This window comes from Variovorax sp. YR750, from assembly GCF_900109805.1.
Classification (GTDB): Bacteria; Pseudomonadota; Gammaproteobacteria; order Burkholderiales; family Burkholderiaceae_C; genus Variovorax; species Variovorax gossypii.
Map to the genome: position 1 here is coordinate 220,616 of NZ_FOBJ01000012.1, position 55,614 is coordinate 276,229.

Consider the following 55,614-nt stretch of genomic DNA (forward strand, 5'->3'; position numbering starts at 1 on the left):
AGACCTTCTTCACCGTCTGGAGCAACGTGTTCGAGCGCGGCCGCCTGCAGAAGGGCGAGACGCTGCTGATCCAGGGCGGCTCGAGCGGCATCGGCGTCACGGCGATCCAGATCGCCAAGGCGCTCGGCGCCACCGTGATCGTCACGGCCGGCAGCGACGACAAGTGCGAAGCCTGCCTCAAGCTCGGCGCCGACCACGCCATCAACTACCGCACGAGTGACTTCGTCGAAGAGGCGAAGAAGCTCACCGGTGGCAAGGGCGTGGACGTGGTGCTCGACATGGTTGCGGGCGATTACGTGGCGCGCGAGGTCGAATGCCTGGCTGAAGACGGCCGTCTGGTCATCATCGCGGTGCAGGGCGGCGTGAAGAGCGAGATCAATGCGGGCCTCGTGCTGCGCAGGCGGCTCACGATCACCGGCTCGACGCTGCGTCCGCGGCCGGTGGCGTTCAAGGGCGCCATCGCCAAGGCGTTGCGCGAGAAGGTCTGGCCGCTGCTGGAAAGCGGCGCGATCAAGCCCGTGATCCACAGCACCTTTGCTGCAGCAGGTGAGCCCAGCGGTGCGGCCCAGGCTCATGCGCTGATGGAATCGAACCAGCACATCGGCAAGATCGTGCTGACATGGTGAGTGACGAGAAGACGAACGCGATGACAACCAAGAAGAAGCTGATCGCCGGCAACTGGAAGATGAACGGCAGCCTGGCTGCCAACGAGGCGCTGGTGAAGGCCCTGCAGCAGGGCCTGGCCGCAAGCCCGGCGGCTTGCGACGTGGCCCTGTGCGCGCCCGCGCCTTACTTCGCGCAACTGCAATCGCTGCTGGCGGGTTCGCCGGCGCTGGGGCTCGGTGCGCAGGACATTTCGGCGCATCCGCAAGGTGCGTTCACCGGCGAGCAGTCGGCCGCGATGCTGAAGGACTTCGGTGTGCGTTATGCCATCGTCGGTCATTCGGAGCGCCGGCAGTATCACGGCGAGACCGACGATGTGGTCGCTGCCAAGACGGCTGCGGCGCTGGCCGGCGGCATCACGCCGATCGTGTGCGTGGGCGAAACGCTGGCACAGCGCGAAGCAGGGCAGACCGAAGAAGTCGTCAAGCGCCAGCTGGCTGCGGTCATTCATGTGAACGGCCATTGCATCAGCGAGATCGTCGTGGCGTACGAGCCTGTGTGGGCCATCGGCACGGGCAAGACGGCCACGCCCGAACAGGCGCAGGCTGTGCACGCGGTGCTGCGCGCACAGCTGCATCACGCGGCGAGCGAGCATGCCGCCGGCATCCGCATCCTCTACGGCGGCAGCATGAATGCGGCGAATGCCGCCGAGCTGCTGGCACAGGCCGACATCGATGGCGGCCTCATCGGTGGCGCATCGCTCAAGGCGCCCGACTTTCTGCAGATCATTTCCGCCGCTGCGCGCTGAACGCGCAACGGCTGCCTCAAATTAGGAGTAAGAACGAATGAACCTGGTCCTCAACCTTCTGGTCGGCGTGCAGATGCTGGCTGCCCTCGCAATGATCGGCCTGATCCTGATCCAGCACGGCAAGGGCGCCGACATGGGCGCGGCCTTCGGCAGCGGCAGTGCGGGCAGCCTGTTCGGTGCCAGCGGCAGTGCCAACTTCCTCTCGCGCACCACGGCGGTGCTCGCTGCCGTGTTCTTCGCATGCACGCTGCTGCTTGCCTATTTCAGCCACGCGCGTCCCGCTGGCGGCGGCAGTCTTCTGGAGCGTGCAACGGTGGGTGCGCCTGCTGCGCCGACCTCCGGTGCGGCCAACGAAATTCCTGGTGCTGCTGCTCCCAATGCTCCTGCTTCGGCTCCTGCAGCCCCTGTTTCGGGTGCGGGCCAGATTCCGAGCAAGTAATCAACTCGTTTTCATGAGTTGCCCGTGAGAAATGGCTCCATTTCAGGGTAAACTCTAAATCTGTTCGGAAAGCCAAATTCCTCTTGCGGGTACCTCATGCCATCCGAACAGAAAAAACCGCGGTCGTGGTGAAATTGGTAGACACGCTATCTTGAGGGGGTAGTGGCGAAAGCTGTGCGAGTTCGAGTCTCGCCGACCGCACCAAATCTCATCGGCAGAAAACCTCATCCAGAGGTTCTTCCTGCCGGTGGCAAGCGGTGAAAAACTCTCGATGAATCTCGATTCCTACCTCCCCGTCCTTTTGTTCATTCTGGTCGGAGTCGGCGTAGGCGTCGCCCCTCAGGTCATCGGATACATTCTCGGCCCCAACAGGCCCGACGCCGCAAAGAACGCTCCCTACGAGTGTGGCTTTGAAGCCTTCGAGGATGCGCGCATGAAGTTCGACGTGCGCTATTACCTCGTCGCGATTCTCTTCATCCTGTTCGATCTCGAGATTGCCTTTCTCTTTCCGTGGGCCATTGCGCTCAAGGAGATCGGTGCTGTCGGCTTCTGGGCCATGATGATCTTTCTCGCCATCCTCGTCGTGGGCTTCGCCTACGAGTGGAAAAAGGGTGCGCTCGACTGGGAATGACAAGGAAGAAACACGATGGCCATTGAAGGCGTTCTCAAGGAAGGCTTCGTCACCACGACCTACGATTCGGTCGTCAACTGGGCGAAGACTGGTTCTCTCTGGCCGATGACCTTCGGCCTTGCATGCTGTGCGGTGGAGATGATGCACGCGGGCGCCGCCCGCTATGATATCGACCGCTTCGGCATGCTGTTCCGCCCCAGCCCGCGCCAGTCCGATCTGATGATCGTGGCCGGCACGCTGTGCAACAAGATGGCTCCGGCTCTGCGCAAGGTCTACGACCAGATGCCCGAGCCGCGCTGGGTTCTCTCCATGGGTTCGTGCGCGAATGGCGGTGGCTACTACCACTACAGCTATTCGGTCGTGCGCGGCTGCGACCGCATCGTGCCGGTCGACGTCTATGTTCCGGGTTGCCCGCCCACCGCCGAGGCCTTGCTCTACGGCGTGATCCAGTTGCAGCAGAAGATTCGCCGCACCAACACCATTGCCCGCGCCTGAGGGATTGCCGACGATGACTGACTTTGCAATTTCGCCGGAGGTGCTGCGCGCCACCGTCGCCGAGACTCTCGGCGCCAAGGCCAAGAGCGTGACCGTTGCCCTCGGCGAAGTGACCGTCGTGGTCGGCGCCGCCGACTATCTCGAGGCCTCCTTGCTGCTGCGCGATGCGCCCGGCTGCCGTTTCGAGCAGCTGATCGATCTCTGCGGCATGGACTACTCCAGCTACCGTGAAGGCGAGTGGCAGGGCGCACGCTACGGCGTCGTCTCCCACCTGATGTCTGTGAGCCTCAACCAGCGCCTGCGCCTCAAGGTGTTCGCGGACAGCGATGACTTCCCTGTTGTCGACTCGCTGCAGTCCGTCTGGAATGCCGCCACCTGGTTCGAGCGCGAGGCCTTCGACCTCTACGGCATCGTGTTCGAAGGTCACGACGACCTGCGCCGCATCCTGACCGACTACGGCTTCATTGGCCATCCGTTCCGCAAGGACTTCCCGGTGTCGGGTCACGTCGAGATGCGTTACGACGAAGAGCAGAAGCGCGTGGTCTACCAGCCGGTTTCCATCGAGCCGCGCGAAATCACCCCGCGCGTGATCCGCGAAGACAACTACGGCGGCGGTTTGCACTGACTGATATGGCCGAAATCAAGAACTACACACTCAACTTCGGTCCCCAGCACCCGGCAGCGCACGGCGTGCTGCGCCTCGTGCTCGAGCTGGACGGCGAAGTGATCCAGCGTGCCGACCCCCACATCGGCCTGTTGCACCGCGCCACCGAGAAGCTTGCCGAATCGCGCACCTTCATCCAGTCGCTGCCGTACATGGACCGTCTCGACTACGTGTCGATGATGAGCAACGAGCACGCCTACTGCCTTGCCATCGAGCGCATGCTGGGCCTCGAGGTGCCGGAGCGCGCGCAGTACATCCGCGTGATGTTCGCCGAGATCACCCGCCTGCTGAATCACCTGCTGTGGCTCGGTGCTCACGGCCTGGACTGCGGTGCGATGAACATGCTCATCTACTGCTTCCGTGAGCGCGAAGACCTGTTCGACATGTACGAGGCCGTCTCTGGCGCGCGCATGCACGCGGCGTACTTCCGTCCGGGCGGCGTGTACCGCGACCTGCCGGATGCGATGCCGCAGTACAAGGTCAGCAAGGTCAAGAACGCGAAGGCCATCGAGAAGCTCAACGAGAACCGCCAGGGCTCGCTGCTCGACTTCGTCGACGACTTCTGCAAGCGCTTCCCGAAGATGGTCGACGAGTACGAGACGCTGCTCACCGACAACCGCATCTGGAAGCAGCGCACCGTGGGCATCGGCGTGGTCTCGCCGGAGCGCGCGCTGAACCTCGGCTTCACCGGCCCCATGCTGCGCGGCTCGGGCATCGAATGGGACCTGCGCAAGAAGCAGCCCTACGACGTCTACGACCGCATGCAGTTCGACGTGCCCGTCGGCAAGACCGGCGACTGCTACGACCGCTACCTGGTTCGCGTCGAAGAGATGCGCCAGGCCAACCGGATCATCCAGCAGTGCTCGGCCTGGCTGCGTGCCAACCCCGGTCCTGTCATCACCGACAACCACAAGGTCGCCGCGCCCGCGCGCGAATCGATGAAGGCGAACATGGAGGAGCTGATCCACCATTTCAAGCTCTTCACCGAAGGCTTCCATGTGCCCGAAGGCGAGGCGTATGCCGCCGTCGAGCATCCGAAGGGCGAGTTCGGCATCTATCTCGTGAGCGACGGCGCCAACAAGCCGTACCGCTTGAAGATCCGCGCCCCTGGTTTCCCGCACCTCGCCGCCCTCGACGAAATGTCGCGCGGTCACATGATCGCCGACGCTGTCGCGGTGATCGGCACGATGGACATCGTGTTCGGCGAGATCGACAGGTGAGAAAGAGCGAATGACTTCCTCGACCCACCACCATGACACGGCGCCCTCGGCGCCTTCTGCCCCTCTGGAGCCTGCGATCCTCGAGCGCTTTGCGCGCGAGGTGGCGAAGTACCCCGAAGCGGGCAAGCAGTCGGCCGTGATGGCCTGCCTGTCCATCGTCCAGCAGGACGAGGGCTACGTCAGCCTGCAGCGCGAGCGCGAGATCGCCGACTACCTCGGCATGGCGCCCATCGCCGTGCACGAGGTGACGACCTTCTACAACATGTACAACCAGCATCCGGTGGGCAAGTTCAAGCTCAACGTGTGCACCAACCTGCCTTGCCAGCTGCGCGACGGCGTCACCGCCCTCGTGCATCTCGAGAAGAAGCTCGGCATCAAGATGGGCGAGACCACGACCGACGGCCTGTTCACGCTGCAGCAGAGCGAATGCCTCGGCGCCTGCGCTGATTCGCCCGTGATGCTGGTCAACGACCGCACGATGTGCAGCTTCATGACCAACGAGAAGCTCGACCAGCTGGTCGACGGCCTGCGCAACGCCGCGCCGGCCACCAAGGGGGAGGCTTCCTGATGTCACCCGAACAAGTGCTCCAGCAGTTCCAGGCGACGGGTGTCCAGACCTGTTTCCATGACCGCCACATCGAGCCGCAGATCTACGCGGGCCTCGATGGCACCAACTGGCGCCTGGCCGACTACGAGGCGCGCGGCGGCTACCAGGCCCTGCGCAAGATCCTCACCGAGGGCCTCACGCCCGACCAGGTGATTGCCGAAGTCAAGGCCTCGGGCCTGCGCGGCCGCGGCGGCGCCGGTTTCCCGACGGGCCTGAAGTGGAGCTTCATGCCCCGCCAGTTTCCGGGCCAGAAGTACCTCGTCTGCAATTCGGACGAAGGCGAGCCGGGTACGTGCAAGGACCGCGACATCCTGCAGTTCAACCCGCACATCGTGATCGAAGGCATGGCCATCGCCGCATACGCGATGGGCATCAGCGTGGGCTACAACTACATCCACGGCGAGATCTTCCAGACCTACGATCGCTTCGAGGAAGCGCTTGAAGAAGCGCGCGCCGCCGGCTACCTCGGCGACAAGATCATGGGCAGCACGTACAACTTCCAGTTGCACGCGGCTCACGGCTTCGGCGCCTACATCTGCGGCGAGGAAACCGCGCTGCTCGAATCGCTCGAAGGCAAGAAGGGCCAGCCGCGCTTCAAGCCGCCGTTCCCGGCGAGCTTCGGCCTGTACGGCAAGCCGACCACCATCAACAACACCGAGACCTTCGCGGCGGTGCCCTGGATCATCCGCAACGGCGGCCAGGCATACCTCGAGTGCGGCAAGCCGAACAACGGCGGCACCAAGATCTACTCGGTGAGCGGTGACGTCGAGCTGCCCGGCAACTACGAAGTCCCGATGGGCACCCCGTTCTCCAAGCTCCTCGAGCTGGCCGGCGGCGTGCGCAAGGGCCGCACGCTGAAGGCGGTGATTCCCGGTGGTTCGTCTGCCCCGGTGCTGCCTGCGTCGATCATGATGGACTGCACGATGGACTACGACTCCATCTCCAAGGCCGGCTCGATGCTGGGCTCGGGCGCGGTCATCGTCATGGACGACAGCCGCTCGATGGTCGAGTCGCTGCGCCGCCTGTCGTACTTCTACATGCACGAGTCCTGCGGCCAGTGCACGCCCTGCCGCGAAGGCACGGGCTGGCTCTACCGCGTGGTGGACCGCATCCACAATGGGCAGGGCAGGGCGTCCGACATGGACCTGCTGAACTCGGTGGCCGACAACATCCAGGGGCGCACGATCTGCGCCCTCGGCGACGCGGCGGCGATGCCGGTGCGCGCCATGATCAAGCATTTCCGTCACGAGTTCGAGGCCCTGATCCCGGGCTACGTACCGAAAGCGCCCGTCAAGGCCTGAGCGCGAGAAACACACATATGGTTGAAATCGAACTCGACGGCAAGAAGGTCGAAGTCGCCGAAGGCAGCATGGTCATGCATGCGGCCGACAAGGCCGGCACGTACATCCCGCACTTCTGCTATCACAAGAAACTGAGCATCGCGGCCAACTGCCGCATGTGCCTCGTGGACGTGGAAAAGGCGCCCAAGCCGATGCCGGCCTGCGCCACGCCCGTCACGCAGGGCATGATCGTCCGCACCAAGAGCGAGAAGGCCATCAAGGCGCAGCAGTCGGTCATGGAGTTCCTCCTGATCAACCACCCGCTGGATTGCCCGATCTGCGACCAGGGCGGTGAGTGCCAGCTGCAGGATCTGGCCGTCGGCTACGGCGGTTCCTCTTCGCGCTACGAAGAGGAAAAGCGCGTCGTCTTCCACAAGGACGTCGGCCCGCTGATCAGCATGGAAGAGATGAGCCGCTGCATCCACTGCACGCGCTGCGTCCGCTTCGGCCAGGAAGTGGCCGGCGTGATGGAGCTCGGCATGTCGAATCGCGGCGAGCACTCCGAAATCGAAACCTTCGTGGGCGACTCGGTCGACTCAGAGCTCTCGGGCAACATGATCGACATCTGCCCGGTCGGCGCGCTCACGAGCAAGCCCTTCCGCTACAGCGCCCGCACCTGGGAACTGTCGCGCCGCAAGTCGGTGAGCCCGCACGATTCGACCGGCGCCAACCTGATCGTCCAGGTCAAGAACAACCGCGTGATGCGCGTGGTGCCGCTCGAGAACGAAGACGTCAACGAATGCTGGATCGCCGACCGCGACCGCTTCTCGTACGAAGCCCTCAACGGCCCGGAACGCCTGACGCAGCCCATGCTGAAGCAGGGCGGCCAGTGGCAGCAGGTCGACTGGCAGACGGCGCTCGAGTACGTCGCCAACGGCCTGAAGCAGATCAAGGCCGACCACGGCGCGCAGAGCATCGGTACGCTGGTCAGCCCGCACAGCACGCTCGAAGAACTGCAGCTCGCCACCATGCTCACGCGTGAGCTCGGCAGCGACAACATCGACTACCGCCTGCGCAACGCCGAATTCGCGGCCTTCGAAGGCGTGCGCTGGCTCGGCACCTCGATTGCCTCGCTCACGCAAGTGCAGCGCGCGCTGGTCGTGGGCTCGAACCTGCGCAAGGAACACCCGCTGTTCGCGCAGCGCATCCGCCAGGCCGTGCGCAAGGGCGCCGCGCTGTCGGTGATCACGTCGGCAAGCTTGATGGCGGACCGCGACGCCTGGGCCATCAACGTGGCGCAGTCGTCCATCGTCGAAGCCGGCCAGTGGGTCGAAGCACTCGCAGCAGTGGCCGCCGCCATCGGCGAGACCAACGGCGCAGCTGCGCCGCTGGCACCGAAGAACGCACCTGATGCCACCGCGAAGGCGATCGCCGCCTCACTGCTGAGCGGCGAGCGCAAGGCCATCCTGCTCGGCAACGCCGCCGCGCACCACGCCCAGGCGAGCAGCCTGCTGGCGCTGGCCAACTGGATCGGCGCGCAGACCGGCGCCACCGTCGGGTACCTGACCGAAGCCGCCAACACCGTGGGCGCGCAGATCGTCGGCGCCTTCCCGAAGAACGGCGGCCTCGATGCCGGCCGCATGCTCGCCGACGGCTCCGGCCTGAAGGCCGTGCTGCTGCTGAACACCGAGCCGGTGTTCGATTCGGCCGCCGGAGCTGCCGCCGCCGATGTCATCGGCAATGCGCAGATGGTCGTCACGCTGAGCCCCTTCAAGGCCAACCTCGAATTCAGCGACGTGCTGCTGCCGATCGCACCGTTCACCGAAACCCCTGGCACCTTCGTCAATGCCGAAGGCCGCCTGCAAGGTTTCCACGCCGTCGTGAAGCCGCAGGGCGAAACGCGTCCGGCCTGGAAGGTGCTGCGCGTGCTGGCCAACCTGCTGGGCCTGCCCGGCTTCGCGTTCGAATCGACCGCCGAAGTGCTGGCCACCGTGGGTGACAAGGGCGCGGTGCCGGCGAATGCGCTGAGCAATGCCACGTCCGCGAATGCCGCCGCTTCGAACGGCGCGGTTGCCGCACCCGTGGTCGCGAGCATCTACCAACTGGATTCGATCGTGCGTCGCGCACCGTCGCTGCAACTGACCGCCGACGCACGCAACGCATCGGCCGGTTCGAACGTGTCGGCTCGTGCCGAGGAGGCACTGGCATGATCGTCGACACCATTCATGGCTTCGGCCAAGGGCTGGTTGCCGCAGGTTGGTGGACCGGCGTGGTCTGGCCGGTGGTCTGGACGCTGATCAAGATCATCGTCGTCGTCATTCCGCTGATGCTGGCCGTGGCGTACCTCACGCTGTGGGAGCGCAAGGCCATCGGCTTCACGCAGATCCGCATCGGCCCGAACCGCATCGGACCGCTGGGCCTGCTCCAGCCGATCGCCGACGCGCTCAAGCTGATGACCAAGGAAATCATTCTTCCGACGGTCGCCAACAAGGGCCTGTTCCTGCTCGGCCCGATCATGACCATCATGCCGGCGCTGGCCGCGTGGGCCGTGATTCCCTTCGGTCCCGACGTGGCGCTGGCGAACATCAACGCCGGCCTGCTGTTCGTGATGGCCATCACCTCGCTCGAGGTGTACGGCGTGATCATCGCCGGCTGGGCATCGAACTCGAAGTACGCTTTCCTGGGCGCGCTGCGCGCCTCGGCACAGATGGTGAGCTACGAAATCGCGATGGGCTTCTGCTTCGTCGTGGTGCTGATGGTCACCGGCAGCCTGAACATGACGGAAATCGTCAACGTGCAGGGCAAGGGCATATTCGCCAACATGGGCGTCGGCTTCCTGTCGTGGAACTGGCTGCCGCTGCTGCCGATCTTCGTCGTCTACTTCATTTCGGGCCTTGCCGAAACCAACCGCCACCCCTTCGACGTGGTGGAAGGTGAGTCCGAAATCGTGGCCGGCCACATGATCGAGTACTCGGGCATGAGCTTCGCGATGTTCTTCCTGGCCGAGTACGCCAACATGTGGCTCGTCTCGATCCTGACCGTGGTGCTGTTCCTCGGCGGATGGCTGCCGCCGTTCGAGTTCCTGAGCTTCATCCCGGGCTGGATCTGGCTGGGCCTCAAGACCTTCTGCGTGGTCACCATGTTCCTGTGGGTGCGTTCGACGTTCCCGCGCTTCCGCTATGACCAGATCATGCGTCTGGGCTGGAAGATCTTCATTCCCGTCACGCTCGTGTGGCTGGTCGTGGTCGGTGGCTGGATGCAGACGCCGTTCAACATCTGGAAATAACAGGGAGCGCCAACATCATGTCTGCTGCGCACACCGCAACACCATCCGCGCCTTTCTCGCTCAAGGACTTCCTGAGCAGCTTCATGCTGTTCGAGCTGTTCAAGGGCCTGGCCATCACCGGCAAGTACGCCTTCGCCCGCAAGATCACGGTGCAGTTCCCCGAAGAGAAGACGCCGCTGTCGCCGCGCTTCCGCGGCCTGCACGCGCTGCGCCGCTATGAGAACGGCGAAGAACGCTGCATCGCCTGCAAGCTCTGCGAGGCCGTCTGCCCAGCGCTGGCCATCACCATCGAATCGGACGTGCGCGACGACGGCTCGCGCCGCACGACGCGCTACGACATCGACCTGACCAAGTGCATCTTCTGCGGCTTCTGCGAAGAAAGCTGCCCGGTCGACTCGATCGTCGAGACGCATATCTTCGAGTACCACGGCGAAAAGCGCGGCGACCTGTACTTCACCAAGGACATGCTGCTGGCCGTGGGTGACCGCTACGAGAAGGAAATCGCAGCGAACAAGGCGGCCGACGCCAAGTACCGCTGACCTGGTTCAGCCCGAAACCCGTACCAATTCGAATTCCAATGGACGTCAAGACCGGTCTGTTCTATCTGTTTGCCGTGGTGCTGCTGTTCGCAGCATTCCGCGTCATCACCGCCCGCAACCCCGTGTACGCCGCGCTGTACCTGGTTCTGGCCTTCTTCCAGGCATCGGCCATCTGGCTGCTGCTGCGCGCCGAGTTCCTCGCGATCTCGCTCGTGCTCGTGTATGTGGGCGCCGTGATGGTGCTGTTCCTGTTCGTGGTGATGATGCTGGACATCAACGTCGACAGCTTGCGGGAGGGCTTCTGGAAGCACTTCCCGCTGGCGGCGGGCGTAGGTGCGCTGATCGCGCTCGAAATGGCGGCCGTGCTCATGGGCGGCTTCCGCCTGGGCGAGGCGCCGCGCGCCGTTGCCGGTGCGGCGGCCAACACTTCCAATACGCTCGAACTGGGCAAGCTGCTCTACTCCGAATATCTCTACCCGCTGGAAATCGCCGCGGTCATCCTGCTCGTGGCCATCGTGGCCGCCATTGCCCTGACGCTGCGCACTCGCAAGGACAGCAAGTACGTCAACCCGGCCGACCAGGTTCGCGTGAAGGCCCGCGACCGCGTGCGCATCGTGCAGATGCCGGCGACGCGTGCGGCCGAACCCGTTGCGGCTGAAGCAGCAGCTGCGGACGCTGCAAAGGAAAACAAGGCATGACGCTCACGCTCGGACACTTTCTTTCGCTCGGCGCGATGCTTTTCGCGCTGTCCGTGATCGGCATCTTCCTGAACCGCAAGAACCTGATCGTCCTGCTGATGGCCATCGAGCTGATGCTCCTGGCCGTCAACATGAACTTCGTGGCCTTCTCGCACTTCCTGGGCGACATGCACGGCCAGATCTTCGTGTTCTTCATCCTGACGGTGGCCGCGGCCGAGTCGGCCATCGGGCTGGCACTGCTGGTCCTGCTGTTCCGCAACAGGTCGAACATCAACGTCGACGAACTCAACTCGCTCAAGGGTTGACAGCAACATGAGCGCAACCCTTTCCGCATCCACACTGCTGGCCGTGCCGCTGGCACCCCTGGTCGGCGCAGCCCTTGCCGGCGTGTTCGGCACCAAGTTCGGCGGCAATCACATCGGCCGCAAGGTCACGCACTCGCTGACCATCCTCGGCGTGCTGGTCGCCTTCATCATCTCGGCGATGACGCTCAAGAGCGTGATCGCCGACGGCGCCCGCTTCAACGAGACCATCTACGAATGGATGGTGGTCGGCGGCCTGAAGATGGAAGTCGGCTTCATGGTCGACGGCCTCACCGCCATGATGATGTGCGTCGTGACCTTCGTGTCGCTGATGGTCCACATCTACACCATCGGCTACATGGAAGAGGACGACGGCTACAACCGTTTCTTCGCGTACATCTCGCTGTTCACCTTCTCGATGCTGATGCTCGTCATGAGCAACAACATGCTCCAGCTGTTCTTCGGCTGGGAAGCGGTGGGCCTGGTGTCGTACCTGCTGATCGGCTTCTGGTTCAACAAGCCCACCGCGATCTTCGCGAACATGAAGGCCTTCCTGGTCAACCGCGTGGGCGACTTCGGTTTCATCCTCGGCATCGGCCTGATCGCTGCCTACGCCGGCACGCTGAACTACACCGAAGCCTTCGCCAAGGCGGGCACGCTGGCCGGCATCACCTTCCCGGGCACCGAATGGATGCTCATCACGGTGATCTGCATCTGCCTGTTCATCGGAGCGATGGGTAAGAGCGCCCAGTTCCCGCTGCACGTGTGGCTGCCCGACTCGATGGAAGGCCCGACCCCCATCTCGGCGCTGATCCACGCGGCAACGATGGTGACGGCCGGCATCTTCATGGTGGCGCGCATGTCGCCGCTGTTCGAGCTGAGCGACACCGCCCTGAGCTTCATCCTCGTGATCGGCGCCATCACCGCGCTGTTCATGGGCTTCCTGGGCATCATCCAGAACGACATCAAGCGCGTGGTCGCGTATTCGACGCTCTCGCAGCTCGGCTACATGACGGTCGCGCTCGGTGCCTCGGCCTACTCGGTCGCGGTGTTCCACCTGATGACGCACGCGTTCTTCAAGGCGCTGCTGTTCCTCGGCGCGGGCTCGGTCATCATCGGCATGCACCACAACCAGGACATCCGCTGGATGGGCGGCGTGCGCAAGTACATGCCTATCACCTGGATCACCTCGCTGCTGGGTTCGCTCGCGCTGATCGGCACGCCGTTCTTCTCGGGCTTCTACTCGAAGGACAGCATCATCGAGGCAGTGCACGAAAGCCACCTGTGGGGCGCGAACTTCGCCTACTACGCGGTGCTGGCCGGCGTGTTCATCACGGCCTTCTATTCGTTCCGCATGTATTTCCTGGTCTTCCACGGCAAGGAGCGCTACGACCAGAACCCCGATGCGCACCATGACGACCATGGTCACGGTCATGACGATCATGGTCACGGCCATGAGCACAAGCCGCACGAATCGCCCTGGGTGGTCTGGCTGCCGCTGGTGCTGCTGGCAATCCCGTCGGTCGTGATCGGCTTCATGACGATCGACCCGATGCTCTTCGGCGAGTTCTTCAAGAACGCCATCTTCGTGGACGGTGCCAAGCACCACGCCATGAAAGAGCTGGAAGAGGCGTTCCACGGCCCGGTGGCCATGGCCATCCATGGCCTGCAGACGCCGCCGTTCTGGCTGGCGCTGGCCGGCGTGGTCCTGTCCTGGTACATGTACATGATCAACCCGGCGCTGCCGGCGGCGATCAAGCGTGCCTTCGGCCCGATCTACCGCCTGCTCGAGAACAAGTACTACATGGACTGGTTCAACGAGAACGTCATCGCCCGCGCCACGCGTGCCCTGGGCACCGGCCTGTGGAAGGGCGGCGACCAGGCCCTGATCGACGGCGCCGTGGTGAACGGTTCCTGGAAGGTGGTGGGTCGTATCTCCGGCGTGGTGCGCTGGATGCAGTCGGGCTACATCTACCACTACGCCTTCGCGATGCTGCTCGGCATCTTCATCCTGATGACGTACTTCGTCTGGTTCAAACGCTGAGCCTAGCGCTGGAGAAAAAGAAAAATGGGTTTGTTGAGCCTTGCCATCTGGGTGCCGATCGCATTCGGCGCCGTGCTGCTGGCGTTTGGCCGTGACGAGCACGCCAAGGGCGTGCGCTGGGTCGCGCTCGTCGGTGCCATCGTGAGCTTCCTGGTCACGGTGCCGCTGTTCACGCGCTTCCAGAACGGCACCGCCGCGATGCAGTTCGTCGAGAAGACGGGCTGGATCTCGCGCTTCAACGTCAACTACCACCTCGGGATCGACGGTCTGTCGCTCTGGCTGGTGCTGCTGACGTCGTTCATCACGGTCATCGTGGTGATCTCGGCCTGGGAAGTGATCACCGAGCGCGTGAACCAGTACATGGGCGCGTTCCTGATCCTGTCGGGCTTCATGATCGGCGTGTTCGCCGCGCTCGACGGCGTGCTGTTCTACGTGTTCTTCGAAGCCACGCTGATCCCGATGTACCTGATCATCGGCATCTGGGGCGGCCCGAACAAGATCTACGCGGCCTTCAAGTTCTTCCTCTACACCTTGCTCGGCTCGCTGCTGATGCTGGTGGCGCTGATCTACCTGTACAACAAGTCGGGCGGCAGCTTCGACATCCTGTCGTGGCACAAGCTGCCGCTGGGTTCGACCGCGCAGACCTTCCTGTTCTTCGCCTTCTTCGCGGCGTTCGCGGTGAAGGTGCCGATGTGGCCGGTGCACACCTGGCTGCCCGACGTGCACGTCGAGGCGCCCACGGGCGGTTCCGCAGTGCTGGCCGCGATCATGCTGAAGCTGGGCGCCTACGGCTTCCTGCGCTTCTCGATGCCGATCGCACCCGACGCCTCGCACGAATGGGCCTGGCTCATGATCGCGCTGTCGCTGATCGCCGTGATCTACGTCGGCCTGGTGGCGCTGGTGCAGCAGGACATGAAGAAGCTGGTGGCCTACTCGTCGGTCGCCCACATGGGCTTCGTGACGCTCGGCTTCTTCATCTTCAACGAGCTCGGCGTGTCCGGCGGCATCGTGCAGATGATTGCGCACGGCTTCGTGTCGGGCGCCATGTTCCTGGGCATCGGCGTGCTGTACGACCGCGTGCACTCGCGCCAGATCGCCGACTACGGCGGCGTGGTGAACACCATGCCCAAGTTCGCCGCGTTCGCGCTGCTGTTCGCCATGGCCAACTGCGGCCTGCCGGGCACCGCCGGTTTCGTGGGCGAGTGGATGGTGATCCTGGGTGCCGTGAAGGCCAATTTCTGGATCGGCCTCGGTGCAGCGACCGCGCTGATCTTCGGCGCCGCCTATACCCTGTGGATGTACAAGCGCGTGTATCTGGGCCCGGTCGGCAACGACCACGTGAAGGAACTCAGCGACATCAATTCGCGCGAATTCCTGATGCTGGCACTGCTGGCCATCGCCGTGCTGTGGATGGGCCTGTTCCCGAAGCCGTTCACCGACGCGATGGACGCTTCCGTGACCGAGCTCCTGCGCCACGTGGCAGTTTCGAAGCTGCCTTCCTGATGCCACGCTGAAGAAGAGAACGAGATGATTGACAAACTCAGCTGGGTCACGATCTACCCCGAAATCGTGTTGCTGGTCATGGCCTGCATCATTGCGCTGGTCGACCTGTCGGACACGAGCGCCCGCCGTACCCGCACCTATGTGCTCACGCTGCTCACGCTGGCCGTGGTCGCCGTGCTGTCGGGCCTGCAGGCCGCGGAAGCCAAGACCATCTACGGCTTCGGCGGCATGGTCGTCAGCGACCCGATGGGCAACTGGCTCAAGTGCTTCGCCACCGTCGCCCTGATGGTCACGCTGGTCTACGGTCGTCCCTACGCGGCCGACCGCGAGATGCTGCGCGGCGGCGAACTGTTCACCATCAGCATGTTCGCGCTGCTGGGCATGTTCGTGATGATCTCGGGCAGCAACTTCCTGCTGATCTACCTGGGCCTCGAACTGCTCACGCTGTCGAGCTACGCGCTGGTGGCGCTGCGCCGCGACAACGCGGTGGCCAGCGAAGCGGCCATGAAGTACTTCGTGCTCGGCGCCATGGCCAGCGGCTTCCTGCTGTACGGCCTGTCGATGATGTACGGCGCGACCGGCTCGCTCGACGTGAACGAAGTGTTCAAGACCATCGCGAGCGGCAAGGTGAATCACCAGGTGCTGGTGTTCGGCCTCGTGTTCATCGTCGCCGGCCTGGCCTTCAAGGTGGGTGCCGCTCCGTTCCACATGTGGGTGCCCGACGTCTACCAGGGCGCACCGACGGCGGTCACGCTGCTGATCGGCGCGGCGCCCGAACTGGCCGCCTTCGCGATCATCATCCGCCTGCTGGTCGACGCACTGCAGCCGCTGGCCATCGACTGGCAGCAGATGCTCGCCGTGCTGGCCATCGCCTCGCTGCTGGTCGGCAACCTGGCCGCCATCGCGCAGAGCAACCTGAAGCGCATGCTGGCCTACTCGACGATCTCGCAGATGGGCTTCATGCTCCTCGGCCTGGTCGCCGGCTCGGACCAGCAGGGCACCTACAACGCCCAGTACGCCTACAGCGCCGCGATGTTCTACATCGTGACCTACGTGCTGACCACGCTGGCGAGCTTCGGCATCATCCTGCTGCTGGCGCGCGAAGGCTTCGAGAGCGAGGAGATCACCGACCTGGCCGGCCTGAACCAGCGCAGCCCGCTGTACGCCGGCGTGATGTCGATCGCGATGTTCTCGCTGGCCGGTCTGCCGCCGCTCGTCGGCTTCTACGCGAAGCTGGCCGTGCTGCAGGCGCTGATCGCCTCGGGCCATGCCATCTACATCGGCCTGGCCGTGTTCGCGGTGATGATGTCGCTGATCGGCGCGTTCTACTACCTGCGCGTGGTCAAGGTCATGTACTTCGACGCACCCGTCACGGCCACCACCGTGTCGGCACCGCGCGACGTGCGTACGGTGCTCACGATCAACGGCGCGCTGATCCTGATCCTGGGCATCGTGCCCGGCGGCCTGATGACGCTCTGCTACGACGCGATCGTGGCAACCCTGGCCCACTGACGCGGCCGGCCTCGGGTGTCGCAAACCGCGTCGGTCTGGGTCGTATTGCTGGTGGCCCTGGTGGCCGCCAACCTGCCGTTCTTCAACGACCGCCTGTTCGGCGTCGTGCCGCTGGCGACTGCTCCCAAGTCGCTCGCGGTGCGCCTCGCCGAGCTGGTGGTCTTGTACTTTCTGGCCGGCGGCATCGGGTTGCTGTTCGAGCGCAGGGCAGGGCAGATCGCCGCTCAGGGCTGGGAGTTCTACGCGGTGACCGGCGCGCTGTTCATCGTGCTGGCCTTTCCGGGGTTCACCTGGCGCTACCTGATGAAGCACAGGCACTGAAGACGATCTCATGACCACCAAGCCCACCGACACCACCGATTCGCACCTGAAGGAAGAGCTCCTGAGCCGCGAGGAGCTGTTCGAGGGCAAGTTCCTGCGGGCCCGGCGCGACACCATCCGCCTGCCCGACGGCCACAGCGCTACGCGGGAGTACGTGGTGCATCCCGGCGCCGTGGTCGTGATTCCGCTGCTGGACGACGGCCGCATCGTGCTGGAGCGGCAGTTCCGCTACCCGGTCGACCACGTGATGATCGAGTTTCCCGCGGGCAAGCTCGATGCGGGTGAAGACCCGTTCGACTGCGGCCGGCGCGAGCTGATCGAGGAGACCGGCTACACGGCACGCGAATGGGCTTACGCAGGTGCCATGCACCTCGCGGTGGCCTACTCGACCGAGATCATCCATATCTACTTCGCGCGGGGCCTTTCGCTCGGCGAGCGGCAGCTTGACCACGGCGAGTTCCTCGACGTTTTCACGGCCACGCCCGACGAACTGGCCGGCTGGTGCCGCGAAGGCAAGGTCACCGACGCCAAGACCCTGACCTGCACGCTCTGGCTGCAGAACGTCCTTTCAGGCGCATGGGCTCTGGATTGGCAGCCCGCGCCTGCTCAAGGCAGCGCGGGATAATCCGCGCATGAAGGTTCTCGATCTCCGCTGCACCCACGGCCACGGCTTCGAAGGCTGGTTCGCCTCGAGCGAGGATTTCGAGACCCAGCTGGCTTCAGGCCTGGTCGAGTGCCCGGTCTGCGGCGACACCGGCATCGTCAAGCTGCTGAGCGCGCCGCGCCTCAACCTGGGCAACGCCAAGGCGCCGCAGGAGGCCGCCGCGCCTGCGCCCGCGGCAGCAGTTGCTTCTTCCAACGTTCCCGCCGACATCTCGCCCGAAGCCCGCTGGATGCGCGCCGTGCGCGAGGTGCTGGCGAAGACCGAGGACGTCGGCGACCGTTTCGCGGACGAGGCCCGGAAGATGCACTACGGCGAGACCAAGGAGCGCGGCATTCGAGGCCAGGCGACGCCCGAGCAGACGGAAGCGCTGCTCGACGAAGGCATTCCGGTGATGGCGCTGCCGATTCCGGCCGGGCTGAAGGAAACCCTGCAGTAATCCGGCCAGGGGCGGGGCCGTTCAGGCCGTGAATTGGAGCGCGGCCAGCCGCGCATACACGCCGCCCTGCGCGACCAGCGTCGCGTGCGTTCCCTGTTCGACGATCCCGCCGTGGTCCAGCACCACGATGCGGTCGGCCTTCTGTACCGTCGCCAGGCGGTGCGCGATCACCAGCGTGGTCCGGTTCTCCATCGCCGACTCGAGTGCGGCCTGCACCATGCGCTCGCTCTCCGCGTCGAGCGCGCTCGTGGCTTCGTCGAGCAGCAGCAGCGGCGGGTTCTTCAGGATCGCGCGCGCGATCGCGATGCGCTGGCGCTGGCCGCCCGACAGGCGCACGCCTCGCTCGCCGAGGAAGGTGTCGTAGCCCTCGGGCAGTGCCTGCAGGAAGTCGTGGGCGAAGGCGGCGCGAGCCGCGGCTTGCACTTCTTCCGTCGTGGCTTCGGGGCGGCCGTAGCGGATGTTGTCCAGCGCGCTGGCCGAGAAGATCACGGCATCCTGCGGAACCAAGCCGATGCGGGTGCGCAGCTCGGGCAGGGCGAGCGACGCCAGCGGCGCGCCGTCGAGCAGCAAGCGGCCCGATTGCGGGTCGTAGTAGCGCAGCAGCAGCTGGAACACGGTGCTCTTGCCCGCGCCGCTCGAACCGACCAGCGCCACGGTTTCGCCCGGCGCGATGTCGAGGCTGAAGTCGCGCAAGGCCGGAGTGCCGGGGCGGGAAGGGTAGTGGAAGGTCACCGCGTCGAACCTGATGCCACTGCCCGCGACCGGCACGGGGGCAATCGCCGGGTTCGCGGGTGAAACGATGGCAGCGGGCGCATGCAGCAGCTCCATCAGCCGCTCGGTCGCGCCGGCCGCGCGCAGCAGGTCGCCGTACACCTCGCCGAGCACGGCGGTCGCGCTGGCGAGGATGGCGACATAGACGACGGTCTGGCCCAGGTGGCCGGCGGTGATGTCGCCGCGCAGGACGGCCTGCGTGCCCTGGTAGAGGCCCCAGAGCAGCGCCGCCGAGGTCGCGATGATGATGAACGCCACCAGCACCGATCGCGCCCGTGTGCGGCGAACGGCGGTGCGGAAGGCGTTCTCTGTCGAGCCGCTGAAGCGCGCGGCCTCGCGGCCTTCGGCGGTGTAGCTCTGCACCACCGGAATGGCATTCAGCACCTCGGCGGCAATGGCGCTCGAGTCGGCCACGCGATCCTGGCTGGCGCGCGAGAGCTTGCGCACGCGGCGGCCGAACACCATGCTGGGCAGCACCACCAGCACGAGGATGCCCAGCACCTGCACCATCACGTAGGGGTTGGTCCAGATCAGCACGGCCAGGGCACCCACGCCCATCACCGCATTGCGCAGGCCCATGCTCAGCGAGGAGCCGACGACCGTCTGCACCAGCGTGGTGTCGGCCGTCAGGCGCGACAGCACCTCGCCGGTCTGCGTGGTCTCGAAGAAAACGGGGCTCTGCTTGAGCACGTGGCCGTAGACGGCGTTGCGGATGTCGGCCGTCACGCGCTCGCCCAGCCAGCTCACCGTATAGAAGCGCGCCGCCGAGAAGACGCCCAGCGCCACGGCCACGGCGAAGAGGGCGCCGAAGTGCTCGCGCAGCGCCATGGTCTGCGCGCCCTTGTCGGAGCTGATGAGGCCGTTGTCAATCAGGCTGCGCAGGGCGATAGGAAAAGCCAGCGTGGTGACCGCCGCCAGCACCAGAAACAGGCCCGCCAGCACGATCTGCACACGGTACGGGCGAAGAAAAGGGCTCAGGCCCGAGAGCGATCGGGGCGAGCCCTTGGCCATGGAAGACGGTGGGGTGGAAGCCATGCGCCGATTCTACCGATCCCTTGCCTCTACAAAGGTAGCCTTGACAATAATTGCCGAGGCAACTAATATTTGGCCTATGAGCGATGCAAACACCCCTCAAGACCCGTCGGTTCCCGCCGGCGAGGAGCGTCGTGCGTCCGTCGCTTTCTATAGCCCCGAGACCTACCGGGCGGAGGACAGCATCGGCTACCTGATGCGCCGCATCGTCACGGCGGTCGGCCAGTCGGTCGAAACCCGCATGTGCGAGCCGGGCAGTCCTACCTATCCGCAGTGGGTGCCTCTCTACAAGCTGCACGTCGGCGCCGCCACCACGGTGGCCGAGTTGGCCCGCGCCTGCGAGCTCGACACCGGCGCCATGACGCGCCTGCTCGACCGCCTCGAGGCCAAGGGCCTGTGCCGCCGCGTGCGCTCGCTCGAAGACCGTCGCGTGGTCAACATCGAGCTCACCGACGAAGGCCGCGCGGCCGCCAAGGAAGTGCCGCACGTGCTCAGCAGGGTGCAGAACGAGCACCTCGCAGGTTTCACCATGGAGGAGTGGGAGCAGCTCAAGGGTTATCTGCGCCGCATCCTCGACAACGCCCAGGCCCTCGCGGCCCGTGGAGATAAAAATGACTGATTCCCTCGCCGTGCGCGCCGTGCGTCGCACTCCCGTCGTGGCCGCCGCACTGCTGGTGGTCGCACTCGCCGGCTGCGCCGACATGGCCGGCATCGGCTCGCAGGCCAGGCTGCGCGACGCGTCGTCGCTGGGCATCGCGCCCGACAGCGCCGCGGTCCCGGTGTCCCGCCTGGATGGCCAGTGGTGGCTCGCCTTCGGCGATTCGCAGCTCAACTCGCTCATCGACCAGGCTGTGGCCGGCAACCCCAACCTGCAGGTCGCGCAGGCCCGCCTCGCGCGCGCGCAGGCTTCGGCCGACATCGCGGGCGCGGCGCTCAAGCCGCAGGTCAAGGGCGACCTCGACCTGAACCGCCAGAAGTTCAACAGCAACTACATCTACCCGGCGCCGCTGGGCGGCTCCACGCAGAACATCGGCCTGCTGCAGCTGAGCGCCAGCTGGGAGCTCGACTTCTTCGGCAAGAACCGCACCGCGCTCGACACCGCCATCGGCGCCGCCAATGCCGCCGCCGCCGACGCCGACGCGGCCCGCGTGCTGCTTGCGAGCAACGTGGCACGCAGCTACTTCCAGTGGGCGCGCCTGAACGACCAGCTCACCGTTGCCCAGCGCACGCTCGCCCAGCGCGACGAAACGCTGAAGCTGGTGCGCGACCGCGTCTCCGCCGGCCTCGACACCCGCCTCGAACTGCGCCAGAGCGAGGGCGGCCTGCCCGAGGCACGCCAGCAGATCGAATCGCTCAACGAGCAGATCGCGCTGCAGCAGCACGCGCTCGACGCGCTCGTCGCCCAGCCGAACGTGACCGCCTCGCTCAAGCCGCCGGTGCTGGCGGGCGTGAAGCCGATGGCGCTGCAGGCGAACATCCCGGCCGACCTGCTCGGCCGCCGCGCCGACATCGCCGCCGCGCGCTGGCGCGTCGAGGCCGCCACGAGCGACGTGGCCAACGCGAAGACACTCTTCTATCCCAACGTGAATCTCACGGCCTTCGCAGGCTTCCAGAGCCTGGGCTTCGGCAAGCTGCTGAAGTCGGGCAGCGAGCAGTGGGGCGTGGGCCCGGCCATCAGCCTGCCGATCTTCGAAGGCGGCAAGCTGCGCGCCAACCTGCGCGGCAAGTCGGCCGACCTCGATGTGGCCATCGAAAGCTACAACGCCACCGTGATCGACGCGGTGCGCGACGCGGCCGACCAGGTCACGAGCGCGCAGTCGATCACCCGCCAGCAGGCCGAGCAGCGCGCCGCGCAGACGGCCGCCGAAGGTGCCTACGACATCGCCGTGCAGCGCTACCGCGCGGGCCTCGGCAACTACCTCAACGTGCTGACCGCCGAAACCTCCGTGCTGGCGCAGCGCCGCCTGGCCGTCGATCTCGCCGCCCGCGCGCTCGACACCCAGGTGGGCCTGGCGCGCGCGCTGGGCGGCGGCTGGCAGCCCCCGGCCACCGCCACGGCATCGGCTCCCTCGGCCCCTCTGAACTGACCGGCACAGCCCAGGTACAGCCCGGCCCGACCCCTTCGTCTTCGGAAAGAACTTCATCATGAGCGACAACAACACTCCGACGCCCGCTGCAGCCGCAGCTTCCGCCGCCCCCGAGGCGCCCGCCGGCAACGGCAAGCGCCGCCGCGCACTCACCGCGCTCGCCGCGGTGGTGATCGTCGCCGGCGGCGGTTGGGGCCTCTACGAATGGCTGGTGGCCAGCCACTACGAGGACACCGACAACGCCTACGTGCAGGGCAACGTCATCCAGATCACGCCGCAGATCGGCGGCACGGTGATGGCCATCAACGCCGACGACACCGACTTCGTGAAGGCCGGCCAGCCGCTGGTGCAGCTCGACCCGGCCGACGCCAAGGTGGCGCTGGAGCAGGCCGAGGCCGCACTCGCGCAGACTGTGCGCCAGACGCGCACGCTGTACGCCAACAACGGCTCGCTGGCCGCGCAGGTCGCGCTGCGCCAGGCCGACATCGTCAAGGCGCAGAGCGACATCGCCAAGGCGCAGGACGACCTGCAACGCCGCCGCGCGCTGTCGGGCAACGGCGCCGTGTCGAAGGAAGAACTCAACCACGCCGAGACGCAGCTCGACACGGCCAAGAGCCAGCTCGCCGCCGCGCAGGCCGGCGTGACGGCAGCGCGCGAGGCGCTGGTCAGCAACCAGTCGCTGACCGAAGGCACCAGCGTGTCCCAGCACCCGAGCGTGCTGGCCGCCGCCGCCAAGGTGCGCGAGGCCTACCTCGCCACCCAGCGCGTGGCCATGCCCGCGCCGGTCGACGGCTACGTCGCCAAGCGCACGGTGCAGCTCGGCCAGCGCGTCTCGGCCGGCACGCCGATGATGTCGATCGTGCCGCTCAACCAGCTGTGGGTCGACGCCAACTTCAAGGAAGTGCAGCTGCGCAACATCCGCATCGACCAGCCCGTGAAGCTCACGGCTGACGTCTACGGCAAGAAGGTCGAATACTCCGGCAAGGTCGCCGGCCTGGGCGTGGGCACCGGCAGTGCGTTCGCGCTGCTGCCCGCGCAGAACGCCACCGGCAACTGGATCAAGGTGGTGCAGCGCGTGCCCGTGCGCATCGCGCTCGACCCCGAGCAGCTCAAGGCGAACCCGCTGCGCATCGGCCTGTCGATGGATGCCGAGGTCGACATCTCGCAGAAGACCGGCAAGATGCTCGCCGACGCGCCGCGCGCCACCGCGCTGACGCAGACGCAGGTCTACAGCCAGCTCGACCGCGGCGCCGATGCCGAGGTGGAGCGCATCATCGCCGCCAACCTCGGACGCAACACGCCGGCCACCGCCGCTGCCGCGACCAAGGGTCCCGCGTCGTCATCGGGCGGCGCTTCGGTGGCAGTGCAGGGACAGCCGGGCTGATCGCCCGCGCGTCCTTCCTCCGCTTCTTGTCCTACAGGTAAACAGCTCCGCCCATGGCCACCGCTGCTCCTGCATACGTTGCGCATCCGCCGCTCGAGGGCGCAGCCCGCGTCTGGGGCACGGTTGCACTCTCCGCGGCAACCTTCATGAACGTGCTCGACTCGTCGATCGCGAACGTGTCGCTGCCCGCCATCTCGGGTGACCTGGGCGTGAGCACCACGCAGGGCACCTGGGTCATCACGAGCTTCGCGGTGGCCAACGCCATCGCGGTGCCGCTCACGGGCTTCATGACGCAGCGCTTCGGACAGGTACGTCTGTTCATGGCCAGCGTGATCCTGTTCATGATCAGCTCGCTGCTGTGCGGCCTCGCGCCGAACATGACGACGCTCATCGCCTTCCGCGCGCTGCAGGGATTCGTCGCGGGGCCGATGATCCCGCTGTCGCAGGCGCTGCTGCTGTCGAGCTATCCGCGCGCCAAGGCGGGCCTCGCGATGGCCATGTGGTCCATGACCACGCTGGTCGCGCCGGTGATGGGGCCGCTGCTCGGCGGCTGGATCACCGACAACATCTCGTGGCCGTGGATCTTCTACATCAACATCCCGGTTGGCATCGTCGCGGCCGCCATCACCTGGGCGCTGTACCACAAGCGCGAGAGCGCCACGCACAAGGTGCCCATCGACGCCGTCGGCCTCGCGCTGCTGGTGCTGTGGGTGGGCTCGCTGCAGCTCATGCTCGACAAGGGCAAGGAGCTCGACTGGTTCCACTCCGCGCAGATCGTGACGCTGGCGGTGGTGTCGGTCGTCGGCTTCGCGTTCTTCCTCGTCTGGGAGCTGACCGACAAGCACCCGGTGGTCGACCTGTCGCTCTTCAAGCGCCGCAACTTCTGGTCGGGCGCGGTGGCGACGGCGGTGGCCTACGGCCTCTTCTTCGGCAACGTGGTGCTGCTGCCGCTGTGGCTTCAGCAGTGGATGGGCTACACCGCCACGCAGGCGGGGATGATCATGGCGCCCGTGGGGCTGCTGGCCATCTTCTTCTCGCCGGTGGTTGGGCTCACGGTGGCCAAGATCGACCCGCGCCGCTACGCGACCTTCTCGTTCCTGGTGTTCGCGCTTGTGCTGTGGATGCGTTCGAACTTCAACACGCAGGCCGACTTCGTGACGATCATCATCCCGACGATCATCCAGGGCATCGCGATGGCGTTCTTCTTCATCCCGCTGGTGACGATCACGCTGTCGGGCCTCACGCCCGACCGCATCCCGGCCGCCTCGGGGCTGTCGAACTTCCTGCGGATCACCGCGGGCGCGATGGGCACCTCGATCACGACCACGCTGTGGGACAACCGCGCGACGCTGCACCACGCCCAGCTGGCCGAAACGGTCAACCAGGGCAACAACGCGGCCACGAGCGCGATGGCCGGGCTCAACGCCAACGGCTTCGGCACCGACCAGGTGATGGGGCAGATCAATCGCATCGTCGACCAGCAGTCCTACATGCTGGCGACCAATGACATCTTCTATGCGTCGGCGATCCTGTTCCTGTTGTTGATCCCGCTGGTGTGGCTGGCGAGGCCTCAGAAGGGTGGAGCAGGTGGCGATGCCGCCGCCGGCGCGCACTAGGCTCTCCCCCAGGCTGCGCGCACTTCGTGTCGCTACGCCAACCCCTTCCGGGGGCAACACCTGCGGCCCGGCAGAGCCGGTTCCGCGGTGTTCCACGAAAGAGCAGGCTTTCTTCAGGCGCGCAGCGCCTTGAGCACGTCGTAGCAGGCGCCCATCGTGTGGTAGTCGGTCTTGCCGGCGGGGCTCTTCTCGTCGCTGATCTTCCGGTTCTCCGGCGTGAGGATGCGGTACCAGGCGCCGTGGCGGTGATCGACGAAGTGCGTCCAGCTGTAGGTCCAGATGCTGTCGTACCAGTCCCAGTAGCCGGTCTCGCCGGTGCGCACCGCGAGCAGGGCGGCCGCGGCGAAGCTCTCGGCCTGCACCCAGAAATACTTGTCGCCGTCATACGCCGCGCCGTCGGGGCCGAAGCCGTAGATCAGGCCGCCGTTGTCCACGTCCCAGCCGCGGAACATGGCGGTCTCGAAGAAGTGGCGCGCGCGCGGCAGCGCCCAGTCGGCCGTGCGGTCCTCGGCGGCGAGATGGCTCTCGAGCTGAAGCAGCAGCTTGGCCCATTCGGTGAGGTGTCCGGTCTGGAAACCCCAGGGCCTGAAGATGTCGGACTTGTCGTCGCGATTGAAGTCCCAGTCGACCGACCAGTCCTTCCGGTAGTGCTCCCAGACCAGCCCGTTGGCCAGCGCGGCCAGCCGGCCGGTCACGGATTCGGCCACCGCCAGCGCGCGGTCGAGGTAGCGCTTCTCCTGCGTGGCCTCGAAGGCGGCCATCAGCGCTTCGCAGGCGTGCATGTTGGCGTTCTGCCCGCGATAGGCGCCCACGTGCCAGTCGACGGTGGCTTCGTCGGCATAGAGCTGGTGCCCCGGCTCCCAGAAATGCCTTTCCATCAGTTGCCAGGTGTGGTCGAGCCCCGGGTACGCCTCCTCGATGCCGGCCATGAGCGCATGCGCCTGCGCGAGCAGGACGAAGTCCAGCCCGTAGCAGCGGTTGGTGTCGTCCTGCACAGTGGCGCGCCGCTGGTGCCAGTCGATCTGCCATGCATAGCCGCCACTCTGCTGTCTATGGGCGCGTTCGATGAACGCGAGGCCGTGCCGCGCGGCCGTGAGATGCGCGGGAGTGCCGAAGCGCCGGTAGGCCATCGCGTGGTTGAAGACGAAGCGCGTGCTGCTCACGAGGTGGCGCGTGCGCCGGTCGTACACCGTGCCGTCGTCCTTGAAGAAATGGAAGAAGCCGCCGGTGGCGTCGAGGCTGCGCGGCTCGTAGAAGGCCAGCGTGTGCAGGATGTGGTCGGTCAGGAAGTCGGGAGAGCGGAAGTTCGGCATGTGAGGGGTGTCATTGGTCCCAGGGACGCAGCCCCATCTGGCATTTGCCGAGGGCCGTGAGGTCGTCGATGGTGGCTCGGCCCTTGAAGTCCGTTTCGTGGTCTTCGGGCGCGAAGTCGGGGCTGCTGCGACCGGCCAGGAAGGCGGGCGCCTGCCGTGCCATGAAGTCGCGATTCTTGTCGCACCAGGGCGCGGCGGCAATGTAGATGACGCTGCTGTGCTCGCTGCCCTTGTGCCGGTCTTCCACCGCATGGATCACGTCGGGGTGCCACCACACGGTGTCGCCCGGCTCCATCAGCGGAATGGAGACCAGTCCCTCGCGCAGCGCCGCATGCCATTCGGGCGTGGCGCCGAGAGCGCGGCCGGGTTGCGCGCCGCAGAGGTCGCCTTCGGGCACGTCGGGCATCAGCGCGCGCAGCAGCATCCAGGGCGCGGTGCGCGCCACCGGCACGAGGCGCAGCGTGCCGTCGCCCGGCCCCTGGCGCGACAGCGCGGTCCAGCCCTGGAAGGTGCGGAAGGCTGAGCACACGGCAGGCGAGGGGATCTCGCGGGTTCCGGTGCGGCCTTCGGCATCGAAGGGGTCGAAGCGCGCGAGATCGCCTTCGAAGACTTCGCGGTAGACGGGGCGGAAGCTCGGCTCGCACCAGCGCTCGACCGAGCCGCCGTCGGAGTGCGGCGACAGGCCCAGCGTCACGTCGCCGGGCTCGCGGCGACGGATGCGGTCGGCGTAGTTCGCCTGTCGGTCGGGGTCGAAGAAGCGCACGCCGTTTTTCTCGTACGTCCAGAGCCGGTTGAGGAACGAACGCGTGCTGTCCATGGCTTCGGCCTGGCGCGCCAGCATCTGCGGACGCGACCAGTACAGCCCGAAGATCTGCGGACGGCCCGAAGCCAGCGCGCTGAAGTACTTGTCGAGCCCGGCCTTCGAGCGCGCGCGCTCGAGGTATCCGTTGTCGTCGATGTAGCGGCGGATTTCCTCGTTCCACTCGAGCACCTGGGCCGGGTCGAACACGCGCCGCACCACGACGCAGCCGCGCCGGCGGATGCGCTCGATCTGCCGCCGCGACACGCGGCCGTGCACGATGTCGTCGTGGGCGATCTCGGGCACCGCGCCGCCTGCGGCCTCTTCCGCGTGCACCAGTGCAACTTCGTCGCGCAGCCACTCGTTCTCGCGCAGGAAGCGCCACTGCAAATCCGGAACACTGGTGCGCAGCGAGCGCTGGGCCTGCGCGACGGCGCGGGGTATGTCCTTCATCCAGTCTTGCGGCAGGTCGTTCTTCGGGTCGTGCATGGGACTTGGCGTATGAGTCCGGGGCAGTTTAGGTTGGCCTCCGCGACGCGGCGCGCTGTGCTTTCCCCAACGAAAGTCGGCGCTGCGAGCGCAACAAGCGGCGGGCCTTCGCCGCACCTCGAATGCCTCCTTTGTCGTCGAGACGACAGTCGTGCCGCACAAGCCTGGCAAGACCGTGAAATGGTTGCACTGCAGCATAGGCATTTGCCCCAGTATGCAAGCGGGAGACGCGCACGAACAATCGGTCCGCGCTCGATGGTGGCGCATTGAGATGGAGCGCATGACCGACTTTCTTTCCACGAACCCGGGCGACTTCGCGAGATGAGCGACGTCATTCTCGAAACACGCCAGCTCACCAAGGAATTCAAGGGGTTCACTGCGGTCAGCAAGGTCGACCTGTCCGTGGCGCGCGGTTCCATCCACGCGCTCATCGGGCCGAACGGTGCCGGCAAGACGACCTGCTTCAACCTGCTCACCAAGTTCCTCGAGCCCACCACCGGCACGATCCTGTTCAACGGACACGACATCACGGGCGAGCGCCCCGCGCAGATCGCGCGGCGCGGCATCATCCGGTCGTTCCAGATCTCGGCCGTGTTCCCGCACCTCACGCTGCTCGAGAACGTGCGGCTGGGCCTGCAGCGCCGCCTCGGCACCTCGTATCACTTCTGGAAGAGCGAGAAGTCGCTCAAGCCGCTGGATGCCAGAGCCCGCGAACTGCTGGCTGAAGTCGGCCTCGAAGAGCTCGCCGACGAACAGACGGTGAACCTTCCCTACGGCCGTAAGCGCGCGCTGGAGATCGCCACCACGCTGGCCATGGAGCCCGAGCTGATGCTGCTCGACGAGCCCACGCAGGGCATGGGCCATGAAGACGTGCACCGCGTGGCCGAGCTCATCAAGCGCGTGTCGGCCGGACGCACCATCCTGATGGTGGAGCACAACATGAGCGTGGTGTCGACCATCGCCGACACCATCACCGTGCTGCAGCGCGGTGCGGTACTGGCCGAAGGGCCGTACGCGGAAGTCTCGAAGAACCCGCAGGTGATGGAAGCCTACATGGGCACCACCGAAGGCCAACTGCAAGGGGCCCACTGACATGACCGCCGCACTCGAAATCAAGGGCCTGCAAGCCTGGTACGGCGAATCGCACGTGCTGCACGGCGTCGACATGGTCGTGCAGCCGGGCGAGGTCGTCACGCTGCTGGGCCGCAACGGCGCGGGCCGCACCACCACGCTGCGCGCCATCATGGGGCTCACCGGTGCACGCAAGGGCAGCATCGAGGTCAACGGCCGCGAGACCATCGGCATGCCGACGCACCGCATCGCGCACCTCGGCATCGGCTACTGCCCCGAGGAACGCGGCATCTTCGCGAGCCTCTCGTGCGAGGAAAACCTGATGCTGCCGCCCGAGCTGAAGGGCGTGGGACAGGGCATGTCGGTCGAAGAGATCTATGCCATGTTCCCCAACCTCGCCGAGCGCCGCCACAGCCAGGGCACGCGCCTGTCGGGCGGCGAGCAGCAGATGCTGGCCGTCGCGCGCATCCTGCGCACCGGCGCGCGGCTCTTGCTGCTCGACGAGATTTCCGAAGGCCTCGCACCGGTCATCGTGCAGGCGCTGGCCCGCATGATCACCACGCTGCGGGCCAAGGGCTACACCATCGTGATGGTGGAGCAGAACTTCCGCTTCGCCGCGCCGCTGGCCGACCGCTTCTACGTCATGGAGCACGGCCGCATCGTCGAGAAGTTCGGCGCCTCCGAACTCGAAGCCAAGATGCCCGTGCTCACCGAGCTGCTGGGCGTCTGACACGGGCACGCGTCCACAAGACAGACCTTTTTCAATCCCACAAAGATTCCTCCAGGAGACAACACGCCATGATCAAAAAACTCGGTCTCATCGCTACCGCCATCGGCATCCTCGCGCTGAGTGCTGGCGCCGCGCAGGCACAGGAAAAGGTGAAGATCGGCTTCGTCACCGACCTGTCGAGCCTGTACGCCGACCTCGAAGGCAAGGGCGGCGCCACCGCCATCCAGATGGCCATCGACGACTTCGGCGGCAAGGCGCTGGGCCAGCCCATCGAGCTGCTGACCGCAGACCACCAGAACAAGGCCGACATCGCCGCCTCCAAGGCCCGCGAATGGATCGACACCGCAGGCGTGACCATGGTCTTCGGCGGCACCAACTCGGGCGTGGCGCTGGCCACCGCGAAGGTGGCCGAAGAGAAGAAGCGCGTGTACTTCAACAACGGCGCCGGCAGCTCGGTGCTCACCAACGAGCAGTGCAGCCCCTACACCATCCACTACGCCTACGACACCGTGGCACTGGCCAAGGGCACCGGCGCGGCGGTCGTGGACCGCGGCGGCAAGAGCTGGTTCTTCCTGACGGCCGACTACGCCTTCGGCCACGCGCTGGAAGCCGACACCACCAAGGTCGTGAAGGAGAAGGGCGGCACGGTGGTGGGCGCTGTGCGCCATCCGCTGAACGCATCCGACTTCTCGTCGTTCCTGCTGCAGGCGCAGAACTCCAAGGCGCAGATCCTGGGTCTGGCCAACGCGGGCGGCGACACCATCAACTCGATCAAGGCCGCCAAGGAATTCGGCATCAACAAGACGATGAAGACGGCGGGCCTGCTGGTCTTCCTGAGCGACATCCACAGCCTGGGCCTGAAGAACACCGAAGGCCTGCTGCACACCACCAGCTGGTACTGGGACCTGAACGACGAGACGCGCAAGTTCGCCAACCGCTTCTTCGAGAAGACCAAGCGCATGCCCACCGACGTGCAGGCCGCCGACTACTCGGCCACCATGACCTACCTGAAGGCCGTGGCCGCCGCCAAGACCACCGACTCCGACAAGGTGATGGCGCAGCTCAAGAGCATGAAGATCGACGACTTCTACGGCAAGGGCCAGATCCGCGCAGACGGCAGCTTCATCCACGACATGTACCTGGTCGAGGTGAAGTCGCCCGCAGAGTCGAAGAAGCCCTGGGACTACCTGAAGGTGCTCAAGACGCTGCCGGGCGACCAGGTCTTCACGACCAAGGCCGAGAGCAAGTGCGCGTTCTGGAAGTGATGCCCGTTCCCACGATTCTTCGTTCCTCAACCAGGAGATCCTGACCATGAAAAAGACGTTCGTGCTTTCCGGCCTGTCCCTTGCCGTTGCGTTGGCCGCCGGCGCCGCGCAGGCCCAGGAGAAGGTCAAGATCGGTTTCATCACCGACATGTCCAGCCTCTACGCGGACGTGGAGGGCAAGAACGGCGCCCTGGCGATCCAGATGGCCATCGACGACTTCGGCGGCAAGGTCAACGGCATGCCCATCGAGCTGCTGCAGGCCGACCACCAGAACAAGGCCGACATCGCCGCTTCCAAGGCACGCGAGTGGATCGACACGCAGGGCCTGACGATGCTGTTCGGCGGCACCAGCTCGGGCACCGGCCTGGCCATGGCCAAGGTGGCGCAGGAGAAGAAGCGCGTGTTCATCGTGAACGGTGCGGGCAGCTCGGCGCTCACCAACGAGCAGTGCAGCCCCTACACCGTGCACTACGCCTACGACACCGTGGCGCTGGCCAAGGGCACGGGCAGCGCCGTCATCGCGCGCGGCGACAAGAGCTGGTACTTCCTGACGGCCGACTACGCCTTCGGCCAGGCCCTCGAAGCCGACGCGACCAAGGTCGTGAAGGAAAAGGGCGGCACCGTGCTCGGCAGCGTGAAGCATCCGCTCAACACCTCCGACTTCTCCTCGTTCCTGCTGCAGGCGCAGAACTCCAAGGCGCAGGTGCTGGCGCTCGCGAACGCGGGCGGCGACACGCAGAACGCGATCAAGGCGGCGCGCGAATTCGGCATCACCAAGACCATGAAGATGGTCGGCCTGCTGGTGTTCGTGACCGACGTGCACAGCCTGGGCCTGAAGAACACCGAGGGCCTGCTGCTGACCACCAGCTGGGACTGGAACCTCGACGACAAGACGCGCGCCTTCGGCAAGCGCTTCTTCGAGAAGACCAAGCGCATGCCCACCGACATCCAGGCCGCCGACTACTCGGCCACCATGACCTACCTGAAGGCCGTTCAGGCCGCCAAGAGCACCGATGCCGACACGGTGATGGCGCAGATCAAGAAGACGCCGATCGACGACTTCTACGCCAAGGGCTTTGTGCGCGAGGACGGCCGCTTCGTGCACGACATGTACCTGGTGCAGGTGAAGTCGCCGGCCGAGTCGAAGCAGCCGTGGGACTACTACAAGGTGGTCCAGAAGCTGAAGGGCGAAGAGGTCTTCACGACCAAGGCCGAGAGCAAGTGCGCGCTGTGGAAGTAACCCCCCAGGCCGCGCGCACTGCGTGTCGCTTCGCCAACCTCCCTTTGCAAGGGGGGCGGGCCGGCCGCTTCGGGCGGCCGTGCGCGGCGGCCCCCGCGAAAAAGAAGAAACGGCCAGTGGCGTCCTGAACTTTCTATGAACATTTCCCTTCCCGCCTTGCTGAGCCAGCTCCTGCTGGGGCTGGTCAACGGCTCCTTCTACGCCATCCTGAGCCTCGGGCTGGCGGTGATCTTCGGTTTGCTCAACGTCATCAACTTCGCGCACGGCGCGCTGTTCATGCTCGGCGCTGTCCTGACGTGGATGGCCATGGAGTATTTCGGCATCAACTACTGGGTGATGCTGATCGCGGCGCCCGTGGTCATCGGCATCTTCGGCGTGGTCATCGAGCGGCTGCTGCTGCGCTGGATCTACAAGCTCGACCACCTCTACGGCCTGCTGCTCACGCTGGGCCTCACGCTGCTGATCGAAGGCGTGTTCCGCTCGATCTACGGCGTCTCGGGGCTGCCCTACGACGCGCCCGACGCGCTGTCGAGCGCCACCGACCTCGGCTTCATGGTGCTGCCAAACTACCGCGCCTGGGTGGTGGTGGCATCGCTGGTGGTGTGCTTCGCCACCTGGTACGTGATCGAGAAGACGCGCATCGGCGCCTACCTGCGCGCCGGCACCGAGAACCCGCGCCTCGTGGAAGCCTTCGGCGTCAACGTGCCGCTGATGATCACGCTGACCTACGCCTTCGGCGCCGGCCTGGCCGCCTTCGCCGGCGTGCTCGCCGCGCCGGTGATCCAGGTTTCGCCGCTGATGGGGCAGAACCTCATCATCGTGGTGTTCGCCGTGGTCGTGATCGGCGGCATGGGCTCGATCATGGGCGCCATCCTCACCGGCCTCGGGCTCGGCGTGATCGAAGGGCTCACCAAGGTTTTCTATCCGGAGGCGTCCTCGACGGTTGTGTTCGTGATCATGGTCATCGTGCTGCTCATCCGCCCCGCCGGCCTGTTCGGCAAAGAGAAATGAAGAGGCGAGCGGCATGAACAAGAAAAAAATCTCCACCGTCGTCTACGCGCTGCTGCTGCTCGCACTGGTGCTGGCCCCGTTCTTCGGCGCCTATCCGGTGTTCGTGATGAAGCTCATGTGCTTCGCGCTCTTCGCGGCTGCCTTCAACCTGCTGCTGGGCTTCACCGGCCTGCTGTCCTTCGGGCACGCGGCCTTCCTCGGCGGCTCGGCCTACGTGGCGGGGCACGCGATCAAGGTCTGGGGCCTCACGCCCGAGCTGGGCCTGATCGCGGGCACGCTCACCGGTGCTTTCCTCGGCTGGATCTTCGGCGTGCTGGCGATCCGCCGGCAGGGCATCTACTTCGCGATGATCACGCTGGCGCTCGCGCAGATGATGTTCTTCGTCGCGCTGCAGGCCAAGTTCACGGGCGGCGAAGACGGCCTGCAGGGCGTGCCGCGCGGCAAGCTCTTCGGCGTGATCGACCTGTCGAACGACCTCACGATGTACTACGTCGCGCTGCTCATCGTGGTCGCGGCCTTCCTGCTGATCGTGCGCACCATCCATTCGCCCTTCGGCCAGGTGCTCAAGGGCATCAAGGAGAACGAGCCGCGCGCGCTCTCGCTGGGCTACGACGTGAGCCGCTTCAAGCTGCTGGCTTTCGTGATCTCGGCGGCGCTGTCGGGGCTGGCCGGCTCGCTCAAGACGCTGGTGCTGGGCTTCGCCACGCTGTCGGACGTGCACTGGACCGCCTCGGGCCAGGTCATCCTGATGACGCTGGTAGGCGGTCTCGGCACGCTCTCGGGTCCGCTGGTGGGCTCGGCGGTGGTGGTGCTGCTGGAGAACAAGATCGGCGAACTCGGCAACTTCCTCGCGCGCATCACGACGGTGGACTGGTTCAACACGCTGGGCGAGTCGGTGACCATGGTCACGGGCCTGATCTTCGTGATCTGCGTGCTGGCCTTCCGCAAGGGGATCATGGGCGAGATCATCGCGTTCATCGACCGGCGACGGGCGAAGTAGGACGTGGACAAACAAGAAGGGAGCCTTCCGGCTCCCTTTTTCGTTGAGGGCTCTGTGGGCCTGCGCCTCAGCAGTTGCCCTTCTTGGCCTGGCCGGGCGGGCAGAAATCGCCGCGGTCATGGCCGTGCCGGTGATCGCGCTCGTAGCGGTCGTGGCGGCGGTCTTCTTCCCATTCGCGTTCGCGGCGTGCCTCGCGGCGGGCTTCGCGGCGCCAGTCGCCGTCGTTCCAGCGCCAGCCGCCGCGGTCCTCGATCCAGCGGCCCGGTGCATACACGTAGCCCGCGCGCGCCGGTTGCCAGCCGCCCGCGTGCCATGCATAGGCACGACCGTCCCAGACCCAGCGGCCCGGCACCCAGACGAAGCCGCCGCGCGGCGGGGGCAGGGGCTCGTAGCGTGGCGGGGGCGGGGCCGTCATCACCAGTCCGGGGACATTGATGTTGACCGAGACCTGCGCGTTGGCGGCCAGTGGGCTCGCGAGGATGGAGAGAGCGCCGGCCGCGGCCAGCATTGCGATTCGGGTTTTCATGGGGCTCCTCTGAGTTGGTCGATTATTTATGGGAAATTTTCCCAACGCATGTAGGCGGTGTTCGGTTGTCAGCCCCCGAGCGTGGTGACAACATTTACAGCTTCAGCGGCGAGGCGTAGCCTGTCATCTCCAGGTAGCCGCGTCCTACACGGCGCCCCTGTGCGTCGAGCAGGTCGCTCACGCCTTCCCAGTAGACACCGCCTGTGGAGCCGCGGCTGTCCAGCTCCTGGTCGTCGAGCAGGGCGCGCACCTCGAAGCTGCCGGCGGGCGTCTGTACGCGCCATCGTGTCGGGTACTTCGCCTGCGTGCGGGGGCTGTTCCAGGTCTTGAGGCCTTCGAAGCGCACTTCGTCGTTCCTGAAGATGCGGGCCGTGCCGTCGCGCGGGCGGAACGAGCCACCGGCCCACAGTGCGCTGCCGTCGCTGCGCCGCAGATGGAAGGCGGTGAGGGCGCTGCCGTCCTCGAGGTTCATGCCGATCCAGTCCCAGCCCACGGCCTCGGGGTGCATCAGCGCCTCGCTCCATTCGTGGTCCAGCCACGCGGTGCCTGCGATGTCGAAGGCCTGTCCCTTGAGCGTGAGCCTGCCCTGCGTCTTGAGCTGCGGCTCGCTGTAGTAGTAGCTGGCCTGCGATTCCTCCGGCCCTTTTCGCGAGAGACCGGCGCTGCCCTGCAGCAGCACCGCTTGCGTGGGCGTGAAGCGCAACTCAAGCGCGAACTCTCCGGCCGGAATGCGCGCGAGGTAGAGGCCGTTCTCGCGCACCAGCGACCAGTCGCGGATGCGCACGTCGGTGTCGCTCGTGCTCGCCTCCGCAACGCCGAAGCCCGCGCGCGCGATGCGCTGGTCGTGCAGCAGCACGCGGCCTTCGAGGTCGGTGATCGCCGCGTGGGCGAACACGAGATGCTTCGCTGCGAAGGCCGAGCGCATGTCCTGCGTGGCCTCCACGCGCGAACGGAAGAAGGTCACCTGAAAGCCGAATTCACGCCCGGCCGATGTCTTCGCGTGGCCGGTGATGTACCACCACTCGGTGCGCAGCTCGGGGTGGCTGCCGAAGTCGCGCGGGAACTCCAGGCGACGCTCGGGCAATGCCCATGCGGCCAGCGGCCCCGATGCGAGCGCGGCCAGCAGCAGGCCTCGGCGCGAAAGAGAGAAAGAAGAAGGTGCTTGCTGCATGGGTGCGCCAGTCTACAAGTCGCGCCTTGTAACGCCCACGAGGCGCGCAAATCGGGATACTGTTCGCTGCCATCCATCAACGAACAAGACAAGGCAGGAGACGAGGCTCATGAAAAGAACAAACCTGCGCCCGGCATCGCGGCGCTCGTTAGGTCAAAGGCATTCCTTTCGCGCGACTGTGCTCGCATCCCTCACCGTTCTCGTGCTCGCGGGCTGTGCCTCGGGGCCTCCCGATGCGAAGACGCCGACGCGACCTTCCTCGTCCTTCGCGGTGCCCGGCCTCGAGAAGCCGGCAGAGGTGCTGGTGGACCGCTGGGGCGTGCCGCACCTGTACGCGGGCACGCTCTACGACGCCTTCGTGGCGCAGGGCTTCATCGCCGCGCGCGATCGTCTCTGGCAGATGGACCTCTGGCGCAAGCGCGGCCTCGGCGAGATGGCGAAGGACTTCGGTCCCGCCTGGGTCGAGAACGACCGCGCCGCGCGTGCCGTGCTCTATCGCGGCGACATGTACCGCGAATGGCTGGCCTACGGCTCCGATGCCAAGCGCGTGGCCGAGGCCTTCACCGCCGGCGTGAACGCCTACGTGGCGCAGGTACGTGCGCAGCCTTCGCTGCTGCCGCCGGAGTTCGCGCTGCTGGGCTACCAGCCTGCGACGTGGTCGCCCGAGGACGTGGTGCGCATCCGCCACCATGGCCTCACGCTCAACTTCACTTCCGAGATCGACCGCGCGCGCGCCTTCTGCGCAGGGGGGGCCGGCATCAAGGCCGACTGGCTGCGCCGCGAGCTCGATCCGCCGGTCAACCCGCGCGTGCCGCAGGGGCTCGACCCGTGCACCATCCCGGCGGCCGAACTGCGCGCGGCCTACATGCGGGCCACCGAGGCGCCGCAGTTCAGCAAGACCAACACGAAGCTCGTCGCGACCACCGCGAGCCTGCGGCCCGATGCCGGTTCGACGGACGAGCAGCAGGCTTCGCAAGGCGACCCCACCGGCGCCTACGGCAGCAACAACTGGGTGATCTCGCCGAAGCTCACCTCCACCGGCCGGCCCATCCTGGCCAACGACCCGCACCGCGCGCACGGCGCGCCGAGCCTTCGCTACATGGCGCACCTGAGCGCGCCGGGCATGGACGTCATCGGCGCGGGCGAGCCTTTCCTGCCGGGCCTTTCGATCGGGCACAACGGCACCATCGCCTTCGGCCTCACGCGCTTCTACATGGACCAGGAAGACCTGTACGTGTACCAGCTCAACCCGCGCAACCCCAACGAGTACCGCTACCAGGGCCGATGGGAGCAGATGGTGCGCGTCACCGAGCGCATCACGGTCAAGGGCGAGAGCGCGCCGCGCGAGGTGGTCAACACCTTCACGCGCCACGGGCCGGTGCTGCTGTCGGAGCCTGGAAAGCAGCGCGCGTTCGCGCTGCGCGCTGCGTGGCTGGAGCCCGGCATGGCGCCGTACTTCGGCTCGATGGACTACATGCGCGCGCGCAACTGGGACCAGTTCCGCGCGGCCATGAACCGCTGGGGCGCGCCGGGCGAGAACCAGGTCTACGCCGACACCGGCGGCAACGTCGGCTGGATTCCCGGCGGCCTCACGCCCATTCGCCCCAACTGGGACGGGTTGATGCCCGTGCCGGGCGATGGCCGCTACGAGTGGTCGGGCTTTCGCAACGGCGACGAGCTGCCTTCGGAGTTCAACCCCGCGCGCGGCTATGTGGTGACGGCCAACGAGAACAACATTCCGCCCGACCATCCCGCGGCGAAGAAGGGCGTGGGCTACGAGTGGAGCGACGCGGCGCGCGCCCGTCGGCTCAAGGAGCTGTTCGCGGCCAAGGTGGCGGCGGGCTCGCGCTTCTCCGTCGAGGACTCGGAGCGCATGCAGAACGACATCGTCGCCACGCCCGCGCAGCGGCTGCTGAAGCTGCTGTCGGGCCTGCGCAGCGACGATGCGCAGACGGCGACCGCGCTGCGCATGCTGCAGGGCTGGGACGGCACCATGGACCGTGACAGCGCCGCCGCCGCGCTCTACGAAGTGTGGAGCAGCAAGCCGCTGCGCGCCGCCGTGCTCAAGGCCGGCGCGGGCGATGCCGGCGCGGCGCTGGCCGCGCCCGGCGACAACACGCGCATGGTGCTGCTGCTGGAGAACCCGTTCGGCTGGGTCACGAACGAACAGCGTGATGCACTGCTGCTCAAGACCCTGCCCGCGGCGATGCAGGAGCTCACCGCCAAGCTCGGCCCCGACCCCGCAACCTGGAAGTGGGGCGCGCTGCACCGCGCCGAGTTCCGCCATCCGCTGGGCGGCGTGGTCGATGCTTCCACGCGCAAGAAGCTCGACGTGGGCGATTGGCCGATGTCCGGCTCTTCCTTCACTCCGATGGCCGCGACCTACCGGGCCAGCGACTACAAGCTGACCTCCGGTGCGTCGTTCCGCATGGTGCTGGACGTGGGCAACTGGGACGCCTCGCGCGTCATCAACGCGCCGGGCCAGTCGGGCAACCCCGAGAGCCCGAACTACCGCGACCTCGCGCCGCTGTGGCTGGAGGGCAAGTACGTGCCGCTGGTCTACAGCCGTGCCGCAGTGGAAAAGGAGACGCTGGAGCGGATCCAGCTCACGCCGGGGAAGTGAGCTCTTCCCGGATGTGACGACGAAAAATCCCCGATCCTGGGGATTTTTCATTCATGGCGCCGAGGCTAGAGTCGATCGTCGACGACTGCCGAGGAACAGGCCTCCATGCCCACGCTTGCCCAGACCATGGATCCGAATCACAACGGCCTGTGGGTGTTCAACACACCCGCGCAAAAGCTGGGGGTCCTGCTGGACATGGCCGACAGCGTTGTTGCTGTCCCCGCGATCGGCGAGGTCTGTGCCTTCGTCGGGATGCTGAAGACCTACTGGACGCCCAGCGCCCGGGAGCAGCGTGCGCTGGACAGTGTGATCGGTACGCCACTGTCTCTGCTGGGCGTGTACCACGGCGGCTTCCTGCAGGCGCAGGCCCCTTTGCCCTGGCGCCACTTCTCCCGCGAACTGATCGCGCTGCAGCTGATCGTCAGGATCGTCCGCTACAAGTACATAGACCAGAAGAACCACCCGCTCTGCGGGCCGGTCACGTTCATGCACGGCGTCGCGCGGCACGACATCGAGGAGTACGTGCTGTACGTGACTGGCCTGGCCGAGAACCGCAGGGGCGACCTCGGGGCTCATACCGTGAAGGTCAAGTCGGGATCGAACCTGCTGGGCAAGCACCCGGGGGCCGGCGCGAACGAGATTCGCGAAGCCGACTACATAGCGCTGGCCAGCCTGCGCGAAGCCAGCAACATCTTTGCCTATCGCTCGGCCAGCACCAACAGGACGCTAGAAGGCATGTCGTCGCCGGCTTCCATGATGAAGTGGATGCGCGATGCCGGCTACAGCAACGTCGAAGACCATGTCCATGACGGCTGGCGTCTGCACGGCCTGCGCATGAAGGCCGACCGTACCAACCTGGGCAACAACCTCATGCGGCCGCATCTGCTGAAGATGCACCAGCGACTGACCAATGGCTACACCGTCATGCTGGTCGCCGCCGACAGCCTGGCCAACATGGCGCGAGGCAGGAACCACCGCCAGTCCGCGCTGATGCGCGTCTTCGGCGGCCATTTCATGCTGGCGCTCTCCGTCGACGTGAGGCAGAACGGGGCGGCGTTCGGCCTCGTCACCTGGGGTGAGGAGATTGCCCCGACCGTCGAGATCCCGTGGAGCAAGATCGCGAGCTGGTACCGGGGTTTTGTCTGCGGACAGCCCTGAGACGCAGGCCGTGCGAGGCTACAGACCTACCAGTCTTCCTTCACCGCCAGCACCACGTCCTTGCCCGCGGCGGCACGGCCGGCCAGCCAGGCCGTGACGGTGCCGGCGGCCACCACCGCGCCGCACAGCGCCAGCAGGCGCTCCCATGGCACCAGCAGGTCCATGGTCCAGTGGAAGCTCTGCGGGTTCACCACCTTCACGAGCACCACCGACACCGCGAGCCCGAGGCCCAGCCCCGCCACGGCGCCGATCGCGGTCCACGCCGCGCCTTCGCCCGCCACCACAGCCAGCACCTGCCGCCGCGTGAAGCCCAGGTGCGCGAGCAGCCCGAACTCCTTGCGCCGCGCCAGCACCTGCGCACTGAAGCTCGCGGCGATGCCGAACAGGCCGATGGCGATGGCCACCGCCTGCAGCCAGTAGGTCACGGCGAAGCTGCGGTCGAAGATGCGCAGCGAGGTCGTACGGATCTGTCCCACCGACGCGATCTCCACCGACCCGGCCGAGCCGTCGTCCTGGCGTGCGGCGAGTTCGCGCACGGAGTTCTGGACGGCGCCCTCCGATGCGCCGGGCGCGAGCCACAGCGCCACGTCGCTCACGTTGCGCTCGCCGGTGATGCGTTCGAAATCGCGCGCGTCCATGGTGATGGCGCCGAACTGCCGCGCGTAGTCGCGCCACACGCCGGCCACGAAGAACGACACCCGTGCCTTGCCCATGGCTCCCGACAGCGGCGCGAACGTAGTGCCCGGCTTCGCGCCGTAGAGCTCCTCCATCGGCTCGCTCACGTAGATGCCGACCTGTCCTTCCGGCACTGGCAGCGCGGAGCCCACGAGCGGCAGCGATTGCGCGGCACTGCCTTCCAGGCTGCGCGCGATCAGCGTCACCGCGGGCCGCGTCGCATCCAGCTGCAGCGACTGCGTGCGCAGCGTGCCGGTGCGCGCCACGCCGGGCAGCTGCGCCAGCGACTGCACGAAGGCCGGGGAAAAGGTCGCGGTGTCGGTGCTGCTGGCGCCGCCGCTGTTGCTGCCGCGCCCGCCCGAGGTGGCGCGCACGTACAGGTCGGCGGGCAGCACCACGTCGAGCCATTGCGTCACCGAATCGCGAAAGCTCGCCACCATCACCGTGAGCGCCACGGCAAGGCTGAGGCTCGCGACCACGCCGCTGACCGCCACCGCCGCCGTGCCGCGCATGCGCCGCGCGCGTTCCACGGCCAGCATCGGCAGCACGCGCTGCGCGAACAGCGGCGCGACGCGGTCGTACAGCAGCGCGATCAGCCAGGGCAGGGCGGTGATGCCGCCCACCAGCAGGCATGCCACCGAGAGGTAGGCCGCCACCGGAATGCCGCCGATGGCGGGCAGCCTGGCCAGCACCGCGCCCAGCGCGATCAGTCCCAGCGCGAGCCAGTGGCCATTGCCCTGCGTGGGCGCCGCGCCCAGGCCCTTGAGCGTCTGCGCCTCGGGCAGCGCCTGCGCCGCGCGCGCGGGCCACCAGCCGCCGACCAGCGCGGCCAGCACGCCGAGCCCACCGTAGAGCAGGGCGGCGCCCGCGCTCCAGTGAAGTGTGGGCGCCACGCCCTCGAAATACCCGCCGCCCAGGTCGCCGCCCAGCACGCGCAGCGCGAAGGCCGCCAGCGCCGTGCCCAGCGCGAGACCGGCCGCGCTGCCGATCAGGCCCAGCACCAGCGACTCGGCCAGCACCAGCCGCAGCCGCTCGCGCGGCGTGAGTCCGAGCACGCCGAGCAGCGCGAACTGCTGCGCCCGCTTGGCCACGCTGAGCGCCAGCACCGAGAACACCAGGAAGGCGCCCGTGAAGAGGGCCACCAGCGCCAGCACCGTGAGGTTCACGCGGTAGGCGCGCGACAGGTTGCTCACGCGCTGCGCCGCATCGCCGGGCTCGGCGAACTGCACGCCCGCGGGCCAGTCGGGCGACTTCTGCAGCGAAGCCATGAAGGCCGCCCGGTCGGTGCCGGGCGCCAGCCGCAGATCGATGCGGCTCAGCTGGCCGATGCGGCCGAAGAGTTCCTGCGCGGCCGCGATGTCCATCACCGCGAGCGCCTTGCCGCCGGCGGCCACGTGGCCGTCTACCGTGAGCGGGTGCCAGGCGTCGCCGCTGCGCAGTTGCACCGTTTCCGTGGCGCCCTCGCCGGGTGCCTGTGCAGGCAGGCCCAGCGCGTCGCGCGCCGCGAGGTTGAGGAACACGCGGCCCGGCGCGAAGAGCGCGAAGCGGTCGGCGCCCGCGGCCACCTGCGGCATCAGCGCGGGCGCGATGGTCGGCAGCACCAGTGCGTCGATGCCGATCACGCGGATCGGCGCCTGTCGTTCGCCGGCCAGCGCCAATCCCTGGAACTCGAATACCGGACTCGCCAGCGCCACCTGGGGGTGCCGGGCCAGTCGCGCGAACACCGCCTCGTCGAAGCCGCCCTGCACGGCGCGCACCTCGAGGTCGGGCTCGCCGTTGACCGAGCGTACCGCGCTGGAGAACTCGTCGAGCGCAGAAGCGTTGATCAGCTGCACCGAGAAGGCCAGCGCCACGCCCAGCATCACCGCGAGCACGGCGGCCGCGTTGCGCCATGGATGGTGGCGGAGTTCCTGCCAGGAGAAGGTGGTGAGCAATGCGCGCATCGGGCCATTGTCGTCGTGGCGCTCGGGGCATGGCACGATGGCGGCTCTTCGACGACGCCTGAGGATTCCGACGATGCGGCTCCTGCCCCATGCCCCGCTGCTGTACCGTTCCTGGCTCGCGGCCTCGCTTCTCGTACCGTTGCTGGTGGCCGGCAATGCCGTCGCGCAACTGCAGCCGCCGCAGCAGACACAGCAGCCTCTGACGCTGGCGAGCGATCCGGCAGTGCTGGCCAGGGCCGCGCTCGGCGCGGAGCGCGGCACGCTGGTCGTCGGCACGCTGCGCAACGGTCAGGCTGCCTACGGCGCGGCCTACAACCCCGAGCCGCCTTCGGCCCCGCGCGCCATCGCGTCCGGCAGCGCCGAGCAGCCGATGTTCGAGATCGGCTCCGTCACCAAGGTGTTCACCGGCCTGCTGCTCGCGCAGGCGGTGCAGCGCGGCGACCTGAAGCTCGAGGACACCGTGGGCAAGCTGCTCGCCGGCAAGGTCGAGGGCCTCTCGCCGGCGGTGGCCTCGGTCACGCTGCGCCAGCTCGTCACCCACACCGGCTGCATGCCCGTGATGGCCGACGGCGTGACCGGCGGCGCGCCGCTCGTCGAGCAGTTCCACTCCTTCGACAAGCCCCTGTTCTGGGCCGCGCTCGCGCGCATCAGGCTCACGGCCGCGGCGCCGCCGTGCGAGGGCGCGTACAGCAACTTCGGCATGGCGCTGCTCGGCCAGCTGCTCGCCGAGCACTACGAAACCTCGTGGGGCGAACTGGTGCGCGCGCGCATCACCGAGCCGCTGGGCATGAACGACACCGTCATCACGCTCGGCGACAAGGCCTCGCGCATGGCGCCGGCCTTCGCCGGCGACCGCCGCCAGCCGCTGTTCGACATGCAGGCCTACGCGCCCGCCAGCGCATTGCGCTCCACGGCCGCCGACATGATGACCTTCAGCCGCGCCGTCCTCGCGGGGGCCAATGGCCCCCTGGGCCCGGCCGCCGCGCGCATGCTGACGCCGCTGGCGCGCTACGAGGGCGCCGAGATCGGCTACGCGGTGATGGTGCGCGGCCCCGAGGGCGGCCGGCGCACCTACTACCACGCTGGCGTCACCGAGGGCTACCGCACGCTGTGGCTGCTCGCGCCCGATACGGGCGAGGCGATGATCGTTCTCAGCAGCAACGCGCGCGCGCCGATGCAGTCGGTGATGCTGGCCATCGGCAAGAGCCGCTACCCGGTGCCGACGACGGAAGTGCCCCTCGACCCGAAGCGGCTCGACGACTACAAGGGCGAGTACCGCGTGACGAAGTCCAAGTCGCTGAGCTTCGCCGTGCGCAGCGGCAGGCTGCTGGTGCGCGAGACGGGGCGCGGCTACAGCGCGCTCACGCCCACGGGCGCCGACCGTTTCGCCGTGACCGCCATCGGGGCGCAGGTCGTGTTCCGTCGGGACGCGTCGAATGCGGTGGTCGCCGTGTCGCTGATGCAGGGGGGCAGCCAGCTCGACGGTCGCCGGGTGGGCGAGGCGGCCGCCGTCACGCAGGAGTGACCGACAGGCTCAGCCCGTCGACAGCGCCAGCAGCTCGCCGGCCATCCGTTCGATGTCGTTGCGCATCACGAGCTTGTCGAGCCAGTCGCGCGGAATGGCGTCGACACCGTAGAAGGCGCCCGCGAGCTGGCCGCAGATGGCTGCCGTGGTGTCCGCGTCGTCGCCTAGGTTGGTTGCGGCGAGCACGGCCTCTTCGAAGGAGTCGGTGTTCGCGAAGCACCAGAGCGCCGCTTCGAGCGACTCGACGCAGTAGCCCGATCCCCTGATCTGCTCGACGGGCTTCGAAGCGTAGGCGCCGCCCGCCAGCGCCGTGACCTTCGCGCTCAGCGGCGCCAGAGGCTCGGTCGAGAGGATCGCGGCCTTGTCTTCGCCAAGCAGCGCCGAACGCAGTTGCAGCGCGAAGAGCTGCGAGCATTCGATGGCTTCCTGCGCGCCGTGCGTGGTGCGCGTGCTCTCGCCGGCCTGCTTCCAGGCGGCCTCCGCGCTGGCCGCGTAGAACATCGGCACCGGGGCGAGGCGCATCAACGCGCCGTTGCCGGCGGTGCGCGGATCGGGGTCGCCGGCGAAGGGGTCGCCCGATGCGAGGTAGCGGGTGAGTGCGCCCGACACCGTCAGGCCGATGTCGAAGCAGTTGCCGGTGCTGCTCATGTAGCCCACGCTGCGCCAGTTGCAATACCGGTTCATCTGGTCGACCGCGTCGAAGCCCTTGCAGTGGATCAGGCTCGCTGCCAGGCACAGGGCCATCGAGGTGTCGTCGGTCCATTCGCCGGCGATCAGCCCGAAGGGGCCGCCGCCGTGCATGCCGGTGACCGGAGCGAAGCTGCCGCGCGAGCGGAACTCGACCGTGGTGCCCACGGCGTCGCCGCAGGCCAGGCCGAGCAGGCAGCCCCGGTAGCGCTCGATGGCGTTCACTGCTGCTGCCTCAGCGCATCGCGCGCGGCCATGAGCGCGAAGCCCAGCAGGTTGAGCCCCTTCCATTCGCGCGGGTCCTGTGCCGAAGGGCTGTTGGCCGCGAGCCCGATGCCCCAGATCGGGTCGACCGGGCTGGCCTCCACCAGCACCTGATGGCCGGTGCCGAGCAGGAAGGCGCCGAGCTCCGCGTTCTGCGCGAACTTGGCGATATTGCCCTGCGTCACGATGTCCAGCCGCGCGGCAACCCACGCGGCCTCGTCGAAGCCGCGGATCTGCCGGCCCAGCTTCTTGGCCTCTCCGGGCGTGCGCGCGGCGAGGATGCGCTCGCAGGTTTCCTGGTCGTCGAACAGGCGCGCCTTGCCGGCCATCATGAAATGCTCGGCCGTGCGGTACCGGACGCCGTCTACGGTGAAGGCCGCCTCGAACCACTGGCTGAAGCAGCTCTTGTTCACGCCGGTCTTCGGTGCCTGGTGGCCCCAGAACAGCAGGTACTCGGGGCGATGGCCCTGCGCGAAGTAGGCGGGCAGCTCGCGGGTGCTGCGGGGCGTGGTGATCGTCGTGTTCGTCATTTCGATTTTTCCTTCTCGAGGCCGATGTCGAGCACATGCTCCACCGGCAGTTGCAGCTCCGGGCTGTCGTCCTGCGCCAGCAGGCGCTGCGCGGCCACGAAGGCGCGCATGTCGATGACCTCCAGCAGCTCTTCGTGCGCGAATGCGGCCAGCGTGCGGCCGCGCAGTCCGAGCTGAATCGCGCGGCGTTCCAGCTTGCCGCCCTTCGGCGAGTGGTCCGGGTCCCATTGCAGGCGGACCTCGGACCGCTCCACGGCCTCCTGCCACGCTTCGGGGCTCGGGTAGCTCGCCGCATCGAAGGTCGACGGCACCGCCTCGCGCACCACGCGCTCGAAGAACGCGCGGCGCAACCGCAGGCCCAGCGTGACCTTCTGGCCTTCCTTGGTGCCCCAGCCCGAGCGGTACATCATCCAGAGGAAGTTCGGCTTGATCCAGCTCATGCGCGAGAGACTGAAGTCCGGCCCATCGAGTCGGCCGTGGCGGATGGCGTACTCGCCGATGGCGGGGCGATAGGCCTGGTAGACGATGACCGATGCCTCGTCGTGATGGGCAAGGATGTGCCTGCCGCTTTGGGGCCAGCGTGCGCGCTGGGTGAGGTGCGACTCTGTCGGGAGTGGCGCGTTCATGATGCAAGCACTTCCTTGAATGTCTCGTAAACCTTCTGCTGAGCCGAGGTGTCGAACACCGAAAAGATGACTCGATCGAATCGGGCTGCCCACGCCGCATCGCTGTAGAGGTGGTCGCGAAATGCCCGTGCCACCATGGCCGGATCATTCCGGAAAACGCCGCAGCCCCACGCGCCAAGAATCAGGGTGGGACAGTGTTGGAGGGCGGCCAGTGCCAGCACGAACTCGGCGCGTTTGCAAAGCGTGTCCTCAACCTGCCCGATGTCGCTTGGCTGGTTCTTTGCAACGGCACCTGCATTCGGCGCAGCACAGGTGATGAACGTCACCAGCTCTGGCTGTTGCATGAGTCCGCCATCGTCGGCACGGAAAACAGGGCAGTCAGGCGACAAGATCAGCGCGTCCGAATACAAGCATGACTCCATGGCACGGTGTCGCTCATAGAACTCCGGCGCTTGCAGCAGCGACGAATAGAGGGCGGAACTGCTTGCCAGCGATTCTTCCTGGGCGAGGCTGCCCCCGAGGAAACCGCCACCGGGGTTGCGCGCGGATGCGAAGTTCAATGCCGCGACGCGGTCATTGCTTTCGCGCAATGCACGCGAGAGACCGGCGAGCGTAGTTTCATTGACTACCTCGATGGATGCCGGATGAGGTTGCCGAGGCCGTGCAGAGACTTGCCTGATCAGTGCACGGGCTTCGGGTGCGTCGAGATAGCGGGTCGAACGCGCGCATTCATCGATGAGTGCCGTGAGATCGACGGGCAGGCCTTCAGGTGTCGTGTAGCGCTTTTGCGTAAGGATGACCAGCGTTTCTTGCGCCAGGAGCATGCGTTGGTGGCGATTCATTTCTTGTTCTTCGTTGTTGATGTCGTGACAGCATTTTCTTAGTTGTTCAGTGCAACTAATTTAGGGTTGTATAGTACAACTAATCAACCGAGAGTCAAGCAACCTGTGACCCAGCCTTCTTCGAAGTTCCCGCCACTGACCTTCCCGCGTCCGCTGGTCACGGTCGACGTGGTGATGTTCACCGTGCTCGACGAAGCCCTGCAGGTCCTGCTGGTGAAGCGGCCGGCCGACAGCGAGGAGCCGTTTCCCGGCAAGTGGGCATTGCCGGGCGGCTTCGTGAACATCGACGAGGACGCGACGCTGCTCGACTGCGCGCTGCGCAAGCTGCGCGAGAAGACCGGCGTGGTCACGCCTTATCTCGAGCAACTCGGCAGCTGGGGCGGAGCGCAGCGCGACCCTCGGGGATGGTCGGCCACGCACTGCTTCTATGCACTGATCCCCGCGCAGGCGATGCAGCTGCGCAGCGGCGCCAATGCGGCCGAGGTGGCGTGGTTCGAGGTCGATGCGGCTTCGCGCAAGCGGCTGGCCTTCGATCATGGCGAGCTGCTCGATGCGGCGGTCGCACGGCTGCGCAGCAAGGTCGAATACACCTCGCTGCCGGCCTTCCTGCTGGAGGAGCCGTTCACGTTGCCGGCGCTGCAGCACACCTACGAAGTCGTGCTGGGCCGCGACATCGACAAGAGCGCCTTCCGAAAGCGCATGCTCGACGGTGGTTTCATGGAAGAGGCCGGCATGGTCACCGGCAGCCTCGGCCGGCCGGCCATGAGCTACCGGCTGCGCGACCGATCGCAGGCCGCGCTGTTCCCGCGCACCTTCAACGCGACGAAGTAGGTCCGGGCTTCAGAGCCGGTCCGACATCGCGTGCAGGTACGCGCGCACGGCGGCGTTCGTGCTCAGGCCGATGGCCCTGTCGAATGCCTGGCGCGCGGCGGAGCGTGCACCGCCGGCCGCGAGCAGATGGGCGCGCGCCGCCCAATACGGCTGGTAGTTCGCCACGTCCTGCGCGGGAATGGCTTCGAGCGCTCGAAGGCCGATCTCGGGGCCGCGCGCGTTCGCGAGCGCGCAAGCAAGGCTGACCTGCGCGCCGATGCTGGAGCGCAGCGCCAGCAGTCCTTCGTACAGCGACACCAACGCCTCGGGCGGCACCGGCGCGCCCACGCGGCGCTCGCAATGGGCCGACTGGATCGCTGCCTCGAGCTGGTAGGCGCCCAGCGATTTCATTTCCGACGCACGGCGCAGGCAGAGCTCCGCCTCCGCGAGCAGGTCAGGGTCCCAGCGCAGCGGGTCTTGTTGGTCGAGCGGCACGTAGGCGCCGGTGTCGCTGCGGCGTGCCGCCATGCGGGCCTCGCAGAACAGCATCAGCGCCAGCAGGCCCAGCGGCTCGGGCTCGGCCGGCATCAGGCCGCAGAGGATGCGGCAGAGGTCGATGGCCTCGGTCGTGAGGCCGCGGGGCAGGGCGTCGGCGCCGTCGACGTCGTCCCAGCCCGTGCCGTAGGCCGCGTAGATGCCGTCGAGCACGTCCTGCAGCCGCTGCGGCAGGTCGCGCGCCTGCGGGTATTCGAAGGGAACGCCGGCGGCGCGGATGCGGGCCTTGGCGCGCACCAGCCTCTGGCCGAGCGTGGAGGGCGCGGTCAGGAAGGCGCCGGCCATGCGCGCCGCGTCGAGGCCGAGCACGGTCTGCAGCATGAGCGGTGCGCGCGCCGCGGCGTCGACGGCAGGATGCGCGCACACGAAGAGCAGGCGCAGCCGCTCGTCGGGAATGGCGCTGCTGCCGTCGGCGGCGTCGTCGACTTCGCCGGCGAGCAGCAGCAGGGTCTGGGTGGCCTGGTCCTGCACGCGGCTGTGGCGCCAGGCGTCGAGCTTGCGGTGTCGCGCCACGCTCAGCAGCCAGGCGTCGGGCTGCACCGGAATGCCGTCGGCGGGCCAGCGCTCGAGCGCGCGGGCGAAGGCATCGGCGAGCGCGTCTTCCGATGCGGCGATGTCATGGGTGCGCGCCGAGAGGATGGCCAGCAGCCGGCCATACGACTCGCGCGCCGCCCGCTCGGCGGCCCTGCCGACCGCCGGGTCGTTCATGCGGCAGCCAGGGCCGTGGCGACGAAGACGGGCCGCACTTCCACTCCGCCGCTGGTCGCGCAGGGCGCGCGCGCCGCCCATTCGAGCGCGGCGTCGAGGTCGGGCACGTCGATCACGAAATAGCCGCCGAGCTGTTCCTTGGTGTCGGCGAAGGGGCCGTCCTGCACCTGGCGCTTGTCGCCGCGCACGCGCAGCGTGGTGCCGGTCATGGGAGGGAAGAGGCCGTGGCCGCCGAGCGAGATGCCCGACTGGCGCACGGCGTCGGCATACGCGACCCAGCTGGCCCGGTAGGCCTGCGCGGACGCGTCCTCGCGTTGCTCGAATTCGGCCGCGGGCTGATAGAACATCAACATGTACTGCATGGTGTTTCTCCGTCGTGGAAAAGCTTGCTGAGCAGGATCGCTCACCACAATGACGGCCCGCCGGCGGTCATTTCGACACGGGCTTCGTGCCGAGCAGAATATTTTTTACGCGAACGCCCGCCGGCGCAACGGTGGCTGCACCGAGGCGGGTGGGTTCTCAGCTGGCGGTCAGGCGGCCTGGGCCTGGGCCCGCACCGGGGCCTGGGGCGCGAACAGCGCCTCCATCTCGCTGCGCACCTTGTAGGCGGCAGTGGTGGTGTCGATGGCCACGTCGGCCCAGCTCAGGCTCTGGCCCTTCTTCACCGGGCGCGCCAGCCTGACGTTGTGCGCCAGCCCCAGCGGCAGGCCGCCCAGCCGCAGCGAGCGGTCGGCCGGCAGCAGCTTGCCCCAGACGGTGTAGCCGCCTTCGCCGTCGAGCATCTCGCCGGCGGCGAGGTCGCGCTTGGCGGTGGCGACCACGTCGGCGTTCCAGCAGGTGGCCACGCCGGTGGGCTCGCCGCGCAGAGCGACGCTGGCCACCGACATGCCCACTTCGAGCCCGATCAGGTGCCAGCGCTTGTAGAGCGTGAAGTAGCGCCCGCTCGGATCGGTGTGGGCGTTGTACTCCTCGAAGCAGTTCCTGATGTAGTCGGTCTCGGCCTCGACCGTGACCCACACGCCCATGCGGATGTCGTACGGGATCTTCCGTCCGTCGGCTTCCAGCGAGGAGATCACCTCGACCATGCCCTTGCGCTCGAGCACGCCGCCTTCGCTCTTCGGCCGCGTGACGAAGGGAATGTCCTCCACGCTCGCGGGCGGGTAGAGCAGGCCGTCCGAGGGCACCGTGAGCCCGGTGGCGTTGGCCACCGCCGAGCTTTCGATCGAAGGCTTGGAGCCGTCGAGGAAGCTGTTGAACATCTTCGGGTTGAGCCCGCCGCGCTTCGCCTGCTCGGGCGTGAGGCCGTAGTTGCCCCACACCGTCTCGGGCGTCGATTCGGTGAAGTGCGGCAGCCACTTGTGGCCGCGCCCGGCCGCCACCACCGGAAAGCCGCAGGTGCGTGCCCAGTCGACCAGGTCGCAGATCAGCGCCGGCTGGTCGCCGAAGGCCAGCGAATAGACAACGCCGGCCTGCTGCGCCTTGCGCGCGAGCAGCGGGCCGCAGAAGGCGTCGGCCTCCACGGTCACGTTCACCACGTGCTTGCCGTGCGCGAACGCGTCGAGGCAGTGGTCCACGGCGGCGATGGGGTTGCCCGTGCACTCGACCACGATGTCGATGGAAGGTTCGCGCGTCACGGCCTGCCAGTCGTCGGTGATCCAGGTGGTGCCGAGCTTCAGCGCCTCCTGCACCGAGGCGGCTGCGGCGCGTTCGCGCTGCCAGCCTACGCGCTCGAGGTTGACGCGGGCCGCGTCCGGCGACAGGTCGGCTATCGCCACCAGCTGCACGCCGGGCGTGCGCGGAATCTGCGCGAGATACATCGCGCCGAACTTGCCGGCGCCGATCAGGCCGACGCGGATGGGGCGGCCTTCGGTGGCGCGCTGTTGCAGGCGGGAATGGAGGCTCATGTCGCTCAGGCCTCCACCGTGTCGAGGACATCGGGCGAGGTGCGCAGCGCGCTCTCGGGCAGGCCGTTCTTCCATGGCACTTCCACCGGGTAGGGCTTCAGCAGGCAGTCGTCGGGCAGCAGCTCGATGGGCGTGAAGTCGCGGTGTGCGATGTACTCGGGCCGCTTGTGGCGGCGGATGTGGTTGCTGACCGCGCACAGGCTCAGGTACACAGCCACGCGGTTGAAGGGCGAGAGATTGCTGCCCGAGGCATGCACGAGGCAGCTGTGGAACAGGATCATCGAGCCGGCCGGCCCCTTGGGCGAGACGATGCCGCCGTGCTTGCCGCCGGCGCGATCCACCAGCTGGCGGATCAGGTCGTTGTCGACGGTCCACAGCGGGTAGCTGGTGGTCGTGAGGTCGTGCCTGGCATCGACCACGCCCTTGCGGTGGCTGCCCGGGATGAACATCAGCGGGCCATTGTGCTCGTTCACGTCGTCGAGAAAGATCGCGACGTTCATCGCGCGCTCGGTGGGCATCAGGTCGTCGTTGAGCCAGGTGCCGTAGTCCTGGTGCCACTGCCACACGTCGCCTTCGAAGGCCATCTTTCCGTTGATCTTGAACTGGTGCATGTAGACCTCCTCGCCGAAGAGATCGGTCACCGGCTCGACCATGCGAGGGTGGCGCGCGAGCCGGGCGAAGGGCTCGCTCACGAGGTGCGCGGCGAAGTTCGTGCGCACGGCGTCGGAGCTTTTCTCGCGCACGTTGAAGGCCTCGCGCCTTGCGTAGAGCTCGGGCACCGCGTCGGTCAGCGCCTTGGTTTCTTCGGCCGAGAAGTGGCCGGGGAAGAACAGATAGCCGTCGCGCTCGAACTGCGCGCGCTGCTCGGGTGTCAGTTTCATGCCTTGTCTCCTTTTCTTGCGGGTGTGGCCGTGGTGGTATGGGCGGACGCGGCATGTGCCCGCAGCCGCTCGCTCAATGCCTCGCTGGCCCGCGAGACGTGTTCCTCGCTCAGGCGCGCCGCGCGATCGGCATTGCCCGCTGCGATGGCTTCGGCAATGGCCTCGTGCTCGTCCCACAGCGTCTCGCGCTGCGGCTCGGCCTGCAGCACCGCGCCCATCGCGCGGCGCAGGTGGCGCCAGTGCGGATCGGCGCTCTGGCCGATGAGCGGATTGCCCGATGCTTCGTAGATGGCTTGGTGGAAGGCGACGTCGGCGTCGAGCATGGCTTCGACATTGCGCCCGCGCGCGGCGCGCCGGCCGCGTTCGATGAGCTTCGGGTCGATGCGAAAGCGCTGCTGCGCCGCCAGCTGTGCGGCCAGTGCGTCGAGCGCACCGCGCACCTGGTAGACCTTGCGCATCGCTTCGGCTTCCAGCGGCGCCACCAGCACGCCGCGGCCGGGCGCGTCGAGCACGAAGCCGTCTTTCTTCAGCAGGCGAAGCGCCTGCAGCACCGGTTGGCGCGACACCGAAAGGCGCTGCGCGATGTCTTCCTGAGTGATGCGCTCGCCGGGCGCGAGCGTGCCGCTGCTGATGGCGCCGAGCAGCGCGCGATAGACCTGGTCGACGAGGTCGGGAGCGACTTCGATGCTGACGAGCTGCGCGGGCATGGTTGTCTCCTTGCGCCGGTTTTTGAACTCTGTATACAGAGTACGGGATTCGGAGGTGCCCCACATGCCGGGTTTTTACCCATCTGGGCTGCAAAAAATTGCAAGCCGCCGCTAAGCTCGAACACATGCAACTACCTACCTACGACGACGTCATCGCCGCGGCCGCGCGGCTCGAAGGCCACGCCCACCGCACGCCGGTGCTGCGCTCCACCACCGCCAACGAGCGCTGGGGCGCCGAGTTCTTCTTCAAGTGCGAGAACTTCCAGCGCATGGGCGCGTTCAAGTTCCGCGGCGCGTTCAACGCGCTGTCGAAGTTCGATGCCGCGCAGCGCAAGGGCGGCGTGATCGCCTTCTCGTCGGGCAACCACGCGCAGGCCATCGCGCTGTCGGCGCGCCTGCTGGAGATGCCCGCCGTGATCGTGATGCCCAAGGACGCGCCGGCCGCCAAGGTCGCGGCCACCAAGGGCTACGGTGCCGAAGTCGTGATGTACGACCGCTTCACCGAAGACCGCGAGGCGCTGACGAAGCGGCTCGCGCAGGAACGCGGCATGACGATGATCCCGCCCTACGACCACCCCGATGTGCTCACCGGTCAGGGTACCGCGGTGAAGGAACTGATCGAGGAAACCGGCCCGCTCGACCATCTGTTCGTGTGCCTGGGCGGCGGCGGGCTGCTCTCGGGCTCGGCGCTGTCGGCGCGTGCCCTGTCGCCGCAGTGCAAGGTCTACGGCGTGGAGCCCGAGGCGGGCAACGACGGCCAGCAGTCGTTCCGCGCGGGGAAGATCGTGCACATCGAAACGCCCAAGACCATCGCCGACGGCGCGCAGACGCAGCACTTGGGCGAGTACACCTTCGGCATCATTCGCCGCGACGTGGATGACATCTTCACCGTCACCGACGAGCAGCTCGTCGACGCGATGCGCTTCTTCGCCGAGCGCATGAAGATGGTGGTGGAGCCCACCGGCTGCCTCGCCTTCGCCGGCGCGATCGCGGCTGGCAAGGCCATCGCCGGCAAGCGCGTGGGCGTGCTGATCAGCGGCGGCAACGTCGACCTGTCGCGCTTCGCGACGCTGATCGCGCCGCAGTAATCCCGCAGCCGCGGGCTCAGGCCCGGATGCCGCCGGCCGTCAGGTGAAGCAGGCGGTCGGCCTGGGCTGCAGCGCTCTCCGAGTGCGTCACCAGCACCAGCGAGGCGCCGTGCTCGCGGGTCTGGCCGATCAGCAGCTCCATCACCTTCGCCGCGGTGGTCGGGTCGAGGTTGCCCGTGGGCTCGTCGGCCAGCAGCAGGGCGGGGCGATGCACCAGTGCACGCGCGATGGCCACGCGCTGCAGCTGCCCGCCCGACAGCGTCTGCGGCAGCCGCGCGCCCATGCCGGGCAGGCCGACCGCATCAAGCATGTGCGCGATGCGGCTTTCGCTTTCCTTCTGCTGGCCCAGCAGCATCAGCGGCAGCGACACGTTCTGCGCCACGTCGAGGTGCGGCAGCACGTGAAAGGCCTGGAAGACGAAGCCGACATGACGCCGCCGCCAGAGCGCGCAGGCTTCGCCGTCGAGCGCGCCGATGTCGGTGCCGTCGTGCGTCACCGTGCCCTGGTCCCAGCTGTCGAGACCGGCCATGCAGTTGAGCAGCGTGGACTTGCCCACGCCCGATTCGCCCACGATGGCGACGAACTCACCGGGCTCGACGGTGAGCGTCACGTTCTCGAAGACAGGCGCATCACCGTAGTGCTTGCCGAGGTTGGAAATGCGCAGCGTCATCTTTGAGCGACGGTCCTGGCGATCAGTTGAACGGCGGTCTGCACCGCATCCGGTGCGTCGCAGGCGATCACGGTGCGCTGCGGCATGCTGCGCAGCCAGGTGATCTGCCGCTTGGCGAGCTGGCGCGTGGCGGCGATGCCGCGCTCGCGCAGGTCGGCCATGGCCTTGGCGTCGGGCGCCGTATTGCCGCAGGCATCGAGCGTTTCCCAGGCCTGCCGGTAGCCGACGCAGCGCATCGAGGGCAGGTCGGTCGAAAGATCGCCGCGCGCGCGCAGGGCACGCACTTCGTCGAGAAAGCCCGAGGCCAGCATGGCGTCGAAGCGTTCGGCGATGCGGCCGTGCAGCCAGGCGCGGTCGGTGGGTTCGAGCGAGAACAGCGCGCCGCCTTCGACCGCGCTGGCGGTCTTGTTGTCGCTCGCATGAAAGCTCGACAGCGGCCGGCCGCTGCTTTCCCAAACTTCGAGCGCACGCTGGATGCGCTGGCTGTCCTGTGGCGCCAGCCGCGCGGCCGTGACCGGGTCGACCTGCGCGAGCCGCGCGTGCATGGCGGGCCAGCCATGCGTTGCAGCGTCGGCGTCGATGCGCGCACGCACCGCGGCATCGGCGGCGGGCATGGCATCGATGCCGTCGAACAGCGCCTTGAAGTACAGCATGGTGCCGCCCACCAGCAGCGGCAGCGCGCCGCGTGCGCCGATCTCGTCGATGAGCCGCGTGGCATCGGCCACGAAGGCTGCCGCGCTGTAGCTCTCGCGCGGATCGAGGATGTCGATCAGGTGGTGCGGCACGGCGGCCTGCTCGGCGGCCGTGGGCTTGGCCGTGCCGATGTCCATGCCGCGGTAGACCAGCGCGGAATCGACCGAGACGATCTCCACCGGCAGCAGGCGCGCGAGCGCCAGCGCGGCGGCCGTCTTGCCCGAGGCGGTGGGGCCGGCGAGGGCGACATAACGCGGTGGAAGTCGGGGCGGGGTGCCCGGCTGGGCCGGCGAGACCGGGGAGGCCGAGGAGGCGGCCTTTGCGGCCGCGACGGAACTGGGAGACATGGTGCGCCGAGGGTAGCAAATGGCGCGAGCCCGGCCGGACGGCGGGGCTTGGTGGCGTGGCCTCAGGTCAGATCGCCGCGGGCGCGGGCTGCTCCAGCTTGCCGCTCACGTCCTGCGGGGTAGGCGCGCGGCCGGCGGCCGGCGGCGCGAGGCGCGGCGTCGGGCGCTGAACGCCGGCATTGCTGGCGACCATGTTCTCCGGCTTCATGCGGAACAGCTGCGTCAGCGCCGCGCGGTACTGCGCCTCGCCGACCGAGTTGGTGTTGTGGTGCGAACCGCCCTCGACCAGCACGAACATCTTCGGCACGGTGGCCGCGTTGTAGAGCTTGCGGCCCAGCGTCGGGTTGATGAGGCTGTCGGCGGTGCCGTGCACCACCAGCAGCGGCGCGCCGATGTCCTTGACCGTGTTGATCGCCTCGAAGCGCTGCGTGATGAAGGGGCCGAAAGGCAGCCAGCCCCACTTGAAGCTGCTGACCACGTCGGCGATGGAGGTGAAGGTGCTCTCGACGATGGTGCCGCTCTCGTCCTTCACGTGGGCCGCCAGGTCGATGCCGATGGCGCCGCCGAGGGAGTGGCCGAAGATGTAACGGTGCTGCCTGGGGTGGCGCGCGGCGAGCCAGGTCCAGGCGGCGCGGGCGTCCTCGCGGGCCGATTCCTCCGAGGGCAGGCCCTTGGAGCTCTTCCCGAAGCCGCGGTAGTCGATGGCCAGCACCGAGAAGCCCAGCTCGTGCATGCGCTGGATCCGTGGGGCCGAGCCCGCCACGTTGTAGCGGGCGCCGTGCAGGTACAGCATCACGGGCGTGTCGGTGGTCTCGGGGGCT

General features: G+C 67.2%; 53 protein-coding genes and 1 tRNA gene (2 of these 54 only partly in view). 36 read left to right on the plus strand and 18 right to left on the minus strand.

The window, feature by feature from the left end; genetic code table 11:
* From BMY35_RS24260 to BMY35_RS24360, 21 genes are all read left to right on the plus strand, one after another.
* Positions 1-626 carry the 3' portion of an NAD(P)H-quinone oxidoreductase gene (locus BMY35_RS24260; RefSeq protein ID WP_093204800.1) on the plus strand. The gene continues 373 nt to the left of window position 1, outside the view, so 626 of the gene's 999 nt are visible here — the last part of the coding sequence; the start codon falls outside the window, past its left edge; it ends in the stop codon at positions 624-626.
* Positions 627-646: 20 nt separating this feature from the next.
* On the plus strand, positions 647-1,411 hold the full coding sequence (tpiA, locus tag BMY35_RS24265) for a triose-phosphate isomerase (RefSeq protein WP_371287190.1): 765 nt from the start codon (positions 647-649) through the stop codon (positions 1,409-1,411).
* A 37-nt stretch (positions 1,412-1,448) separates the two neighbouring features.
* Positions 1,449-1,850: a preprotein translocase subunit SecG gene (secG, locus tag BMY35_RS24270; protein ID WP_093204804.1), complete on the plus strand. Its 402-nt coding sequence runs from the start codon at positions 1,449-1,451 to the stop codon at positions 1,848-1,850.
* Between the two features lie 119 nt (positions 1,851-1,969).
* Positions 1,970-2,054, plus strand: a tRNA-Leu gene (locus BMY35_RS24275).
* 67 nt (positions 2,055-2,121) lie between these two features.
* Positions 2,122-2,481 carry an NADH-quinone oxidoreductase subunit A gene (locus BMY35_RS24280; RefSeq protein ID WP_012748607.1) on the plus strand — a complete coding sequence of 120 codons (360 nt, stop codon included), beginning with the start codon at positions 2,122-2,124 and terminating at the stop codon, positions 2,479-2,481.
* Between the two features lie 15 nt (positions 2,482-2,496).
* Positions 2,497-2,976, plus strand: a complete 480-nt coding sequence (locus BMY35_RS24285; RefSeq protein ID WP_007837763.1) for a NuoB/complex I 20 kDa subunit family protein — start codon at positions 2,497-2,499, stop codon at positions 2,974-2,976.
* 13 nt (positions 2,977-2,989) lie between these two features.
* Complete coding sequence (locus BMY35_RS24290; RefSeq protein ID WP_093204806.1) at positions 2,990-3,601, plus strand: NADH-quinone oxidoreductase subunit C; 612 nt, start codon at positions 2,990-2,992, stop codon at positions 3,599-3,601.
* Positions 3,602-3,606: 5 nt separating this feature from the next.
* Positions 3,607-4,860, plus strand: a complete 1,254-nt coding sequence (locus tag BMY35_RS24295) for an NADH-quinone oxidoreductase subunit D (RefSeq protein WP_093204809.1) — start codon at positions 3,607-3,609, stop codon at positions 4,858-4,860.
* Positions 4,861-4,870: 10 nt separating this feature from the next.
* Positions 4,871-5,428, plus strand: a complete 558-nt coding sequence (gene nuoE, locus BMY35_RS24300; protein WP_177213691.1) for an NADH-quinone oxidoreductase subunit NuoE family protein — start codon at positions 4,871-4,873, stop codon at positions 5,426-5,428.
* Positions 5,428-6,768, plus strand: coding sequence for an NADH-quinone oxidoreductase subunit NuoF (nuoF, locus tag BMY35_RS24305; protein ID WP_093204812.1), 1,341 nt, complete (start codon positions 5,428-5,430; stop codon positions 6,766-6,768). The genes nuoE and nuoF overlap by 1 nt, the downstream gene beginning before the upstream one ends.
* Positions 6,769-6,785: 17 nt before the next feature.
* On the plus strand, positions 6,786-8,957 hold the full coding sequence (gene nuoG / locus BMY35_RS24310; protein WP_093204814.1) for an NADH-quinone oxidoreductase subunit NuoG: 2,172 nt from the start codon (positions 6,786-6,788) through the stop codon (positions 8,955-8,957).
* A complete protein-coding gene (nuoH, locus tag BMY35_RS24315; RefSeq protein ID WP_371287191.1) occupies positions 8,954-10,033 on the plus strand; it encodes an NADH-quinone oxidoreductase subunit NuoH in 1,080 nt (359 codons plus the stop codon). The genes nuoG and nuoH overlap by 4 nt, the downstream gene beginning before the upstream one ends.
* Before the next feature lie 17 nt (positions 10,034-10,050).
* Entirely contained in the window at positions 10,051-10,572 is a 522-nt protein-coding gene (gene nuoI / locus BMY35_RS24320) for an NADH-quinone oxidoreductase subunit NuoI (protein ID WP_019653385.1), read from the plus strand.
* A 38-nt stretch (positions 10,573-10,610) separates the two neighbouring features.
* Complete coding sequence (locus tag BMY35_RS24325) at positions 10,611-11,270, plus strand: NADH-quinone oxidoreductase subunit J (protein ID WP_093204817.1); 660 nt, start codon at positions 10,611-10,613, stop codon at positions 11,268-11,270.
* Positions 11,267-11,575, plus strand: coding sequence for an NADH-quinone oxidoreductase subunit NuoK (gene nuoK / locus BMY35_RS24330; RefSeq protein WP_093204819.1), 309 nt, complete (start codon positions 11,267-11,269; stop codon positions 11,573-11,575). The genes BMY35_RS24325 and nuoK overlap by 4 nt, the downstream gene beginning before the upstream one ends.
* Positions 11,576-11,582: 7 nt before the next feature.
* Positions 11,583-13,616 (plus strand): NADH-quinone oxidoreductase subunit L, encoded by a 2,034-nt coding sequence (gene nuoL / locus BMY35_RS24335; RefSeq protein WP_093204822.1) that lies wholly within the window; start codon positions 11,583-11,585, stop codon positions 13,614-13,616.
* 24 nt (positions 13,617-13,640) lie between these two features.
* Positions 13,641-15,119 carry an NADH-quinone oxidoreductase subunit M gene (locus tag BMY35_RS24340; protein WP_093204825.1) on the plus strand — a complete coding sequence of 493 codons (1,479 nt, stop codon included), beginning with the start codon at positions 13,641-13,643 and terminating at the stop codon, positions 15,117-15,119.
* Positions 15,120-15,143: 24 nt separating this feature from the next.
* Positions 15,144-16,631: an NADH-quinone oxidoreductase subunit NuoN gene (gene nuoN, locus BMY35_RS24345; RefSeq protein ID WP_093204828.1), complete on the plus strand. Its 1,488-nt coding sequence runs from the start codon at positions 15,144-15,146 to the stop codon at positions 16,629-16,631.
* Positions 16,632-16,646: 15 nt separating this feature from the next.
* On the plus strand, positions 16,647-16,952 hold the full coding sequence (locus BMY35_RS24350) for a DUF2818 family protein (protein WP_093204830.1): 306 nt from the start codon (positions 16,647-16,649) through the stop codon (positions 16,950-16,952).
* Between the two features lie 10 nt (positions 16,953-16,962).
* A complete protein-coding gene (locus BMY35_RS24355) occupies positions 16,963-17,577 on the plus strand; it encodes an NUDIX domain-containing protein (RefSeq protein ID WP_093204833.1) in 615 nt (204 codons plus the stop codon).
* Positions 17,578-17,584: 7 nt separating this feature from the next.
* Complete coding sequence (locus tag BMY35_RS24360; RefSeq protein ID WP_093204835.1) at positions 17,585-18,052, plus strand: DUF1178 family protein; 468 nt, start codon at positions 17,585-17,587, stop codon at positions 18,050-18,052.
* Positions 18,053-18,073: 21 nt separating this feature from the next.
* On the opposite strand, the gene BMY35_RS24365 is transcribed toward BMY35_RS24360, so the two are convergent.
* Complete coding sequence (locus BMY35_RS24365; RefSeq protein ID WP_093204838.1) at positions 18,074-19,858, minus strand: ABC transporter transmembrane domain-containing protein; 1,785 nt, start codon at positions 19,856-19,858, stop codon at positions 18,074-18,076.
* A gap of 76 nt (positions 19,859-19,934) precedes the next feature.
* Between BMY35_RS24365 and BMY35_RS24370 the strand changes: the two genes are divergently transcribed.
* From BMY35_RS24370 to BMY35_RS24385, 4 genes are read left to right on the plus strand one after another with little or no spacing between them, the layout of a single operon-like run.
* Positions 19,935-20,474: a MarR family winged helix-turn-helix transcriptional regulator gene (locus BMY35_RS24370; protein WP_093204840.1), complete on the plus strand. Its 540-nt coding sequence runs from the start codon at positions 19,935-19,937 to the stop codon at positions 20,472-20,474.
* The gene (locus tag BMY35_RS24375; protein ID WP_093204843.1) at positions 20,467-21,942 is read left to right on the plus strand and encodes an efflux transporter outer membrane subunit; all 1,476 of its coding nucleotides are present in this window, start codon (positions 20,467-20,469) and stop codon (positions 21,940-21,942) included. Before BMY35_RS24370 ends, BMY35_RS24375 begins: the two co-directional genes overlap by 8 nt.
* Before the next feature lie 58 nt (positions 21,943-22,000).
* The gene (locus BMY35_RS24380) at positions 22,001-23,326 is read left to right on the plus strand and encodes an HlyD/EmrA/EmrK family protein (RefSeq protein ID WP_093204846.1); all 1,326 of its coding nucleotides are present in this window, start codon (positions 22,001-22,003) and stop codon (positions 23,324-23,326) included.
* A 53-nt stretch (positions 23,327-23,379) separates the two neighbouring features.
* On the plus strand, positions 23,380-24,942 hold the full coding sequence (locus BMY35_RS24385) for a DHA2 family efflux MFS transporter permease subunit (protein WP_093204848.1): 1,563 nt from the start codon (positions 23,380-23,382) through the stop codon (positions 24,940-24,942).
* Positions 24,943-25,055: 113 nt separating this feature from the next.
* Here the strand turns inward: BMY35_RS24385 and BMY35_RS24390 are convergent, their stop codons facing one another.
* The gene (locus BMY35_RS24390; protein WP_093204851.1) at positions 25,056-26,255 is read right to left on the minus strand and encodes an AGE family epimerase/isomerase; all 1,200 of its coding nucleotides are present in this window, start codon (positions 26,253-26,255) and stop codon (positions 25,056-25,058) included.
* Between the two features lie 10 nt (positions 26,256-26,265).
* A complete protein-coding gene (locus BMY35_RS24395; RefSeq protein ID WP_256229440.1) occupies positions 26,266-27,543 on the minus strand; it encodes a YbiU family protein in 1,278 nt (425 codons plus the stop codon).
* A gap of 321 nt (positions 27,544-27,864) precedes the next feature.
* Between BMY35_RS24395 and BMY35_RS24400 the strand changes: the two genes are divergently transcribed.
* From BMY35_RS24400 to BMY35_RS24425, 6 genes are all read left to right on the plus strand, one after another.
* Complete coding sequence (locus BMY35_RS24400; protein WP_093204853.1) at positions 27,865-28,635, plus strand: ABC transporter ATP-binding protein; 771 nt, start codon at positions 27,865-27,867, stop codon at positions 28,633-28,635.
* A 1-nt stretch (position 28,636) separates the two neighbouring features.
* Entirely contained in the window at positions 28,637-29,344 is a 708-nt protein-coding gene (locus BMY35_RS24405; protein ID WP_093204855.1) for an ABC transporter ATP-binding protein, read from the plus strand.
* Between the two features lie 68 nt (positions 29,345-29,412).
* Positions 29,413-30,609 (plus strand): ABC transporter substrate-binding protein, encoded by a 1,197-nt coding sequence (locus tag BMY35_RS24410; RefSeq protein ID WP_093204859.1) that lies wholly within the window; start codon positions 29,413-29,415, stop codon positions 30,607-30,609.
* A gap of 46 nt (positions 30,610-30,655) precedes the next feature.
* Positions 30,656-31,849 (plus strand): ABC transporter substrate-binding protein, encoded by a 1,194-nt coding sequence (locus BMY35_RS24415; protein WP_093204861.1) that lies wholly within the window; start codon positions 30,656-30,658, stop codon positions 31,847-31,849.
* Between the two features lie 135 nt (positions 31,850-31,984).
* On the plus strand, positions 31,985-32,860 hold the full coding sequence (locus BMY35_RS24420) for a branched-chain amino acid ABC transporter permease (RefSeq protein ID WP_093204864.1): 876 nt from the start codon (positions 31,985-31,987) through the stop codon (positions 32,858-32,860).
* A 13-nt stretch (positions 32,861-32,873) separates the two neighbouring features.
* Positions 32,874-33,860, plus strand: a complete 987-nt coding sequence (locus tag BMY35_RS24425; protein ID WP_093204866.1) for a branched-chain amino acid ABC transporter permease — start codon at positions 32,874-32,876, stop codon at positions 33,858-33,860.
* A 67-nt stretch (positions 33,861-33,927) separates the two neighbouring features.
* On the opposite strand, the gene BMY35_RS24430 is transcribed toward BMY35_RS24425, so the two are convergent.
* Positions 33,928-34,386: a YXWGXW repeat-containing protein gene (locus tag BMY35_RS24430; RefSeq protein ID WP_093204868.1), complete on the minus strand. Its 459-nt coding sequence runs from the start codon at positions 34,384-34,386 to the stop codon at positions 33,928-33,930.
* A 94-nt stretch (positions 34,387-34,480) separates the two neighbouring features.
* Complete coding sequence (locus BMY35_RS24435; protein WP_093204871.1) at positions 34,481-35,557, minus strand: lipocalin-like domain-containing protein; 1,077 nt, start codon at positions 35,555-35,557, stop codon at positions 34,481-34,483.
* 109 nt (positions 35,558-35,666) lie between these two features.
* Here BMY35_RS24435 and BMY35_RS24440 point away from each other — a divergent pair, with 109 nt between their 5' ends.
* Together BMY35_RS24440 and BMY35_RS24445 are read left to right on the plus strand one after the other, a co-directional pair.
* The gene (locus tag BMY35_RS24440) at positions 35,667-38,180 is read left to right on the plus strand and encodes a penicillin acylase family protein (RefSeq protein WP_093204872.1); all 2,514 of its coding nucleotides are present in this window, start codon (positions 35,667-35,669) and stop codon (positions 38,178-38,180) included.
* Positions 38,181-38,285: 105 nt separating this feature from the next.
* Complete coding sequence (locus tag BMY35_RS24445; RefSeq protein WP_093204875.1) at positions 38,286-39,338, plus strand: hypothetical protein; 1,053 nt, start codon at positions 38,286-38,288, stop codon at positions 39,336-39,338.
* Positions 39,339-39,364: 26 nt separating this feature from the next.
* Here the strand turns inward: BMY35_RS24445 and BMY35_RS24450 are convergent, their stop codons facing one another.
* On the minus strand, positions 39,365-41,956 hold the full coding sequence (locus BMY35_RS24450; RefSeq protein WP_093204877.1) for an FtsX-like permease family protein: 2,592 nt from the start codon (positions 41,954-41,956) through the stop codon (positions 39,365-39,367).
* A 73-nt stretch (positions 41,957-42,029) separates the two neighbouring features.
* Between BMY35_RS24450 and BMY35_RS24455 the strand changes: the two genes are divergently transcribed.
* Positions 42,030-43,481, plus strand: coding sequence for a serine hydrolase domain-containing protein (locus BMY35_RS24455; protein WP_093204879.1), 1,452 nt, complete (start codon positions 42,030-42,032; stop codon positions 43,479-43,481).
* A gap of 9 nt (positions 43,482-43,490) precedes the next feature.
* Here BMY35_RS24455 and BMY35_RS24460 read toward each other — a convergent pair whose 3' ends face one another.
* From BMY35_RS24460 to BMY35_RS24475, 4 genes are read right to left on the minus strand one after another with little or no spacing between them, the layout of a single operon-like run.
* Positions 43,491-44,393: an ADP-ribosylglycohydrolase family protein gene (locus BMY35_RS24460; RefSeq protein ID WP_093204882.1), complete on the minus strand. Its 903-nt coding sequence runs from the start codon at positions 44,391-44,393 to the stop codon at positions 43,491-43,493.
* Complete coding sequence (locus tag BMY35_RS24465) at positions 44,390-44,962, minus strand: NADAR family protein (RefSeq protein WP_093204886.1); 573 nt, start codon at positions 44,960-44,962, stop codon at positions 44,390-44,392. The genes BMY35_RS24460 and BMY35_RS24465 overlap by 4 nt, the downstream gene beginning before the upstream one ends.
* Positions 44,959-45,588 carry a DUF4291 domain-containing protein gene (locus tag BMY35_RS24470; protein WP_093204889.1) on the minus strand — a complete coding sequence of 210 codons (630 nt, stop codon included), beginning with the start codon at positions 45,586-45,588 and terminating at the stop codon, positions 44,959-44,961. The genes BMY35_RS24465 and BMY35_RS24470 overlap by 4 nt, the downstream gene beginning before the upstream one ends.
* Entirely contained in the window at positions 45,585-46,430 is an 846-nt protein-coding gene (locus BMY35_RS24475) for a TIGR02452 family protein (RefSeq protein WP_093204891.1), read from the minus strand. The genes BMY35_RS24470 and BMY35_RS24475 overlap by 4 nt, the downstream gene beginning before the upstream one ends.
* A gap of 174 nt (positions 46,431-46,604) precedes the next feature.
* On the opposite strand from BMY35_RS24475, the gene BMY35_RS24480 reads away from it, so the two are divergent.
* A complete protein-coding gene (locus BMY35_RS24480; RefSeq protein WP_256229455.1) occupies positions 46,605-47,261 on the plus strand; it encodes an NUDIX hydrolase in 657 nt (218 codons plus the stop codon).
* Positions 47,262-47,270: 9 nt separating this feature from the next.
* On the opposite strand, the gene BMY35_RS24485 is transcribed toward BMY35_RS24480, so the two are convergent.
* From BMY35_RS24485 to BMY35_RS24505, 5 genes are all read right to left on the minus strand, one after another.
* Positions 47,271-48,503 (minus strand): RNA polymerase sigma factor, encoded by a 1,233-nt coding sequence (locus tag BMY35_RS24485; RefSeq protein ID WP_093204898.1) that lies wholly within the window; start codon positions 48,501-48,503, stop codon positions 47,271-47,273.
* Positions 48,500-48,865 carry a YciI family protein gene (locus tag BMY35_RS24490; RefSeq protein ID WP_093204902.1) on the minus strand — a complete coding sequence of 122 codons (366 nt, stop codon included), beginning with the start codon at positions 48,863-48,865 and terminating at the stop codon, positions 48,500-48,502. The genes BMY35_RS24485 and BMY35_RS24490 overlap by 4 nt, the downstream gene beginning before the upstream one ends.
* Before the next feature lie 168 nt (positions 48,866-49,033).
* Positions 49,034-50,407 (minus strand): NAD(P)H-dependent oxidoreductase, encoded by a 1,374-nt coding sequence (locus BMY35_RS24495; RefSeq protein ID WP_093204905.1) that lies wholly within the window; start codon positions 50,405-50,407, stop codon positions 49,034-49,036.
* Positions 50,408-50,412: 5 nt separating this feature from the next.
* Positions 50,413-51,288: a phytanoyl-CoA dioxygenase family protein gene (locus BMY35_RS24500; protein WP_093204907.1), complete on the minus strand. Its 876-nt coding sequence runs from the start codon at positions 51,286-51,288 to the stop codon at positions 50,413-50,415.
* Positions 51,285-51,995 carry a GntR family transcriptional regulator gene (locus tag BMY35_RS24505; protein ID WP_093204910.1) on the minus strand — a complete coding sequence of 237 codons (711 nt, stop codon included), beginning with the start codon at positions 51,993-51,995 and terminating at the stop codon, positions 51,285-51,287. The genes BMY35_RS24500 and BMY35_RS24505 overlap by 4 nt, the downstream gene beginning before the upstream one ends.
* A 125-nt stretch (positions 51,996-52,120) precedes the next feature.
* Here BMY35_RS24505 and BMY35_RS24510 point away from each other — a divergent pair, with 125 nt between their 5' ends.
* Positions 52,121-53,083, plus strand: a complete 963-nt coding sequence (locus tag BMY35_RS24510; RefSeq protein ID WP_093204912.1) for a threo-3-hydroxy-L-aspartate ammonia-lyase — start codon at positions 52,121-52,123, stop codon at positions 53,081-53,083.
* Positions 53,084-53,099: 16 nt separating this feature from the next.
* Here BMY35_RS24510 and BMY35_RS24515 read toward each other — a convergent pair whose 3' ends face one another.
* The 3 genes from BMY35_RS24515 to BMY35_RS24525 form a co-directional block, all read right to left on the minus strand.
* Complete coding sequence (locus BMY35_RS24515; protein WP_093204914.1) at positions 53,100-53,753, minus strand: ABC transporter ATP-binding protein; 654 nt, start codon at positions 53,751-53,753, stop codon at positions 53,100-53,102.
* Entirely contained in the window at positions 53,750-54,793 is a 1,044-nt protein-coding gene (gene miaA / locus BMY35_RS24520) for a tRNA (adenosine(37)-N6)-dimethylallyltransferase MiaA (protein ID WP_093204916.1), read from the minus strand. The genes BMY35_RS24515 and miaA overlap by 4 nt, the downstream gene beginning before the upstream one ends.
* A gap of 67 nt (positions 54,794-54,860) precedes the next feature.
* Positions 54,861-55,614 carry the 3' portion of an alpha/beta hydrolase gene (locus BMY35_RS24525; protein WP_093204919.1) on the minus strand. It continues 224 nt past the right edge of the window, so only the last 754 of its 978 coding nucleotides appear in the window; the start codon falls outside the window, past its right edge; the stop codon is at positions 54,861-54,863.

Coding starts and splice junctions, on each gene's coding strand:
- BMY35_RS24440 (WP_093204872.1), top strand. CDS start 35,667: ATGAAAAGAACAAACCTGCGCCCGGCATCGCGGCGCTCGTTAGGTCAA.
- nuoL (WP_093204822.1), top strand. CDS start 11,583: ATGAGCGCAACCCTTTCCGCATCCACACTGCTGGCCGTGCCGCTGGCA.
- BMY35_RS24405 (WP_093204855.1), top strand. CDS start 28,637: ATGACCGCCGCACTCGAAATCAAGGGCCTGCAAGCCTGGTACGGCGAA.
- tpiA (WP_371287190.1), top strand. CDS start 647: ATGACAACCAAGAAGAAGCTGATCGCCGGCAACTGGAAGATGAACGGC.
- BMY35_RS24510 (WP_093204912.1), top strand. CDS start 52,121: ATGCAACTACCTACCTACGACGACGTCATCGCCGCGGCCGCGCGGCTC.
- nuoK (WP_093204819.1), top strand. CDS start 11,267: ATGACGCTCACGCTCGGACACTTTCTTTCGCTCGGCGCGATGCTTTTC.
- nuoN (WP_093204828.1), top strand. CDS start 15,144: ATGATTGACAAACTCAGCTGGGTCACGATCTACCCCGAAATCGTGTTG.
- BMY35_RS24400 (WP_093204853.1), top strand. CDS start 27,865: ATGAGCGACGTCATTCTCGAAACACGCCAGCTCACCAAGGAATTCAAG.
- BMY35_RS24380 (WP_093204846.1), top strand. CDS start 22,001: ATGAGCGACAACAACACTCCGACGCCCGCTGCAGCCGCAGCTTCCGCC.
- BMY35_RS24470 (WP_093204889.1), bottom strand. CDS start 45,588: ATGAACGCGCCACTCCCGACAGAGTCGCACCTCACCCAGCGCGCACGC.
- BMY35_RS24355 (WP_093204833.1), top strand. CDS start 16,963: ATGACCACCAAGCCCACCGACACCACCGATTCGCACCTGAAGGAAGAG.
- nuoI (WP_019653385.1), top strand. CDS start 10,051: ATGTCTGCTGCGCACACCGCAACACCATCCGCGCCTTTCTCGCTCAAG.
- BMY35_RS24285 (WP_007837763.1), top strand. CDS start 2,497: ATGGCCATTGAAGGCGTTCTCAAGGAAGGCTTCGTCACCACGACCTAC.
- BMY35_RS24415 (WP_093204861.1), top strand. CDS start 30,656: ATGAAAAAGACGTTCGTGCTTTCCGGCCTGTCCCTTGCCGTTGCGTTG.
- BMY35_RS24455 (WP_093204879.1), top strand. CDS start 42,030: ATGCGGCTCCTGCCCCATGCCCCGCTGCTGTACCGTTCCTGGCTCGCG.
- BMY35_RS24325 (WP_093204817.1), top strand. CDS start 10,611: ATGGACGTCAAGACCGGTCTGTTCTATCTGTTTGCCGTGGTGCTGCTG.
- secG (WP_093204804.1), top strand. CDS start 1,449: ATGAACCTGGTCCTCAACCTTCTGGTCGGCGTGCAGATGCTGGCTGCC.
- BMY35_RS24390 (WP_093204851.1), bottom strand. CDS start 26,255: ATGCCGAACTTCCGCTCTCCCGACTTCCTGACCGACCACATCCTGCAC.
- BMY35_RS24425 (WP_093204866.1), top strand. CDS start 32,874: ATGAACAAGAAAAAAATCTCCACCGTCGTCTACGCGCTGCTGCTGCTC.
- BMY35_RS24485 (WP_093204898.1), bottom strand. CDS start 48,503: ATGAACGACCCGGCGGTCGGCAGGGCCGCCGAGCGGGCGGCGCGCGAG.
- BMY35_RS24430 (WP_093204868.1), bottom strand. CDS start 34,386: ATGAAAACCCGAATCGCAATGCTGGCCGCGGCCGGCGCTCTCTCCATC.
- BMY35_RS24375 (WP_093204843.1), top strand. CDS start 20,467: ATGACTGATTCCCTCGCCGTGCGCGCCGTGCGTCGCACTCCCGTCGTG.
- BMY35_RS24295 (WP_093204809.1), top strand. CDS start 3,607: ATGGCCGAAATCAAGAACTACACACTCAACTTCGGTCCCCAGCACCCG.
- nuoG (WP_093204814.1), top strand. CDS start 6,786: ATGGTTGAAATCGAACTCGACGGCAAGAAGGTCGAAGTCGCCGAAGGC.
- BMY35_RS24365 (WP_093204838.1), bottom strand. CDS start 19,858: ATGGCTTCCACCCCACCGTCTTCCATGGCCAAGGGCTCGCCCCGATCG.
- BMY35_RS24385 (WP_093204848.1), top strand. CDS start 23,380: ATGGCCACCGCTGCTCCTGCATACGTTGCGCATCCGCCGCTCGAGGGC.
- BMY35_RS24500 (WP_093204907.1), bottom strand. CDS start 51,288: ATGAAACTGACACCCGAGCAGCGCGCGCAGTTCGAGCGCGACGGCTAT.
- BMY35_RS24290 (WP_093204806.1), top strand. CDS start 2,990: ATGACTGACTTTGCAATTTCGCCGGAGGTGCTGCGCGCCACCGTCGCC.
- nuoH (WP_371287191.1), top strand. CDS start 8,954: ATGATCGTCGACACCATTCATGGCTTCGGCCAAGGGCTGGTTGCCGCA.
- BMY35_RS24505 (WP_093204910.1), bottom strand. CDS start 51,995: ATGCCCGCGCAGCTCGTCAGCATCGAAGTCGCTCCCGACCTCGTCGAC.
- BMY35_RS24340 (WP_093204825.1), top strand. CDS start 13,641: ATGGGTTTGTTGAGCCTTGCCATCTGGGTGCCGATCGCATTCGGCGCC.
- BMY35_RS24435 (WP_093204871.1), bottom strand. CDS start 35,557: ATGCAGCAAGCACCTTCTTCTTTCTCTCTTTCGCGCCGAGGCCTGCTG.
- BMY35_RS24280 (WP_012748607.1), top strand. CDS start 2,122: ATGAATCTCGATTCCTACCTCCCCGTCCTTTTGTTCATTCTGGTCGGA.
- BMY35_RS24420 (WP_093204864.1), top strand. CDS start 31,985: ATGAACATTTCCCTTCCCGCCTTGCTGAGCCAGCTCCTGCTGGGGCTG.
- BMY35_RS24395 (WP_256229440.1), bottom strand. CDS start 27,543: ATGCACGACCCGAAGAACGACCTGCCGCAAGACTGGATGAAGGACATA.
- BMY35_RS24450 (WP_093204877.1), bottom strand. CDS start 41,956: ATGCGCGCATTGCTCACCACCTTCTCCTGGCAGGAACTCCGCCACCAT.
- BMY35_RS24370 (WP_093204840.1), top strand. CDS start 19,935: ATGAGCGATGCAAACACCCCTCAAGACCCGTCGGTTCCCGCCGGCGAG.
- BMY35_RS24480 (WP_256229455.1), top strand. CDS start 46,605: ATGTTCACCGTGCTCGACGAAGCCCTGCAGGTCCTGCTGGTGAAGCGG.
- BMY35_RS24490 (WP_093204902.1), bottom strand. CDS start 48,865: ATGCAGTACATGTTGATGTTCTATCAGCCCGCGGCCGAATTCGAGCAA.
- BMY35_RS24475 (WP_093204891.1), bottom strand. CDS start 46,430: ATGAATCGCCACCAACGCATGCTCCTGGCGCAAGAAACGCTGGTCATC.
- nuoF (WP_093204812.1), top strand. CDS start 5,428: ATGTCACCCGAACAAGTGCTCCAGCAGTTCCAGGCGACGGGTGTCCAG.
- BMY35_RS24515 (WP_093204914.1), bottom strand. CDS start 53,753: ATGACGCTGCGCATTTCCAACCTCGGCAAGCACTACGGTGATGCGCCT.
- BMY35_RS24445 (WP_093204875.1), top strand. CDS start 38,286: ATGCCCACGCTTGCCCAGACCATGGATCCGAATCACAACGGCCTGTGG.
- nuoE (WP_177213691.1), top strand. CDS start 4,871: ATGACTTCCTCGACCCACCACCATGACACGGCGCCCTCGGCGCCTTCT.
- BMY35_RS24410 (WP_093204859.1), top strand. CDS start 29,413: ATGATCAAAAAACTCGGTCTCATCGCTACCGCCATCGGCATCCTCGCG.
- BMY35_RS24360 (WP_093204835.1), top strand. CDS start 17,585: ATGAAGGTTCTCGATCTCCGCTGCACCCACGGCCACGGCTTCGAAGGC.
- miaA (WP_093204916.1), bottom strand. CDS start 54,793: ATGTCTCCCAGTTCCGTCGCGGCCGCAAAGGCCGCCTCCTCGGCCTCC.
- BMY35_RS24465 (WP_093204886.1), bottom strand. CDS start 44,962: ATGACGAACACGACGATCACCACGCCCCGCAGCACCCGCGAGCTGCCC.
- BMY35_RS24495 (WP_093204905.1), bottom strand. CDS start 50,407: ATGAGCCTCCATTCCCGCCTGCAACAGCGCGCCACCGAAGGCCGCCCC.